General features: G+C 62.5%; 63 protein-coding genes and 1 pseudogene (1 of these 64 only partly in view). 45 read left to right on the forward strand and 19 right to left on the reverse strand.

Translation table 11 applies throughout. The features are described from left to right. Positions 1-77: 77 nt before the first annotated feature. Positions 78-335, forward strand: a complete 258-nt coding sequence (locus F2P47_RS11790) for a hypothetical protein (RefSeq protein WP_152216571.1) — start codon at positions 78-80, stop codon at positions 333-335. Positions 336-342: 7 nt separating this feature from the next. Here the strand turns inward: F2P47_RS11790 and F2P47_RS11795 are convergent, their stop codons facing one another. Continuing rightward, complete coding sequence (locus tag F2P47_RS11795) at positions 343-1,266, reverse strand: glycosyltransferase family 2 protein (protein ID WP_152216572.1); 924 nt, start codon at positions 1,264-1,266, stop codon at positions 343-345. A 448-nt stretch (positions 1,267-1,714) separates the two neighbouring features. Here F2P47_RS11795 and F2P47_RS11800 point away from each other — a divergent pair, with 448 nt between their 5' ends. Then, positions 1,715-2,320: a peroxiredoxin gene (locus F2P47_RS11800; protein ID WP_152216573.1), complete on the forward strand. Its 606-nt coding sequence runs from the start codon at positions 1,715-1,717 to the stop codon at positions 2,318-2,320. Between the two features lie 108 nt (positions 2,321-2,428). Beyond that, positions 2,429-3,394 carry a thioredoxin-disulfide reductase gene (gene trxB / locus F2P47_RS11805; protein WP_152216574.1) on the forward strand — a complete coding sequence of 322 codons (966 nt, stop codon included), beginning with the start codon at positions 2,429-2,431 and terminating at the stop codon, positions 3,392-3,394. A gap of 1 nt (position 3,395) precedes the next feature. On the opposite strand, the gene F2P47_RS11810 is transcribed toward trxB, so the two are convergent. The 4 genes from F2P47_RS11810 to F2P47_RS11825 all read right to left on the reverse strand — a co-directional run bounded on the left by F2P47_RS11810 (position 3,396) and on the right by F2P47_RS11825 (position 6,732). Next, the gene (locus tag F2P47_RS11810) at positions 3,396-4,082 is read right to left on the reverse strand and encodes an HAD family hydrolase (RefSeq protein WP_246176862.1); all 687 of its coding nucleotides are present in this window, start codon (positions 4,080-4,082) and stop codon (positions 3,396-3,398) included. A gap of 37 nt (positions 4,083-4,119) precedes the next feature. Further along, on the reverse strand, positions 4,120-4,587 hold the full coding sequence (locus tag F2P47_RS11815) for a Dps family protein (protein ID WP_152216575.1): 468 nt from the start codon (positions 4,585-4,587) through the stop codon (positions 4,120-4,122). Between the two features lie 177 nt (positions 4,588-4,764). Next, positions 4,765-5,967, reverse strand: a complete 1,203-nt coding sequence (locus F2P47_RS11820) for a pyridoxal phosphate-dependent aminotransferase (protein WP_152216576.1) — start codon at positions 5,965-5,967, stop codon at positions 4,765-4,767. Between the two features lie 150 nt (positions 5,968-6,117). Further along, on the reverse strand, positions 6,118-6,732 hold the full coding sequence (locus F2P47_RS11825) for a pyridoxamine 5'-phosphate oxidase family protein (protein ID WP_152216577.1): 615 nt from the start codon (positions 6,730-6,732) through the stop codon (positions 6,118-6,120). Positions 6,733-6,860: 128 nt separating this feature from the next. Here F2P47_RS11825 and pdxR point away from each other — a divergent pair, with 128 nt between their 5' ends. Beyond that, positions 6,861-8,360, forward strand: coding sequence for a MocR-like pyridoxine biosynthesis transcription factor PdxR (gene pdxR, locus F2P47_RS11830; protein ID WP_246176863.1), 1,500 nt, complete (start codon positions 6,861-6,863; stop codon positions 8,358-8,360). A gap of 4 nt (positions 8,361-8,364) precedes the next feature. On the opposite strand, the gene F2P47_RS11835 is transcribed toward pdxR, so the two are convergent. Continuing rightward, positions 8,365-10,062: a diguanylate cyclase gene (locus F2P47_RS11835; RefSeq protein ID WP_152216578.1), complete on the reverse strand. Its 1,698-nt coding sequence runs from the start codon at positions 10,060-10,062 to the stop codon at positions 8,365-8,367. 489 nt (positions 10,063-10,551) lie between these two features. Between F2P47_RS11835 and F2P47_RS11840 the strand changes: the two genes are divergently transcribed. From F2P47_RS11840 to F2P47_RS11855, 4 genes are read left to right on the forward strand one after another with little or no spacing between them, the layout of a single operon-like run. Next, complete coding sequence (locus F2P47_RS11840) at positions 10,552-11,160, forward strand: TetR/AcrR family transcriptional regulator (RefSeq protein ID WP_152216579.1); 609 nt, start codon at positions 10,552-10,554, stop codon at positions 11,158-11,160. A gap of 35 nt (positions 11,161-11,195) precedes the next feature. Continuing rightward, a complete protein-coding gene (locus F2P47_RS11845; protein WP_152216580.1) occupies positions 11,196-11,822 on the forward strand; it encodes a TetR/AcrR family transcriptional regulator in 627 nt (208 codons plus the stop codon). 9 nt (positions 11,823-11,831) lie between these two features. Then, positions 11,832-12,446: a TetR/AcrR family transcriptional regulator gene (locus F2P47_RS11850; RefSeq protein WP_152216581.1), complete on the forward strand. Its 615-nt coding sequence runs from the start codon at positions 11,832-11,834 to the stop codon at positions 12,444-12,446. Further along, complete coding sequence (locus F2P47_RS11855) at positions 12,443-13,099, forward strand: TetR/AcrR family transcriptional regulator (protein ID WP_152216582.1); 657 nt, start codon at positions 12,443-12,445, stop codon at positions 13,097-13,099. Before F2P47_RS11850 ends, F2P47_RS11855 begins: the two co-directional genes overlap by 4 nt. A gap of 21 nt (positions 13,100-13,120) precedes the next feature. Here F2P47_RS11855 and F2P47_RS11860 read toward each other — a convergent pair whose 3' ends face one another. Further along, the gene (locus F2P47_RS11860) at positions 13,121-13,657 is read right to left on the reverse strand and encodes a PH domain-containing protein (protein WP_185681082.1); all 537 of its coding nucleotides are present in this window, start codon (positions 13,655-13,657) and stop codon (positions 13,121-13,123) included. A gap of 176 nt (positions 13,658-13,833) precedes the next feature. Here F2P47_RS11860 and F2P47_RS17705 point away from each other — a divergent pair, with 176 nt between their 5' ends. Continuing rightward, positions 13,834-14,001 (forward strand): hypothetical protein, encoded by a 168-nt coding sequence (locus F2P47_RS17705; protein ID WP_185681083.1) that lies wholly within the window; start codon positions 13,834-13,836, stop codon positions 13,999-14,001. An 82-nt stretch (positions 14,002-14,083) separates the two neighbouring features. Continuing rightward, complete coding sequence (locus F2P47_RS18060; RefSeq protein WP_281349288.1) at positions 14,084-14,218, forward strand: hypothetical protein; 135 nt, start codon at positions 14,084-14,086, stop codon at positions 14,216-14,218. A 147-nt stretch (positions 14,219-14,365) separates the two neighbouring features. Here F2P47_RS18060 and F2P47_RS11865 read toward each other — a convergent pair whose 3' ends face one another. Next, positions 14,366-15,955 carry a DNA methyltransferase gene (locus F2P47_RS11865; RefSeq protein WP_152216584.1) on the reverse strand — a complete coding sequence of 530 codons (1,590 nt, stop codon included), beginning with the start codon at positions 15,953-15,955 and terminating at the stop codon, positions 14,366-14,368. 109 nt (positions 15,956-16,064) lie between these two features. Between F2P47_RS11865 and F2P47_RS17710 the strand changes: the two genes are divergently transcribed. From F2P47_RS17710 to F2P47_RS11875, 3 genes are all read left to right on the forward strand, one after another. Continuing rightward, complete coding sequence (locus F2P47_RS17710) at positions 16,065-16,238, forward strand: hypothetical protein (protein WP_185681084.1); 174 nt, start codon at positions 16,065-16,067, stop codon at positions 16,236-16,238. Between the two features lie 243 nt (positions 16,239-16,481). Continuing rightward, a complete protein-coding gene (locus F2P47_RS11870; protein WP_152216585.1) occupies positions 16,482-17,018 on the forward strand; it encodes a DUF805 domain-containing protein in 537 nt (178 codons plus the stop codon). Positions 17,019-17,080: 62 nt separating this feature from the next. Then, on the forward strand, positions 17,081-17,956 hold the full coding sequence (locus F2P47_RS11875) for a DMT family transporter (protein WP_152216586.1): 876 nt from the start codon (positions 17,081-17,083) through the stop codon (positions 17,954-17,956). A gap of 6 nt (positions 17,957-17,962) precedes the next feature. Here F2P47_RS11875 and F2P47_RS11880 read toward each other — a convergent pair whose 3' ends face one another. Next, the gene (locus F2P47_RS11880; protein WP_152216587.1) at positions 17,963-21,397 is read right to left on the reverse strand and encodes a trifunctional glycoside hydrolase family 18/polysaccharide deacetylase/glycosyltransferase family 2 protein; all 3,435 of its coding nucleotides are present in this window, start codon (positions 21,395-21,397) and stop codon (positions 17,963-17,965) included. A gap of 202 nt (positions 21,398-21,599) precedes the next feature. Between F2P47_RS11880 and uvrB the strand changes: the two genes are divergently transcribed. Further along, positions 21,600-23,939, forward strand: coding sequence for an excinuclease ABC subunit UvrB (gene uvrB, locus F2P47_RS11885; protein WP_152216588.1), 2,340 nt, complete (start codon positions 21,600-21,602; stop codon positions 23,937-23,939). A 4-nt stretch (positions 23,940-23,943) separates the two neighbouring features. Here uvrB and F2P47_RS11890 read toward each other — a convergent pair whose 3' ends face one another. After that, positions 23,944-24,834, reverse strand: coding sequence for a TauD/TfdA dioxygenase family protein (locus F2P47_RS11890; protein ID WP_152216589.1), 891 nt, complete (start codon positions 24,832-24,834; stop codon positions 23,944-23,946). Positions 24,835-24,956: 122 nt separating this feature from the next. On the opposite strand from F2P47_RS11890, the gene F2P47_RS11895 reads away from it, so the two are divergent. Continuing rightward, the gene (locus F2P47_RS11895; RefSeq protein WP_152216590.1) at positions 24,957-25,775 is read left to right on the forward strand and encodes a helix-turn-helix domain-containing protein; all 819 of its coding nucleotides are present in this window, start codon (positions 24,957-24,959) and stop codon (positions 25,773-25,775) included. A gap of 127 nt (positions 25,776-25,902) precedes the next feature. Here the strand turns inward: F2P47_RS11895 and F2P47_RS11900 are convergent, their stop codons facing one another. Next, complete coding sequence (locus tag F2P47_RS11900; RefSeq protein ID WP_152216591.1) at positions 25,903-26,565, reverse strand: DUF2971 domain-containing protein; 663 nt, start codon at positions 26,563-26,565, stop codon at positions 25,903-25,905. Between the two features lie 59 nt (positions 26,566-26,624). Here F2P47_RS11900 and F2P47_RS11905 point away from each other — a divergent pair, with 59 nt between their 5' ends. Continuing rightward, the gene (locus F2P47_RS11905; RefSeq protein WP_152216592.1) at positions 26,625-27,176 is read left to right on the forward strand and encodes a Rossmann-fold NAD(P)-binding domain-containing protein; all 552 of its coding nucleotides are present in this window, start codon (positions 26,625-26,627) and stop codon (positions 27,174-27,176) included. Positions 27,177-27,301: 125 nt separating this feature from the next. Next, positions 27,302-27,593, forward strand: a pseudogene (locus F2P47_RS11910) (GIY-YIG nuclease family protein). A gap of 39 nt (positions 27,594-27,632) precedes the next feature. On the opposite strand, the gene F2P47_RS11915 reads toward F2P47_RS11910, so the two are convergent. Next, positions 27,633-28,064: a VOC family protein gene (locus tag F2P47_RS11915; protein ID WP_152216593.1), complete on the reverse strand. Its 432-nt coding sequence runs from the start codon at positions 28,062-28,064 to the stop codon at positions 27,633-27,635. Between the two features lie 69 nt (positions 28,065-28,133). Then, positions 28,134-29,390 carry a GNAT family N-acetyltransferase gene (locus F2P47_RS11920; RefSeq protein ID WP_152216594.1) on the reverse strand — a complete coding sequence of 419 codons (1,257 nt, stop codon included), beginning with the start codon at positions 29,388-29,390 and terminating at the stop codon, positions 28,134-28,136. A 171-nt stretch (positions 29,391-29,561) separates the two neighbouring features. Between F2P47_RS11920 and F2P47_RS11925 the strand changes: the two genes are divergently transcribed. The 8 genes from F2P47_RS11925 to moaE all read left to right on the forward strand — a co-directional run bounded on the left by F2P47_RS11925 (position 29,562) and on the right by moaE (position 35,961). Continuing rightward, a complete protein-coding gene (locus F2P47_RS11925) occupies positions 29,562-29,909 on the forward strand; it encodes a cupin domain-containing protein (RefSeq protein ID WP_152216595.1) in 348 nt (115 codons plus the stop codon). Between the two features lie 34 nt (positions 29,910-29,943). Next, positions 29,944-30,975 (forward strand): calcium/sodium antiporter, encoded by a 1,032-nt coding sequence (locus F2P47_RS11930; RefSeq protein WP_185681085.1) that lies wholly within the window; start codon positions 29,944-29,946, stop codon positions 30,973-30,975. After that, positions 30,972-31,724 carry an SDR family oxidoreductase gene (locus F2P47_RS11935; protein ID WP_152216597.1) on the forward strand — a complete coding sequence of 251 codons (753 nt, stop codon included), beginning with the start codon at positions 30,972-30,974 and terminating at the stop codon, positions 31,722-31,724. The genes F2P47_RS11930 and F2P47_RS11935 overlap by 4 nt, the downstream gene beginning before the upstream one ends. A gap of 40 nt (positions 31,725-31,764) precedes the next feature. Beyond that, complete coding sequence (gene folB, locus F2P47_RS11940; protein ID WP_152216598.1) at positions 31,765-32,172, forward strand: dihydroneopterin aldolase; 408 nt, start codon at positions 31,765-31,767, stop codon at positions 32,170-32,172. Between the two features lie 406 nt (positions 32,173-32,578). Then, positions 32,579-34,558, forward strand: coding sequence for an excinuclease ABC subunit UvrC (gene uvrC / locus F2P47_RS11945; protein ID WP_152216599.1), 1,980 nt, complete (start codon positions 32,579-32,581; stop codon positions 34,556-34,558). A 105-nt stretch (positions 34,559-34,663) separates the two neighbouring features. Next, the gene (gene pgsA / locus F2P47_RS11950; RefSeq protein ID WP_152216600.1) at positions 34,664-35,251 is read left to right on the forward strand and encodes a CDP-diacylglycerol--glycerol-3-phosphate 3-phosphatidyltransferase; all 588 of its coding nucleotides are present in this window, start codon (positions 34,664-34,666) and stop codon (positions 35,249-35,251) included. Then, positions 35,248-35,499 (forward strand): molybdopterin converting factor subunit 1, encoded by a 252-nt coding sequence (moaD, locus tag F2P47_RS11955; RefSeq protein ID WP_152216601.1) that lies wholly within the window; start codon positions 35,248-35,250, stop codon positions 35,497-35,499. The genes pgsA and moaD overlap by 4 nt, the downstream gene beginning before the upstream one ends. 3 nt (positions 35,500-35,502) lie before the next feature. Further along, entirely contained in the window at positions 35,503-35,961 is a 459-nt protein-coding gene (gene moaE / locus F2P47_RS11960) for a molybdopterin synthase catalytic subunit MoaE (RefSeq protein ID WP_152216602.1), read from the forward strand. A 66-nt stretch (positions 35,962-36,027) separates the two neighbouring features. Here moaE and F2P47_RS11965 read toward each other — a convergent pair whose 3' ends face one another. Next, positions 36,028-36,924, reverse strand: a complete 897-nt coding sequence (locus F2P47_RS11965; protein WP_152216603.1) for a branched-chain amino acid aminotransferase — start codon at positions 36,922-36,924, stop codon at positions 36,028-36,030. Between the two features lie 331 nt (positions 36,925-37,255). Between F2P47_RS11965 and F2P47_RS11970 the strand changes: the two genes are divergently transcribed. From F2P47_RS11970 to F2P47_RS11980, 3 genes are all read left to right on the forward strand, one after another. Continuing rightward, on the forward strand, positions 37,256-37,726 hold the full coding sequence (locus F2P47_RS11970; protein WP_246176864.1) for a MarR family winged helix-turn-helix transcriptional regulator: 471 nt from the start codon (positions 37,256-37,258) through the stop codon (positions 37,724-37,726). A gap of 4 nt (positions 37,727-37,730) precedes the next feature. Next, positions 37,731-38,465 (forward strand): response regulator, encoded by a 735-nt coding sequence (locus F2P47_RS11975; RefSeq protein WP_152216605.1) that lies wholly within the window; start codon positions 37,731-37,733, stop codon positions 38,463-38,465. A 75-nt stretch (positions 38,466-38,540) separates the two neighbouring features. Beyond that, positions 38,541-39,866, forward strand: a complete 1,326-nt coding sequence (locus tag F2P47_RS11980) for an ATP-binding protein (protein ID WP_152216606.1) — start codon at positions 38,541-38,543, stop codon at positions 39,864-39,866. Positions 39,867-39,878: 12 nt separating this feature from the next. Here the strand turns inward: F2P47_RS11980 and F2P47_RS11985 are convergent, their stop codons facing one another. The 5 genes from F2P47_RS11985 to F2P47_RS12005 all read right to left on the reverse strand — a co-directional run bounded on the left by F2P47_RS11985 (position 39,879) and on the right by F2P47_RS12005 (position 42,613). Next, positions 39,879-40,487 (reverse strand): TetR/AcrR family transcriptional regulator, encoded by a 609-nt coding sequence (locus F2P47_RS11985; RefSeq protein WP_152216607.1) that lies wholly within the window; start codon positions 40,485-40,487, stop codon positions 39,879-39,881. Positions 40,488-40,521: 34 nt separating this feature from the next. Continuing rightward, on the reverse strand, positions 40,522-40,749 hold the full coding sequence (locus F2P47_RS11990) for a hypothetical protein (protein ID WP_152216608.1): 228 nt from the start codon (positions 40,747-40,749) through the stop codon (positions 40,522-40,524). A gap of 5 nt (positions 40,750-40,754) precedes the next feature. Continuing rightward, entirely contained in the window at positions 40,755-41,582 is an 828-nt protein-coding gene (proC, locus tag F2P47_RS11995) for a pyrroline-5-carboxylate reductase (RefSeq protein ID WP_152216609.1), read from the reverse strand. Positions 41,583-41,618: 36 nt separating this feature from the next. Then, entirely contained in the window at positions 41,619-42,122 is a 504-nt protein-coding gene (locus F2P47_RS12000) for a type III secretion system chaperone family protein (RefSeq protein WP_152216610.1), read from the reverse strand. A 176-nt stretch (positions 42,123-42,298) separates the two neighbouring features. After that, a complete protein-coding gene (locus F2P47_RS12005) occupies positions 42,299-42,613 on the reverse strand; it encodes an accessory factor UbiK family protein (RefSeq protein ID WP_152216611.1) in 315 nt (104 codons plus the stop codon). A 177-nt stretch (positions 42,614-42,790) separates the two neighbouring features. Between F2P47_RS12005 and F2P47_RS18075 the strand changes: the two genes are divergently transcribed. The 17 genes from F2P47_RS18075 to F2P47_RS12085 form a co-directional block, all read left to right on the forward strand. After that, a complete protein-coding gene (locus tag F2P47_RS18075) occupies positions 42,791-43,102 on the forward strand; it encodes a hypothetical protein (RefSeq protein ID WP_343032308.1) in 312 nt (103 codons plus the stop codon). Further along, entirely contained in the window at positions 43,027-44,145 is a 1,119-nt protein-coding gene (locus tag F2P47_RS12010) for a ferredoxin reductase family protein (RefSeq protein ID WP_343032309.1), read from the forward strand. The genes F2P47_RS18075 and F2P47_RS12010 overlap by 76 nt, the downstream gene beginning before the upstream one ends. An 80-nt stretch (positions 44,146-44,225) precedes the next feature. After that, positions 44,226-45,074: a prolipoprotein diacylglyceryl transferase gene (gene lgt, locus F2P47_RS12015; protein ID WP_152216612.1), complete on the forward strand. Its 849-nt coding sequence runs from the start codon at positions 44,226-44,228 to the stop codon at positions 45,072-45,074. A gap of 4 nt (positions 45,075-45,078) precedes the next feature. After that, positions 45,079-46,161, forward strand: coding sequence for a class I SAM-dependent methyltransferase (locus F2P47_RS12020; protein WP_152216613.1), 1,083 nt, complete (start codon positions 45,079-45,081; stop codon positions 46,159-46,161). A gap of 13 nt (positions 46,162-46,174) precedes the next feature. Further along, positions 46,175-46,948, forward strand: coding sequence for a peptidoglycan editing factor PgeF (gene pgeF, locus F2P47_RS12025; RefSeq protein WP_152216614.1), 774 nt, complete (start codon positions 46,175-46,177; stop codon positions 46,946-46,948). A gap of 252 nt (positions 46,949-47,200) precedes the next feature. Further along, the gene (locus tag F2P47_RS12030) at positions 47,201-48,055 is read left to right on the forward strand and encodes a hypothetical protein (RefSeq protein ID WP_152216615.1); all 855 of its coding nucleotides are present in this window, start codon (positions 47,201-47,203) and stop codon (positions 48,053-48,055) included. A gap of 136 nt (positions 48,056-48,191) precedes the next feature. Beyond that, positions 48,192-49,124: a ribose-phosphate pyrophosphokinase gene (locus F2P47_RS12035; protein WP_152216616.1), complete on the forward strand. Its 933-nt coding sequence runs from the start codon at positions 48,192-48,194 to the stop codon at positions 49,122-49,124. A 92-nt stretch (positions 49,125-49,216) separates the two neighbouring features. Then, complete coding sequence (locus F2P47_RS12040) at positions 49,217-49,417, forward strand: hypothetical protein (RefSeq protein WP_152216617.1); 201 nt, start codon at positions 49,217-49,219, stop codon at positions 49,415-49,417. Between the two features lie 21 nt (positions 49,418-49,438). Then, on the forward strand, positions 49,439-49,873 hold the full coding sequence (locus tag F2P47_RS12045) for a type II toxin-antitoxin system VapC family toxin (RefSeq protein ID WP_152216618.1): 435 nt from the start codon (positions 49,439-49,441) through the stop codon (positions 49,871-49,873). Between the two features lie 167 nt (positions 49,874-50,040). Next, positions 50,041-50,718 carry a 50S ribosomal protein L25/general stress protein Ctc gene (locus F2P47_RS12050; RefSeq protein ID WP_152216619.1) on the forward strand — a complete coding sequence of 226 codons (678 nt, stop codon included), beginning with the start codon at positions 50,041-50,043 and terminating at the stop codon, positions 50,716-50,718. 24 nt (positions 50,719-50,742) lie between these two features. Beyond that, positions 50,743-51,372: an aminoacyl-tRNA hydrolase gene (gene pth, locus F2P47_RS12055; protein WP_152216620.1), complete on the forward strand. Its 630-nt coding sequence runs from the start codon at positions 50,743-50,745 to the stop codon at positions 51,370-51,372. Positions 51,373-51,374: 2 nt separating this feature from the next. After that, positions 51,375-52,484 (forward strand): redox-regulated ATPase YchF, encoded by a 1,110-nt coding sequence (gene ychF / locus F2P47_RS12060; protein ID WP_152216621.1) that lies wholly within the window; start codon positions 51,375-51,377, stop codon positions 52,482-52,484. A gap of 127 nt (positions 52,485-52,611) precedes the next feature. Then, the gene (locus F2P47_RS12065) at positions 52,612-53,079 is read left to right on the forward strand and encodes a MaoC family dehydratase (protein WP_185681096.1); all 468 of its coding nucleotides are present in this window, start codon (positions 52,612-52,614) and stop codon (positions 53,077-53,079) included. Then, the gene (locus tag F2P47_RS12070; protein WP_152216623.1) at positions 53,079-53,567 is read left to right on the forward strand and encodes a MaoC family dehydratase; all 489 of its coding nucleotides are present in this window, start codon (positions 53,079-53,081) and stop codon (positions 53,565-53,567) included. Before F2P47_RS12065 ends, F2P47_RS12070 begins: the two co-directional genes overlap by 1 nt. Next, positions 53,567-54,244: a dienelactone hydrolase family protein gene (locus F2P47_RS12075; protein ID WP_152216624.1), complete on the forward strand. Its 678-nt coding sequence runs from the start codon at positions 53,567-53,569 to the stop codon at positions 54,242-54,244. Before F2P47_RS12070 ends, F2P47_RS12075 begins: the two co-directional genes overlap by 1 nt. A gap of 87 nt (positions 54,245-54,331) precedes the next feature. After that, entirely contained in the window at positions 54,332-54,769 is a 438-nt protein-coding gene (locus tag F2P47_RS12080) for a MarR family winged helix-turn-helix transcriptional regulator (protein ID WP_152216625.1), read from the forward strand. 87 nt (positions 54,770-54,856) lie between these two features. Beyond that, positions 54,857-55,011, forward strand: the 5' portion of a protein-coding gene (locus F2P47_RS12085) for a glutathione peroxidase (protein WP_152216626.1). It continues 334 nt past the right edge of the window; the window shows 155 of its 489 coding nt (coding positions 1-155); its start codon is at positions 54,857-54,859; its stop codon lies off the right edge, out of view.

Here is a 55,011-nt window from a genome sequence, read left to right on the forward strand (position 1 = left end):
GTTGCTCAACCCGCCCGAGAGGGCATAATCATGCCAAGGCTCTAATCCCCCGTGGGGGAAACTTCAGTGGCACGTCAATGGCCGTCGCGGAAGCGCAGGCGTCAGGCGTCGGCGTCTGCATCGCCAACATCCGTCCTGATCTCAGGGACTATCTGGGCGATGCAGGCTACCTCTTCGACAGTATCGACGAGGTGCGCAAGATCGTAAGCCAACCCGTGCCGGACGGGATCCGCGAACGCGGTTTCGAGCAGGCCCGCAAATCGGACATCCGCGTTCACAAGAAGCTGCTGACAGACCTTTGGGAAAACGCTTTCCGCAAAGCTGCGGCCGCCTGATCGTCGATTACCTTCCTATGATGTGACGATACTCGTTAACACTGATGCCGATGGAGCCCGCCATGAGCCCCGCGCCCTTCACCGATTTGAGGAAATAGCGCAGCGACGTGTTGGGCGCAGGCAGATTGCGGGCTGCGAGCATCGCATACCAGGGAACCCAGAGGAGGCCCTTGCCGAAATAGTAGGCCCGGCCGCGTCCCTTGAGGCGCATTGCGGCTTCCGTGTTTCCGACGCGGAAGCTCCGGCGCAGGAGCCATGACATCTTCTGCTTCGCCGCGTCGCAGAACTCCGTCGCGAAAGTCTCCGACGTATGAATGATTTTTGCGCCGCGTCCCCAGGCGCGGGAGAAGAAATCAACGTCGGTGCCACCCGTGAGCGGGAACTCTTCGTTGAAGCGGAGACCCCATTCATCCCAAAGACGCCGGCCGATCAGCACGCCGTTGGTCGGCACGAGGAAAGACGAATATTGCCAGCGCAGCGGCTCCGGCTCCGACGGCGGGTGGTAGAAGAATTCCTTGAAGCGCTGCGGCGCCTCGAACTCCCAGCGCACTTCGCATTTCACTGCGTCGCAGGCTTCTTCTTCCTGCACCCGGCAGAGGGTCAGCGCCCAGTTCGGCGCGGCCGTCTGGTCGTCGTCGAGAAAGATGACCGCATCGGCCCCTACCTCATCGGCAAAGTCGAAGGCCCTGTTTCGCGCGAAGGGAATGCCTAGCCTCGACTCATGGACCAGCGACGGCGCAAGGGCGGCGAGTCCATCCGGCGCTTCATCGAGCACCTGCCGTGAACTCGTGGGGCGCGCACTGTTGTCAATGACGAGGAGCCGCAGCGAAATGTCGGGGGCCTGTTCGAGCGCAGCCAGAGCTCTCAGGCACCGGCCAAGGAAAAGAGGCCTGTCACGCGTACAAACGGCGACCACACATATGCGCCCCATGATTGCCAGCCCCTCAACCTCTTCATTAAATAAAATTTAGCACGAAATTATCTGTCCTGCAGCGATGTACTGATCCACTTCACTGTAAAAACCCAAATAAAAACCGCCGTTTCAATCAGTCATTCAAGAACACAGCAGTCCATAAGCACACATTTTCAGTGCGGGTATTGTGTGCGTAGACGTGGTTACTCACAGCATGATTCATCCACAGCAGATCGCCTTCTGGACATTCAACACATGCCACGGACATGTTATGCAGTCGGTGCCGTCTCCTTGAGGCGGCTGAAAGCGGGCGCCGCCCTTGCGGGTTACCTGCTGCGACATCGCGCCCCGCCTTCGCGATTGCAACAAAATCCCCCTTGATTTCTTATTGGAATGCCTCTAACTAGCAACTACTAGTTTGGAGCAATTCCAAAGTTCTCTCTTTTCCAGGTCTCAGGAGCCAGTCATGAGCGTACTCGTCGGTAAACCCGCCCCCGATTTCACGGCAGCAGCCGTTCTCGCCGATGGTGAAATCGTCGAAGATTTCAATCTGAAGGCGCATCTCAAGGGCTCCTATGGCCTCGTCTTCTTCTACCCGCTCGACTTCACCTTCGTCTGCCCCTCCGAAATCCTCGCCTATTCGAACCGCGTTCCGCAGTTCGAAGCGCGCAACGTGAAGGTTGTGGCGGTCAGTGTCGACAGCCAGTTCACGCATAACGCCTGGCGCAACACGGCGCCGAAGGATGGCGGCCTTGGTCCGGTGAAGTTCCCGATGGTTGCCGACATCACGAAGTCGATCGCGCGCGACTATGACGTGCTGATCGAGGACGCCGGCGTCGCGCTGCGCGGCACCTTCCTCATCGACAAGGAAGGCGTCGTCCGCCACCAGCTCGTCAACGACCTGCCGCTCGGCCGCAATGCCGACGAAGCGCTCCGCATGGTCGATGCGCTCCAGTTCCACGAGGAAAACGGCGAAGTCTGCCCCGCTGGCTGGCAGAAGGGCGAGGAAGGCATGGTCGCCGACCCCAAGGGCGTCGCCAAGTATCTCGGCTCCCACGCCGAAGCCCTCTAAGCTCAACTGAGCCGACTTTTGGCCGGGCCGCTTCATCCCTATATGATGGGGCGGCCCGCCCTACCCTTCAGAAACACCCCCCGAAGCCGCGAGCCAACGGTACCCATCATGTCCGAGACGAAGCATTCCAAGGTCCTGATCATCGGCGGCGGCGCTGCCGGCTACACCGCTGCGATCTACGCCGCCCGCGCCATGCTGGAGCCGACCCTCATTCAGGGCATCCAGCCGGGCGGCCAGCTCACCATCACGACGGAAGTTGAAAACTATCCGGGCTTCGCCGAGGCGATTCAGGGCCCCTGGCTGATGGAGCAGATGGAAGCGCAGGCGCGCCACATGGGCGCCAACATGGTCGGCGACACGATCGTGAAGGCCGAACTCTCGCAGCGCCCGTTCCGCTTCACCGGCGACAGCGGCACCATCTACACGGCCGACGCCGTCATCATCGCGACGGGCGCGCAGGCAAAGTGGCTCGGCATTCCCTCCGAGCAGAAGTTCCAGGGCTTCGGTGTCTCGGCCTGCGCCACTTGCGACGGCTTCTTCTATCGCGGCAAGGAAGTGATCGTGGTTGGCGGCGGCAACTCGGCCGTCGAGGAAGCGCTGTTCCTGACCAATTTCGCGACCAAGGTCACGGTCATCCATCGCCGCAACTCCTTCCGCGCCGAAAAGGTGATGCAGGAGCGCCTGTTCAAGCATCCGAAGATCGAAGTGATCTGGGATTCGGCCATTGATGAGATCGTCGGCACCGAGGAACCGCTCGGCGTCACGGGCGCCAGGATCGTCAACGTCAAGACGGGCGAAACGCGCATCATTCCCGCCCATGGCGTTTTCGTTGCCATCGGACATGCGCCGCAGACGGAGCTTTTCGCCGGCCAGCTCGACATGAAGCCGGGCAACTATCTCAAGGTTGTTCCGGGCACGACCTCGACCAATATTGCCGGTGTCTTCGCCGCAGGCGACGTTACCGACGATACCTATCGTCAGGCCATCACGGCGGCGGGCATGGGCTGCATGGCGGCGCTCGAAGCCGAGCGCTTCATCGCCACCGAGGAAGCCCAGGCGCAGGCCGCGGAATAAACTAGAGCCCTATCAGACCCGGCAAGGCGCTCATGTCGTAAAAGACATGGGCGCCTTCTCTTTTGAGCGCCGCCGCGTCCGTGTGCGGGTCGCCCGCATAACCGAGCACCGGCATGCCCGCCGCGACCGCCGCCTGCACGCCGGGCACGCTGTCCTCGATGACGACGCATCTCTCCGGCGCATGGCCCATCTCGCGGGCAGCATGAAGAAAGAGATCCGGCGCGGGCTTGCCCCGCCCCACCTGCTCGGCGCTGAAAAGAACATTTTCGACCAGCGGCAACAGCCCCGTCGCGCCCAGCGTGTAGCGCATCTTCTCGAACTTGCCGGATGAGGCGACGCAGTAAGGCAGGCCTCGCGCAGCGAGGTCCAGCAGCACAGGCTCGATGCCCTCGACGGGGGAGAGCCCCTCGGCAAACGTCTTCAAAGTTTCATCGCGAATGTAGGCCGGCCAATGATCGCCGAGCGGGCGGCCTATTGCCGCCTCCACATGGCTTCTCACGGCTTCGAGTGTGCGCCCGACAAAGAGCCTGCGGCATTCCTCATAGGAAACATCGAAGCCATCTTCGGCAAGAACCCGCACAAGCAGACGGTTCGCGGCCGGCTCGCTGTCGACCAGAACGCCATCGCAATCGAAGATGACAAGGGAGGGGGAAAAAGGAAACGCCATGACGCCCTTATCGGATGTCATGGCGTTCCGCGCAATTCACGTTTGATGACGGGCCGTTTCAGCCGAGCATGGAGCGGAGCATCCACGCGGTCTTCTCGCTCGCTTCCATGCGCTGCGTGAGAAGGTCCGCCGTCGGCTCGTCATGCGCTTCATCGGCAAGCGGGAAGATGGCGCGCGCCGTGCGCGTCACGGTTTCGTGGCCCTTGATGAGGTTCTTGATCATGTCCTGCGCCTTGGGCACACCATCATCTTCCTCGATCTTGGTGAGCTTCGCATAGGCCTTGTAGCCGCCGGGCGCGGGGAAGCCGAGCGAACGGATGCGTTCGGCCACGAGATCCACCGCAAGCCAGAGTTCATTGTACTGCGTCTCGAACATCAGATGCAGCGTGTTGAACATCGGCCCCGTGACGTTCCAGTGGTAGTAGTGGGTCTTGTGATAAAGCGTGTAGGTGTCGGCGAGCAAACGCGACAGCCCGTCCGCAATTTTCTTGCGGTCCTTTTCGGTAATGCCGATGTCGATCTGCATGACAGGTCCTCCTTGCTGCGGGATTTGGAATCTAGAACCGTCTGGCGTAGGCCGCAAGTCAATTAGAATAATTCCAATGATCAGAGTGTCGCAGCCGGCGAGAGAACCGAAAATGGAAAAAGGGCGACCCGATAATCCGGATCGCCCTCTTCTGTTCTGGTTCGATCGACGCGCGTTTTACTGGAGCGAGGCGCAGAAGCGCTGAATGCGTTCGCAGGCCTTGGTCAGCGCTTCCGTCGATGTCGCATAGGAGATGCGGAAGAAAGGCGACAGACCGAAGGCTTCGCCATGCACCACGGCGACGCCCTCTTCTTCCAGCAGCGCCTCGACAAAGTCCTGATCGTTGCCGATGACCTTGCCCTTGGGCGTCGTCTTGCCGATGCAGCCTTCGCAGGACGGATAGACATAGAAGGCGCCTTCGGGCGTCGGGCATTTGAGGCCCTTCGCCTGATTGAGCATCGAGACGACGAGGTCGCGACGCGCCTTGAAACTCTCGGCACGTTCCGGAATGAAGTCCTGCGGACCATTCAGAGCCTCGACGGCCGCCCACTGGCTGATCGAGGTCGGGTTCGACGTTGACTGGCTCTGGATCGTCGTCATCGCCTTGATGAGTTCGAGCGGACCGGCGCAATAGCCGATACGCCAGCCGGTCATTGCATAGGCCTTGGACACGCCGTTCATCGTCAGCGTACGGTCATAGAGCTTCGGCTCCACCTGCGCCGGCGTCGCGAATTTGAAACCGTCATAGGAGAGATGCTCATACATGTCGTCGGACAGGATCCAGACATGCGGGTGACGGACCAGAACGTCGGTGAGCTTCTTCAGCTCGTCCCATGTATAGGCCGCGCCGGTCGGGTTCGACGGCGAGTTGAAGATGAACCACTTCGTCTTCGGCGTGATCGCCTTTTCGAGCGCTTCCGGCTGGAGCTTGAAATTGGTTTCCATGCCCGTCGACACGAAGACCGGTGTACCGCCAAGCAGCGACACGATGTCGGGATAGGACACCCAGTAAGGTGCCGGAATGATGACCTCATCGCCGGGGTTCAGCGTCGCCGCCATCGCGTTGAAGATGATCGGCTTGCCGCCGGGCGCGACGAAGCACTGAGCGGGCGTGTAGTCGAGCCCGTTCTCGCGCTTGAACTTCGCGGCGATCGCCTTCTTCAACTCCGGGATGCCGCCAACATCTGTGTACTTCGTTTCGCCGCGGCGAATGGCGTCGATGGCGGCTTCCTTGATGTTGTCCGGCGTGTCGAAGTCAGGCTCGCCCGCGCCGAGGCCGATGACGTCGACGCCGGCTGCTTTCAGATCGCGCGCTTTCTGGGTCGCGGCAATGGTTGCCGACGGCTTGATGCGCTTCAGCGAGTCCGAAAGGAAGGCCATGTTCGTCACTCCGGGAAGGGGCGCGGGCAGCGGCTCAGGCCCCCGCGCGCGACAAAAAACGCTTGCCCGGGTTTGCCCGGAAAAGCGGCGCAAACCTAAGCCCGCTTTTCTTGCGGTGCAACAGGCGATCGCTGGGAAAAGCGCCGGTTTTCAGGCCTCGACCTTCCCCGCAGGCCATTCCACCGGCACGCCCGGAACCTGCGACACCGGAACGACGCCCGCCCAGACCGGAAGGTCCATGTCCTCGGCATCGTCATTGGGCCCGCCCTGCCTCACCTTGGCCGCGACCTCGATCAACGGCAGGCGCAGGATTTCGGTCGCCTTCAGTTCAATGGCGTTCGCGGCCCGCGCCACCCTGGAGCGTCCTGCCTCCACACGCTCGGTGAAAAGATCGAGCGCGCGCGGCTTTTCCTCCACCGGAACCGGCGTAGCGCTCCCATGCGCCATAACCGAGCGGAAATTCATCGAGTGGTGAAAGGCCGAGCGTGCGAGCACCAGGCCGTCGATCAACGTCACCGTGAGGCAAAGCGGGGCGCCCGCCGCCAATGTCTTCATGAAGCGGCTGGTGCGCGAGCCATGCACCAGCACACTCTCGCCGTCGCGCACATAGAACATGGGCAGCGAAACGGGCCCGCCGGCGGCCATGAACCCGACATGTGCGACGAGACCCTCATCAAGGATCGCATGGACCGTCTCGCGGTCGTAATGGGCGCGACGCGCGACCTGGCGAACGCGGTGTTGTGGAGATGTCTGGTAGTCGCTCACGGGCAATATCCTTCTGGAGGTCGAGCTTGCGCTCCTTCCTGTCGAGCGGCGAAATTGTCAGAAATTGGCCCTGTTAACAGGTCCATTTCTGTTCATATGATAGGGCCACAACAAAGCCGAGCTTGCCCATGCTGCGCACTCCACTTTCCCTCGACCTGCTGGCCGTCGACCCGCAAGCCGATACGCCGCTCTACCGCCAGCTCTATGACGCGCTTCGCGGTGCGATCCTCGAGGGCCGCCTGACGGCGGGTGGGCGCCTCCCCTCCTCGCGCCGCCTCGCAGCCGATCTCGGCGTCGGCCGCAACACGGTCCTCTCGGCCTATGAGCAGCTCGCCGCCGAGGGCTATCTCGAGGGCCAGATCGGCGCGGGAACGCGGATTGCTTCATCCCTGCCTGACAATCTTCTCGAAGTCGGCGGCAGCGCCGCGCGCGGACCGGACCAGACAGCCCCCGCGAACCCCAATCGCCTCTCCCGGCGCGGCGAAACCGTCGCGGCCATCAGGCGCCCCGGCATCGGATATGAACGCGGTCAGGCCCGCGCCTTTCAGCACGGGCTCCCCGCTGTCGACCAGTTTCCGGCGGCGCTGTGGAGCCGCCTCCTTGGACGGCGGACGCGCGACCCGCGCAATGGTCTTTTCGGCTACGAGACCGGCGCAGGCTACGCGCCTCTGCGCGAGGCGATTGCCGCCCATGCCGGCGCGGCGCGCGGGGTCATCTGCACACCGGATCAGGTGATCGTGACAACGGGCGCGCAAGCCGCGCTGGATCTCGCCTCGCGGATGCTCATCGATCCGGAAGATGCCGTCTGGATCGAGGAGCCCGGCTATCTCGGCGCGCGCGCGGCGTTGCTCGGCGCTGGCGCACGGTTGATGCCCGTGCCCGTCGATGGCGAGGGGCTCGACGTCGCCGCCGGCATCGCGCTGGAGCCCGCACCGAGGCTCATCTATGTCACGCCGTCACATCAATATCCGCTCGGCGTCACGCTTTCGCTGCCGCGCAGGCTGGCTCTGCTCGACTTCGCGCGCCGCGCCGACGCCTGGGTCATCGAGGACGATTACGATTCCGAATATCGCTACGCCGGACGGCCGCTCGCCTCGCTGCAGGGGCTCGATCGCGCCACCCGCGTCCTCTATATGGGCACATTCTCGAAGACGCTCTTCCCCGGCCTCAAGGTCGGCTATCTGATCGTGCCCGACGCACTGGTCGACGCCTTCCGCGCGGCCATCCGCCTTACCGGCCATGTGCCCGCGCCCATCATTCAGGCGGCGCTCGCGGAGTTCATAGGCGAAGGACATTTCGGCGCTCATGTCCGCCGCATGCGTACCATCTACGCGGCAAGGCGCGCGGCGCTCATCGACGCAGCGGAACGCGAGCTTGTCGCGTTTCTGGAACTCACGCCTTGCGATGGCGGAATGCAACTCGTCGGTTGTCTGAGAGACGGTCTGGATGACCGCCACGCCTCGGCCCTTGCCGCCGCGGCCAACATTCATGTTGCTCCGCTTGCCCCCTATTATCTCGGCAAACCCAGCCTCAGCGGCTTGCATATGGGCTTCGCCGGAATCCCCGAAGCGCAGATCGCCAGATCGGCGAAGCGGCTCGCCGTCGCCCTGGCCGAAATGGCACCCTGATCCATCAGGGCGTGTCGCGAAACTCATATGCGGCGGCAACACGATTTCGCCCTTCGCTCTTGGCGCGTTGCAGCGCCTCGTCGGCGGCCTTGAGCACCTTTTCCGGCGTGTCGCCATGTTCCGGATAGGTCGCCGCGCCGAACGACATGGTCACCGCCGCGATAGTCGTTCCGTCGCACGACACAGACAAATCCCGAATGAGCTCACCCAGCCGCTCGGCCCGCTCGACCGCACTCTCCAGAGGAGCATCGGGCAACAGAAGCGTGAATTCCTCGCCACCATAGCGGCAGGCCGTATCCCCCTTGCGAATATGCGTATTGAGTATCCGGGCGATGGCCTGCAGAACCTTGTCGCCGCAGTCATGCCCGTAGGTGTCGTTGACGTTCTTGAAGTGATCGATATCCGTCATCACCACCGATACGGTCTTGCCGGAGCGGGCGGCGCGCGAGAACTCGCGTTCCAGCGCCTGATCCAGATAGCGCCGGTTGTAAAGCGACGTGAGCGGATCATGCAAAGCCTCGGCCTGAAGCACGTCACGCAGGGCTTGCTCGGCGCGATTGCGCACCGTCACATCATTGAAGACCCAGTAGACGAGGTTCTCCTCGACGGTGATCACGACCTCCATGTCCCGCACGATACTGTCACCGCATGAGACCTGCACCTCCCGCACGGGCGAGGCGTCCATTTCGCCGGAGCGCAAAAGTTCAATGTCCCTGACATGCTGAGCCATGACCTCCGCACGGTACTTCGTGTCGGGGTAAACGAGTGCGCTCCAGGTCTCGAGGTTCTCCATCCGCTCCGCCGGATAGTGGAGCAGTTCCTCAAACCGCCGGTTGGTGAAGGTAATAGCATCGTGCTCATCGGTCAGGAGCACCCCGAACGGAGCGTTCTCGACCATGCGCCGAAATCGCTCTTCGCTATGGCGCAAAGCCTGCTCAGCGCGCTTTCGCGCGGTGACGTCCCAGTACACGCCGATGATGCCGCCGACACTTCCATCGCCCTTGTTGAAGGTCGCCTTATGAAAGATCACATTGCGATTCGATCCATCGGCCGCGCGCATGAACGCCTCATAGACCTGAACGCCGCCCTTCTTCAGCAGTGCGTCGTCGGCGGAGCGATAGGTCCGGGCGAGTTCCATGGGCCAGACTTCGAACACCGTCTTGCCAATCACGTCCTGCCGCTTCAGGCCGCAAAATTCTTCAAAAGCGCGGTTGCACGCCAGATAAACTCCGTCCTTGTCCTTGACGAAGATCGGGCTCGGCACCGTCTCGATCAGTTGCTCTGAAAATTGAAGGTGATCCTTTAATTCCTGCTCGGCGCGCACCCTGTCGGTGACGTCCCAACCGACACCTACAATTCCGCCGGGGCTGCCGTCCTCCTGGAAAAAGGCGGCGCGATGAAGGATCACCTGATGGCGGCTGCCGTCGGCAAATATTGCCTCGGCGGCCTGGACATGCGGCCCCGGCTTTTCCAGCACTTCGATATCCCCGGCCTGATAGGTGTCGGCCAGGTCCTTGGGCCATATCTCATGGGCCGTCTTGCCGAGCAGAGCACCTCGACTTAACCCACAAGAGGCTTCGAACGCCGCATTGCATCCGAGGAAACGCCCTTCCGTGTCCACATAGTAGATCGGGCTGGGAATCGCCTCGATAAGCTGCGCGACCAGCGTGGAGTCAGGCAGGCCTGTTTGCGTGTCAGCCACAGCCTCTCCTCAAGCATCGTTACGGCACCCTGTCCCGGGCTTTCATCAGCTTCAGCGTTCCGCCCCTACAAAGGCAACAAGAATTCATCCCTGTGTGAAAGGGATATAGGTTTGTGCACGGACAATGTTTCACTGCGGAAACCTGGGGAGATACCCCTCGTCGAAGGCAAGGGGACAGCTGGCTGACCTGAGCGCGTACCTCATTTACGCAAATAACCATGTCAGCAACATTGCCACATAATAGGTGTATTCCCCCTAACCAAGCTGCCGGATTTGAAGACGAATACCTGTCGACAGCTACATCTACGTCAGAGGCCGCAAGAAAACTGATGCTTTCACTTTGAGATACACCTAGGCGTATTCGTATTATTCCGTATTTTATAACCGTTATTTTATTTTACCATGTGAGCCAATCGAAGTTCCCGTGCGTATATGCCCACGATGAGCAGAACATGCTTTGCCTGAAGGCAGAAAGGGACCGGTAAACAATTGGGGCTCGAAGAATACCGCCGATCAGTAAGTGAAAATAAGCACGCCGCGATACTGAAGGCCGGCCGAAAGCACTTCCTCGAACACGGCTACAGTGGCGCAGCGGCGGCCGACATCGCGCGCGAAGCTGATGTGTCAACAGCCACGCTCTACAAACATTTTTCATCGAAGGAAGAGCTTTTCGTCGCCGTGGTGAAAGACGCCGACCACGAAGAGGAGATTCCTCCGTTTCCGGACAATGCGAGTCTCGAAGACACCATGGTAGCGGTCCTCAACAACTATCTCATCACACACTTCGAGAAGAATGCGACAGCACTTCTGCGTATTGTCATCGCGGAGGTGCCCGGCGCACCGGATCTGGCGCGCGACACCTTCAATGAATTCATCGTCTCCCGATACCAGAAATTGGCGGATATCGTGGACCAATTGATCGCACACGGAACGCTCAAGCCACATGACAGCCACTTCGGCGTGCGGCTCCTCATCGGCGCGATAAAAGAACATTATATCTGGCCCGCGCTCTTCGATAACAAAACCACGATGCCGGAACATGCCGAGGACGTCATTCGACAGGTGGTGAAGGATTACCTCCGTCTCTACGGCACATGAGAGACAGAAGCGAAGCGCGACAGGGGTGAGAGAAAATGGGGCTTGAAAACTACCGACGCAGCGTCAGCGCATCGAAGCACGCCTCCATCCTCAGAGCGGGCCGCGACGTATTTCTGCGCGACGGCTATTCGCGCGCTTCAGTGTCCGACATTGCGCGCGATGCCGAGGTTTCAACGGCGACGCTCTACAAGCACTTCAGATCGAAGGAGGAGCTTTTCGATGCCGTTCTGAAGGAAGCCTATGTCACGATTGAATATGAGGACATGGCGGAAGACGAGAACGTCGAAGACGTCATCGTCGCCTATTGCATGCGTTCCTTGAGGACGCAGTTTGAGCGGCGCACCAGCGCGCTTCTACGTGTCGTCATTGCCGAAGTCGCGACCGCGCCCGAGCGGGCGCGCCATCTCTACGAGAACTTTATCACGCCACGCCACATCGCCAGTACGCAGGCGCTCGACGAACTCATTGCCCGCGGAAAGCTGAAGCCGCATGACACGCATTACGGCGCGTGCTTCCTCGGGGGCGTTATGAAGGAATATTTCATATGGCCTACCCTTTTTGAGGCTAATATGACGCTGCCTGACAATGCCGAAACCGTCGTAAGGCAAGCGGTCAAAGTCTATCTCGAACTCTACGGGACATGCCCCTCCGACAAGAACTAAGAGGAAATCTTGGGACTCGAAGACTACAGACGCAATGTCAGTGAAGCCAAGCACGCTTCCATCCTGCAGGCCGGGCGCGCCGTGTTCCTGCGCGACGGCTTTTCGCGCGCGGCGGTCGCCGAGATCGCGCGCGACGCGGACGTCTCCACCGCCACGCTCTACAAGCACTTCGCGTCGAAGGAAGACCTGTTCGCAGCCATCATCATGGATGCAATAACGCAGGTCGAAGACCTTTCCGATCTGGAAGGAACGGAGACGGCGCTCGCCGACATTCTGCTGACGATCGGCCGAACCTACCTCACGAACCAGTTCGAGCGCGGCGCCAACGACCTGATGCGCATCGTGATCGCGGAAACGACGACCAGCCCGGCCCTCGCCGCCGAAACCCTTCATCTGCTGACCGAGCGCCGGCGGCAACGTCTGGTGGCGCTGTTCGACCGGTGCGTCGAACGCGGGATCATGAAGCCGAACAACACGGACCTCAGCGCCCAGCTTCTTTCCGGCATGATCAAGGAACTCTTCGTCTGGCCTGCGATCTTCGACACGAGTTTCACGCTGCCTTCCGACACGGAAGACAAGATTCGCACAATCATTCAGGTTTTCCTCGCGCGCTACGCCGCATGATCGCGACGCCAGAGGATCAGGCCCTTCACGAGGACAAGATGACGTTCGACCCCCAAAAGCAGACCGCCAGCGACCCCAAGCGCGACGGCATTATCAAAGCGGCGCAGGCCCTGTTTCTGCGCGACGGCTTTTCCAAAGCCATAATGGCGGACGTCGCGCGGGACGCGGATGTCTCGACGGCCACGCTCTACAAGCATTTCGAGTCGAAGGAAGAACTGTTCGCCGCCGTGGTGAGGCACACCGCGGCTTCGGTGCAGGACGATTTCGGGACAATGGCGCCCGCAACCACCGCGCGCGAATTCTTCTTCCAGGCGCTGTCCAGCGCCCATTCCGTCCATCAGCAGGCCCAGGTCACCGCGCTCCTGCGCGTTGCCATCGCGGAGGTATCGGCCGCGCCCGAGCTGGCGCGCTACGTCTTCGACACCGTGGTCGTCGGCCGCTATGCGCGCCTGCAGGCGGCCCTCGACGAAATGGTCCGGCGCGGACTGCTGAAGCCTCACGACACCGCCTTCGGCGCGCGCATCGGCATCGGCATGATCAAGGAGCTTTTCGTCTGGCCCGCCCTCTTCGTCGCGGATTTCGAGCTTCCCGTCGATGCGCTCGACCGGGCCGACGAAGCGATCAATATCTATCTGGCCGCCTACGGGGCCTGAGCGGCTCGTCCTCGCGGCGCATCACCGCAGTTTAGCGGACACAGGCGCGTGAGCCGGCGTGACCGCAAGCGCGTGAGCGAGCGCGTCGGGCCGATCGAGGTCGGCAATCAGCACACGCTCCCCCGACAGCATTTTGATCTCAAGCGCACCGCCGCCGAAGAGCCGCTGCGGCAGCGAACGGCGGATCCTGATCGACGCAATCTCCCGCGCGCCGACGCGCAACGAGCGCGGCCGGGCAAAGCCGTCGCGCAGCACCAGTTCGCGCTCCGCCGCCGCCTGTGTGCCTTCCCGGCCCCTGGGCCATATCTCGACCGACAGAAGCCGCGCGCGCAGCGCAGCCGCGAAAGCGAGCACCGGCGTCCCGAGCGCCACCACGGCGAGCGCCAGAGCGCGCAGCCCCGCAAGCGGCGGCTCGTGAAGTGCCGCCCAGGCGAAGACGGCCAGCCAGACCAGCGCCACGACCAGCGCGGGAAAATAAATGGTCCAGTGGGCGCCCGCGCTGGCGAGCGGCCCGGAAGCGCCGGATGGAGGGAGATCGGGAGCGGACGGCCTGTTCATGTGCATCAGGATCGCAGACCCCGCCCCGCTTGTTAAGCCGGGGCATGAGTCATAAACTCTTCCGGTAACGAGTGTTCGGGGTGTCTGCCCCGTGAGGCGCTCCGACCGTCCCGCTTCACCGCGCGATCCGCGCCGAGGCGGGAGCAGTTTCCCTCCACGGGGAACGGGAGGAGCCTATGTCCGCTCGGTTTCACAACAGCGACAACGTGCGCGGCGGCGTGACGGGACATGGCGTGCGCTATGTGCTCGCCTTCTCTCTGTTTGCGGCCTGGGCGATCCTGAGCCTGCTCGTGATTTCCTCGGCCACGGATCTCGCCTCGACGCTGAACGTCATTACCGGCTAGGGCAAACGGCGAAAGCCCCCAGCCGCTCCGATTTCACCAAAACGCCCGCGCGGGACGCCGCCCGCCGGGCAAGGAGGCAGAGATGACCATTCTTCCGCAGCACGACGAGATCGAGAAGACGCCCCAGAGCCTCAAGGAAGAATATGGACCGCAGATCATCGGCGGCGCCGTCGCACTGGCGATCTTCGCCCTGATCTTCCTCGCCTTCATGCGCTGAGAGCGAGCGGCTTGCGGTTTTCAAATCGCCGCGAGAACCTGCTCGTCGATCCCGCCATCGCCGCTCTCGCCGGTGATTTCCCATTTCGTCATGGCCCGGCTTGACCGGGCCATCCACGCCTGCCCCGGCGAATGCCGGGGTCTTGCTTCAAAGCAACTTGCCCTGCGTGTCCTTCGTTTCCCGCTTCGCCTTCTTGAATACGGTTGGGTCGATCCACGGCATTTCCGGCCGGCGCCCCTCGAACAATTGCTCGATGGTGAGAATCTGAATCTTCGGATATTCGCCATACTCGGTGTGGTACCGCCCTGCCGACGCGGCCTCCTTGATCATCGGCCCGGTCGGCGGCGCAAGCGTGATGAAGACGCCCATCTTCGCCTTCTCGCGGTCCACCGTCGCGATCAAGTCTTTCACCATCGTCACGCCGACATTCTGTCCGCCCTTGACGGAGACGACGGCCTTCTCCGTCACCTTGCCATCGGGCTTGAAATAGATGTAGCCATCGATGCCGCCGTCAGAGCCCTTCTTCTTCCCGCCGAAGGGCACGGCATCGACCAGCGACACGGCCCACCACTGAAACTGATATTTGTCCTGCTCGGCGAGTGCCTGCGCACCGCCGAGATCCTTCGGCACGCCATGCACGTCGATAGAAATGGGGCCGAAGGCATCGCGCAATCGCTTCTGGATCAGCGAAATGGCGAGATGCGTCACGTCGATACCGATCCACTGGCGATTGAGCTTCTGTGCGGCGTGAACGGTTGTGCCGCAACCGCAAAAGGGATCGAGGACAACGTCGCCTTCATTAGATGAGGCGTTAAGAATGCGTTCGAGAAGGCTCAACGGCTTCTGCGTGGGATAGCCAAGACGCTCCTGTGCTTGAGCTTGTACTGGCATTACATCCAGCCAGACGTCATCAACAGGATTACCTTCCTGTTCATCCAAATACCTCTTTAGAACCGGCACTTGTCCGGGTTTACCTTGAACAACCAGCCCGTCTTCGTAGGCCTTTTGCATACGCTCACGTGTCCACCGCCAGACACGAGTGACGCCTAAAAATTCATACGTCAGATTTGGTCTATTCTTATTTGGATTCGTCAAATCCGCGAGTCGATAAACCCGCCCATCCTCGTCTTTATATTTGTAAAATTGGCGCAGATATTCCGGGTCATGCTCTGTATACTGACCGTTCCATATCCACTCGTCCGACTTTGTGTACCTCAATATGATATCGTGATTTCTTGCGAAGCGTGTAAATGCCAATCCCTTTGCATTTTGCCTCTTCCAAACAATTTCGTTGCCGAAGTTTGTTGGCCCAAAAATCGCATCCAACAAAATCTTCAAGTAGTGACTCGCCGTCGGATCGCAGTGGAGATATAGCGAGCCCGTCTGTTTCAGCACACGGTGCAATTCGAGAAGGCGCACGGCCATCATGGTGAGATAAGCCATCATATCGTTCTCCTTGAGAAACGACCGCATGGCGCGCAGCATCTCGGCGGCATCTGAATTGCCAGAGCGCATCACTTCGTCGAAGGCACGCTCGGCGGAATCGGTCCAATGCCAGGTATCGTCGAAAGCTTCCATCTGTGCATGGGAGTCATGCCCATCCGGCGCCTTGAAGAGGACGTTGTAGGACGCGTTCGAATTGAAGGGCGGATCGAGATAGACGAGGTCGACGCTTTCGTCGCGGATGTGCTCGCGCAGAATGTCGAGATTGTCCCCGTAATAAAGCCTGTTGGTCATGTCCCCTCGCCGTCCGAATCGTAACAAGTCTGGGAGCTTAGCCCAGCCTTGCCATTGGCCCCGACTCGGAATATGTTCTTGCTTCGTTCCAAATGCAAGGAGAGAGGCAATGGCCACAAATCCTCCGAAGGGCGACGGGCACCGCAATGGCGCTGTGAAGGGCCGGTCGCAGGTCTTCAATCCGCAGAATGAGCGCTATGTGAAGCGCGACACCTCGACGGGCCGGTTCATGGATCAGAAGGCCGACCACAAGCCTTTCAAGGGCGTCCGCAAGGAAGACTGACGCCGATCCAGCGTAAATCTTTCCGTTAGCGGATCGATTTTCGCGCGCCACCACGCCCGGGAAAGACGTGGATGGCCCGGTCAAGCCGGGCCATGACGGCGCAGGGCATGCGCTGCAAGGTCGCGATCTCAACCGCTGGACTACTCGTGCGCAGCGTCATTTCCTCATCGCTCTGTCATCCATCTGTGGCAGGATCGTCTGCGCCGCCGGGCTGGGCGGCGGCGGCCGCAGGGGGCTTTCGCGATGGATATCGGTTCACTTCTCTTTTCATTCCGGGGCCGCGCCAATCGGCGGGCCTATTGGGGCGTTGGCCTGCTCGCCAGCGTGGTGGGGCTCGGCATGCTCTATCTGATGCTGCAGGGTGTGATGGCGGCGGGCATCACGCCCGGCATGAACGAAGAGGAGTTCATGCGCACTATGACCGGCATCAATCAGGGCTGGTACACTATCGCTCAGCTCGCAATGTTGTGGCCGACGCTCGCCATCTCGGTGAAGCGTTGCCACGATCGCGGGCGCAGCGGCTGGTTCCTGCTGCTTCTCATCGTGCCGTTGGTGCAGCTCTGGCCGCTCATCGAGATTTCATTTCTGCGCGGGACCAGCGGCGACAATCGCTTCGGCCCCGACCCGCTGGCCGGCGCGCCGCAGGACAGCTGGAAGAGCTGGCTTATCTTCGTGGGCTTTCTCATCGTGTCCGGGGCGCAGTTCAGCCTGGGCCGCGAATTCATGACCTACATGATGACGCATATGCCCAACCTTTCGCAGACGCGCACGCCTATCTAGGGCTGGAACAAGCGTAGCGGGCGGGGCATATTCGCCGCCCGTTCCCAGCCCCCGCCATTTCAATGACCCGCCTTCGCGCCGACCTGTTGCTGCTTCTCGCCTCGCTCATCTGGGGCGGCGCTTTTGTGGGCCAGTCGACGGCCATGGCGCATATGGGGCCGTTCAGCTTCATCGGCGCGCGCTTCGTGCTGGCCTCGCTGGCGCTCCTGCCCTTCGCGCTGGCCGAGGCGCGCAATGCCCCCAATCCCCTGCCCTTGTCGCGCGTGCCGGCATTGATCGGCATTGGCGCCATCTTCTTCGGCGGCGTGGCGTTTCAACAGGTTGGCCTGCTGCTGACCAGCGTCACCCATGCCGGTTTCCTCACCGCGCTTTACGTCGTCATGGTGCCCGCCATTGGTGCCGTGTTCCTGCGCCACAAATTGCCTGCCGCGATCTGGCCGGCGGCGGCGCTGTCGCTTTTCGGCACCTTTCTTCTCGGCGGCGGCCGGATCGACGGGCTCGGATGGGGCGACGGGCTCCTCGTTATCGGCGCGCTCTTCTGGGCGGCGCAGATCATTGCCCTTGGGCGTCTCGCCTATGACCTTCGCCGGCCGGTGATGATTACGTTGATGCAGTTCGCGGTGGCGGCCGCGCTCGGACTCGGCATCGGCTTTGCCGTCGAAAGCCCGAGCCTCGATGCGGCGCTCCTCAGCTGGCGCGAACTCGCCTATACGGGCTTCATCTCGGGCGGCATCGCCTTCACGCTGCAAAGCATCGCGCAGACGCATACGCCGCCCGCCGACAGCGCAATCCTGCTTTCACTGGAAAGCCTCTTCGCCGCCGCCTTTGGCGCGCTTCTCCTCGGCGAGCGTCTGACGCCTGCCGGCTGGACGGGCGGCGCGATGGTTCTCGCAGCCGCCATCCTCGTTCAGGTCATGCCGTTGATGAAGCGGGCCTGAGCCCGGTCAGCGCGCCTTGCTCCTGTCCAGCGCGACCGTGCCCATGCGTTCGAGCTTGCCCCAGCCCACGAAAGGCCCGCGCAGCGCCGTCACCAGCGAGCGGATGACCACATAATACATGAGCTGGCGATAACCGAAGCGTTGCAACACCAGCCACCAGAGCAGGCTCCACTGTTCGCGCCGTTCCATCAGGAAGCCGAAGATCGCGGCGGCCAGATCGACCACGACGAAGACGCAGTAATAGATGCCGATGAGCTTCAGGTCGTTGGTCTGGAATTCCGCGCCGTGCTGCGCCCAGGAAATCCATTGCCCGACGAGCTGCCAGACAAGAAGCACGTCCGCGAGCGGCGCGAGGGCGGTGAGCAAAATCTGGAAGAGCCAGACCTGCGGCAACGCAATCATGCCGAGCGCGCCGTAACGCGGGCGGAAGGTGATGGCGCGATATTTCCACAGGCATTGCAGCGTGCCATAGGACCAGCGGAAGCGCTGCTTTGAAAGCCCGCTGAAAGTCGCGGGCGCTTCGGTCCAGGCAAGCGCCGAACTGTCGAAGACGACGCGGTAGCCCGCCTGCTGCAGATGGATGGTGAGGTCCTGATCCTCCGCCAGCGTGTCGGCCGGGAAGCCACCCAGTTCGGCCAGAACCGAACGGCGCCATGCGCCCACCGCGCCCGGCACCACCGTGAGAGTGCCGAGCGCGGCGAGCGCGCGCCGCTCCAGATTCTGGGCGGCGATATATTCAAGCGCCTGCCAGCGCGTGATCATGTTGATGCGGTTGCCGACCTTGGCGTTGCCCGCGACCGCGCCGATCGAGGGGTCGGCGAACCAGCGCACCAGGCGCGAGATCGTGTCGTGCTCGAACTGCGTGTCGGCGTCGAGCGCCACCACCACTTCGCCCGTCGCCCGGGCGATGCCGACATTCAGCGCATTGGCCTTGCCGCCATTCGGGATCGAGACGATCTCGACGCGCGGCATATCGCGGAAGTTTTCGTTAAGCACCGCGAGCGTGCCGTCCTTCGAGCCGTCATCGATGACGATGACCTCGATGTTCTTGTAGTCGCCGCCGAGAATGCCCTTCACCGTATTGACGATGACATTCTCCTCATTATAGGCGGGGATCAGCACCGAGACGCGGCGGCCTTCAGTCTCGATCGGTGGCTCGACGCCGGTGAGTTCCTTATGCCTCCGCCAGAGGCTCAACCCGACGAGGAAGATGAGCCGCCCGATGCCGAGCCAGATGGCGGTGACGAACGACCAGTAGAGCACATGGCCCGCCGTGCTCAGCGTCAGGAACACCGCCCGGTCCGTGAGCAGGCTCACCGTCAGCGGCAGTTTCGGCATGGTCTGTTCGCGCGTCAGCGGGATCAGCGACGAGACCGGCACGAATTCATAGCCCTCGGCGCGCAAGCGGTTGATGATCTCCGGCAGCGCTTCGACCGTCTCCTCGCGGTCGCCGCCTGCATCGTGGAGCAGCACGATGTTGTGCGGCATGTCGGGCGTCGACTCGTGCACCTGCTTGATCGTCTCGTCGATGATCTTCTGCGTGCCGGGCCGGGTCCAGTCGAGCGGATCGACATGCAGACCGACGGTGAGATAGCCCATATCCTGCGCGATCTTCACCGGCACGATCTCTTCATAGTCGGTCGGCTCGGAATCGCCGAGATAGGGCGGACGGAAAAGCCGGAGCGAGCGCCCCGTCAGCGCCTGGAAAAGGCGCTGCGTCGCATTGAGCTCCAGAACCGTCGCCTCATTGGTCGTCACCGAGAGATTGGGATGCGTGAAGGTGTGGCTGCCGACTTCGTGCCCTTCCGCGATCATGCGCTGGATGAGATCCGGATTCGATTCCGCATTGGCGCCGATGACGAAGAAGGTCGCCGGCACATGCTCCTCTTTCAGGATGTTGAGGATCTGCGGCGTCCACTCGGGGTCCGGCCCGTCATCGAAGGTCAGCGCGATTTTCTTCGGCGCGCCGCCATATTGCTTGATGACATAGGTGGTCGGCAGCTTCGTATAGGTCTCGTCGTCGATGTCGCCGGTCTTCGCATCGACCTCGAACTTGCGCGCGCCCGTTGTCGGCTCGGCCGCAACGCTCAGGAATTCGCCGCGTCCTTCAAAGTCGATGTCGTCGATGATCGGAATTGTGCCCATGGTCCCGGGCGCCGCCGCGTCATAGGGCCTGCCCATGACGTTCCAGATGGTCGGATCTTCGCCGCCGAGGCGCCATACCGCATAGCCCGCAGGCTGATAGGGGTCTGCCGCATGGATCTGGTTATAGGCCGTCACGCCATCAAGGAACCAGATGTCGTGCCGCACATTATCGTCTTCGATATAGGAGAAATGCGGGTTGTCGCTTGCGGCGTCGAAGTCGATGTCCGCACCGGAGTCATGCGCGGCGATCACAGCGTCCTCGAACGAGAGGTTGTCGACATCGCCGCCATTCCAGTCATAGGCGTAGGCGCCGAGCGCGACGATGGTCCGCGCCGGATCGAGCGTCTTCATGCGCCTGTCGAGAATATCCTCGAACCAGCTCTGGCCCGCGATGGGGCCGGCCGTGCCTGAACCCCAATGCTCGTCATAAATCATCAGCATGGTGTAATCGACAGCCTTCGCCATGTCCGCGAAAGGCCATGTGTCGTCGCCCACCGGCGTCGCGATGGCGACCACCCAGCCCTGCGGCGCAAAAGCGTCGTGCAGTTCCTTGAGAAATGTCTTGAGGTTCTTGCGGGCCGGAACCGGCAGATCCTCGAAGTCGACCACGACGCCCTGCAAATGGTGCTGGCCGACGAAGCCCGCGACATTGGCCACCAGCGCGCGGCGGCGCGCTTCATCGCCAAGCAGCTTGCCGAGGCCCGGCCCGTCCCATTTGCCCTCCCAGGCATTCTGCAGCGTCGGCAGAATGGCAACGCCAGGCTTCGTCACCCGGATGTAGTCGTTGACGTGCTGGTCGAAGGACTGGTTCAGGGTGAGCTGTGGACCTGCCAGATTGAGCCAGGTCGGAACCACCCAGTCGAGATTTGGCAACGCGCGCTGCAGCGAGGCGAAATTGGTGCTGCCCCAGGTCGGGTAAAAGGCGATCGAAAGCGGACGGCCCTGCTGCGGCTCCAGGATCGCGGACATGGCGCCGTTATGCTGGGCGCGTTCGAGCCGGCGTTGTTTTTCGCGGACACGCTTATCACGCAGAGCCCGCGCCTTGTCGCCGAGATGGGTGGCGGAGCGCAACAGCTCCGGCGACCGCGCCTGCTTTTCGAGCTGAGCTGAAGGCACGGCGCTAAGCTGGCCCGGCAGTTTCAGCGAGGCAAAATGCGGCACCGCGACGATGCTGGCCAGAAAGGCGAGGCCGACCAGCGTACTCAGCACGGCGGCTATCCAGCCGATGATGGAAATATGGGCGGCCCTTCGACCGCTGGCGTCAAAGAAAATGGGTTTGTGAGGCTTATGCTGCATGATCTCTAATCCGGCGCTCTTTCTCGCCGCTGCTGGCGCCCTGGGCCAGGCCGGTAATATGTCCGGCGGGCCGCGCGCAGCCGGAAGTCTGTCGCATGCCGGCGCGTTCCCGTCACCTGAAGCTTATGTAACATCCAGCGCCATTCCCCTTTTGAGCCTAATGGCTCTGGCGTAACCGGGAACGGCACTTATATTGGGTTTCATGGCACGCAAATCCTTCAAATCCTTCGGGCGGGGCGCCGAGAAACAGCTCCCGTCGAGCGCCATGAGCGGCTTCAGCGAGGCGCCGGGCGCCTCCTTCATTCCCGCCGAGCGCGAGGCTCTGGCCCAGGCCGACCGCGACTCATGGGCGGGCGCGCTGAAAGGCGACCCGGAACATTGGCCACTCTTCGAGCCCCACCGGCCGGAGCGCCCCGAAAAGTCGGAAGGCGGGCAGCGCTTCAAGCTCGTCTCGGAATATGAGCCTGCCGGCGACCAGCCTACCGCCATCGCCGAACTGGTCGACGGCGTGGAAAAAGGCGAGCGCGATCAGGTACTCCTCGGCGTCACCGGCTCGGGCAAGACCTACACCATGGCGCAGGTCATCTCGCGCACCCAGCGCCCCGCCCTGATCCTCGCCCCCAACAAGACGCTCGCCGCCCAGCTCTATGGAGAGTTCAAAAGCTTCTTCCCGGACAATGCGGTCGAGTATTTCGTCTCCTATTACGACTACTACCAGCCGGAAGCCTATGTCCCGCGCACGGACACCTACATAGAAAAGGAAAGCTCGATCAACGAGCAGATCGACCGCATGCGCCATGCCGCGACGCGCTCGCTGCTCGAACGCGACGACGTCATCATCGTTGCCTCGGTTTCCTGCATCTATGGTATCGGCTCGGTCGAGACCTACTCGGCCATGACCTTCTCGATCAAGCTCGGCGAAAGGATCGACCGCCGCCAGCTTCTCGCCGACCTCGTCGCGCTGCAATACAAGCGCAATGACGCGGCCTTCGGGCGCGGGACCTTCCGCGTGCGCGGCGATACGGTGGAGGTATTCCCGGCTCACTATGAGGATCGCGCCTGGCGCATCACCATGTTCGGCGACGAGATCGAGGAGCTGGCCGAGTTCGATCCGCTGACCGGCCAGAAGACCGACAAGTTCCAGTCGCTGAAGCTCTACGCCAATTCGCATTATGTGACGCCGCGCCCGGCCCTCAGTCAGGCGATGGAAGAAATTCAGAGAGACCTTCAGATCCGCCTTCAGGAACTGAAGGGCCAGGGCAAGCTGCTCGAAGCGCAGCGCCTCGAACAGCGCACACAGTTCGATCTCGAAATGATGGACGCGACGGGGAGCTGCGCGGGCATCGAGAACTATTCGCGCTATCTCACGGGCCGCAAGCCCGGCGAGCCGCCGCCCACGCTCTTCGAATATCTGCCTGACAATGCGCTGGTCTTCGCCGATGAAAGCCATGTGACCGTGCCGCAGATCGGCGGCATGTTCCGGGGCGACTACCGGCGCAAATCGACGCTGGCGGAATATGGCTTCCGCCTGCCCTCCTGCGTCGACAACCGGCCGATGCGTTTCGAGGAATGGAACGCCATGCGTCCGCAGTCGGTCTTCGTCTCGGCAACGCCGGGCTCATGGGAAATGGAACAGACGGGCGGCGTCTTCACCGAACAGGTGATCCGCCCCACGGGCCTCATCGACCCACCGACGATCATCCGCCCGGTCGGCACGCAGGTGGACGATCTCATCGCCGAATGCCACGAAGTCGCGGCGAAGGGCCAGCGTGTGCTCGTCACCACGCTAACCAAGCGCATGGCCGAAGACCTCACCGAATATATGCATGAACAGGGCATTCGCGTCCGCTACATGCATTCCGACATCGACACGCTGGAACGCATCGAGATTTTACGCGACCTGCGGCTCGGCGCTTTCGACGTGCTGATCGGCATCAACCTGCTGCGCGAGGGCCTCGACATTCCCGAATGCGCGCTGGTCGCCATTCTCGATGCCGACAAGGAAGGCTTCCTGCGTTCGGAAACCTCGCTCATCCAGACCATCGGCCGCGCGGCGCGAAACGTCGACGGGCGCGTGATCCTTTACGCCGACAAGATCACCGGCTCGATGGAACGCGCGATTGCGGAAACGAACCGCCGCCGCGAGAAGCAGCAGGCCTACAATGTCGAGCACAACATCACGCCGGAGAGCATCCGCCGCAACATCGGCGACATTCTCGAAAGCGTCTATGAGCGCGATCACGTCCGCGTCGATACGGGCGAGGCGGACGAAGCCTTCATCGGCCACAATCTCCGCGCCCATATCGCGGACCTCGAAAAGAAGATGAAGGACGCCGCCGCCGACCTCGAATTCGAAACGGCGGCCCGGCTGCGCGACGAGATCAAACGGCTGGAGGCCACCGAACTCGCGGTGGCGGACGATCCCCTCGCCCGCCAATCCGTGATCGACGAAAAGGTCGCGAAAGCCACGCCCGTCAAGGGCCGCTCGTCATCCGGCAAGCCCGGCACACGAGCGACCAAATATCGGGGCAAGAAGCACTAGGCGTTCAGCGCGACGGCCTTCCGCCTACGATCGACACGCGCTCGCCCTGCCGCGAATAGGGGTAGTAGTCCCACACGGCATGGTGCTGCGTGCAGCGATTGTCCCAGAAGACGAGCGTGTTCGGCTGCCAGCGCACGCGGCACTGGAAAACCGGCGTGCTTTCGAGATGCCGCCAGAGCATTTCGAGAAGCCCCGCGCTTTCCGACGGCGACAGCCCGTCGATATGCGTGGTGAAGCCGCGATTGACGTAAAGCAGCTTGCGGCCCGTCTCCGGGTGACGCGCGATCACCGGATGCTTGTTCTTCGGCCAGCCGCCTTCCGGCGCCGCCTTGCCATAGCCGCCCGTATAGGGCTTGGCGCCGTCATGCACCGCGTCGAGCCCTTCGAGGAAATTCTTCATCATGGGCGACAGCGTTTCATAGGCCTCATAGGCGCTGAGGAAACAGGTGTCGCCGCCGCAGCCGATCTCGGGGATCTGCGTGATGTAGAGCATCGAGCCGAAAGGCGGCTCCTCGTCGCAGGTCACGTCGGCGTGCCAGCCCTCGCCCGCCACATAGCGCGAATTCTGGTCGGCCTTGATCGGCAGGATTTCGGGATCGGACTTGGGCTCCCCCTCCTTCGTCGCCGAATGATAGGGGTGCGTGTGCAGCGTGCCGAAGTAGCGCCCGAAGCGCTTGTGGTCCTCGCGCGTCAACGCCTGATCGCGGAAGACGAGCACGAGATGGTCGGCGAAAGCCTGTTTCACTTCCGCAAGCTGCGCCTCGTCGAGCGGCTTCGACAGGTCGACGCCCTCGATCTCCGCGCCGATCACCGGCGTCAGCGGCGCGACGCCGATGGTCTTGTACTCCCGCTTCTCGTCGGTGCGCGCGACGCGCACATTGGGTCGGCTGGTCATGCTGTCCTCCTCCCGGGTGTTCGGCGGCCCTCCCGCCGCCATTTGTCAGAAGCCTAGTCCCATGGGGCTGGCATCCGTCACCGGAAAGTCTCACTATTCCGTTGAACGGAACGGACGGAAACATGGCCGACACATCGAGAATGCCCATAGCCCGTGCACTGGCGCTGCTGGAAGCCTTTAGCGGCGCCCCGGCCATGCAGGTGCGCGAGCTGGCGGCCGCGACCGGCCTGCCCAAATCCTCCGTGGTCCGGCTTCTCGCCCAGCTTGCAGAGGCGGGCTATGTCGAACAGCTTTCGCGGGCCGCGGGCTGGCGCGCGACCTCCCGTGTGCTGAAACTCGCCTCGGGTTTCCGCGAAAGCGACCTCATCGTCGAAGCGGCGATGGAGCCGATGCGCGCCTTCACGCGCAAGCATCGCTGGGCCGTCTTCCTCGGCATTCCGCAAGGCGGCGAGATGATCGTGCGCTTCGGCACGGCGGCGGAAAGCCCCGTCGCGCTCGATCCCGTCATCTACAATGTGCCGACGCCGTTTCTCCTGAGCGCACTCGGACAGGCCTATATCGCCTTCTGCCCGGCGGCGGAACGCGAGGAGCTGATCGCCCGCCTCGCCCAGTCCCGCCGCTCCAGCGACCGCCTCGCCCGCGACCGCGCCGATCTCGACCCAATGCTCGCTGGCGTGAGAAAGCGCGGCTATTCGATCACGGATGAAGCCACGCGCCGCATCACCTGGAAAGTCTCACGCCGCGCCCTGGAAGGCCGCAAACGCGTCACCGGTCTGGGCGTTCCGATCCTCGCGGGCGAGCGGGTGCTTGGGGCGTTGTCGCTGCGCTATTTCCGGTCGAGCCTGAGTGACGCGGAAGCGGCACGACTTTATCTGGCGCCGTTGAGGGAGCTGGCCCACCATATCTCAATTGGCACAACGCCGAAAACAGACACCCTCTGACAGAAAAGCTTGGACGCACCGTGCTTAATTCACTGTCGAGAAAACCCATGCCATTCAAACCGTCGCCATGCGGCAGATTAGAGATTCAATAGGTTACGTGAGGATTCCAATATCTCCCGAGTCACGACTACCAAAGCCTTCTATCGAGCTGCTTAACAACATCAAACGATCTGAAGGCCAAACGCGCTCTGAATATGTCGATCTCTGGCACCAAATCCCCCAGAGCCAGAGAGATTTCATCCCGAGAGATTTCCGACAGCGCCCCAACAATAACTTCTTTCAGAACAATCCCCTCAGAAAACCGGAAAAAGAAATGGCCAGCCTCACGATCACGATCCGAGAGCCCCACAAACATCCGCGCCTCCTGTTCGTAACGCCAATGACTAAACTTTGTCGAAAGAACCTCTTTCAACGGTTCGTCCAGACAACTCTCATCCGAACCGCTGAATATTTCAGAATTTATCGTCAATCGCCTTTGCTGATATCTAACGCGAAGCAATGATGCCTCGTTTTGAACATCAAATCCCAAGCATATGCCGCGGTGACCATCAGCATAGTGGCTCCACTGAACCGGATTCCGTCGCCCAAGACTGAAACATAAGATTCCGCAGTGCTGTGACATTCTGGACTTCCAGTCCAAAAACGATCGTCGAAAAACAGAATCCTTTGTACTTGGGCCTAGAAGCTCGAAGGGATCATTCAGTTCATTGATAATTGAAATCTTGAGCCTACGTCGTTGGAGATCCTCTAGCCCGTACTTCTGGTTTAGAAAATGGTACACGCGAGTCATCGCAGTTCACCTCCTAAATGCGCTTTTTTCGATCCTCTCGATACGAGAGGCCCACGTCAATGACTACCCTCCTCATCGGCGCCACTGGCATGTTGAAGACCGCTGCGGCGCATGCGGTCGCGCGGGCGAAGAAGGCCGTGGTTCTTTCCCGGCATGCGAAGGACTTCTCGCTCGGGAGCGACACGCTCGACGTGAAGCTCACGCGCATATCCCAAAGCTATGAGAACGGCGCGGCGTTTATCGACGCGGTGGCGCGATATGCGCCTTACGATCTCGCGCTGACATGGATCAGGCCGCAGGCGGAGATACTTCGTGCGGCGATTGACGGGATGATTGTACCGGGCGGGCGACTCGTCGAAGTGATGGGGAGCCGGTCGATCCTGCTGGGGGAGAATGGCGAGGCGTCGATTGCGGAGCGGCGGGCGCAGGCGCTGGCCTTGCAGCCGGACATAACCTATTCGCAGGTCATCCTCGGCTTCGTGCTGGAAGGCGACGGCTCGCGCTGGCTTACCCATGAAGAGATTTCAGCGGCCGCCATCGCGCAGATGGAAAAGCCGCAAGCCCGCCTCATCGCGGGTGTACTGGAGCCCTGGGAGCGGCGGCCGCAGTAACATCGGCGGAATGCGTGGCGCTGGATGCCCGGGTCAAGCCCGGGCATGACGATGAGTAGTTGGCATCATTTTCTTTTCGTCATTGCCGGGCTTGACCCGGCAATCCAGAGCGGCACACTCCGCGCATGCGCCAATTCTATGTCTACATCCTTGCCAGCGGTCGAAACGGAACGATCTATACCGGCGTTACAAACGACATTCTGCGCCGCATCTACGAACACAAGACGGAAGCGATGCGCGGCTTTAACGAGCCGCTATGGTGTGAAGCGCCTTGTCTGGTTCGAGGTGCATCCGAGCATCAGCCACACAATTCAGCGCGAAAAGAACCTGAAGCGTTGGTCCCGGGCATGGAAGCTCGCCTTGATCGAAGAGGCCAATCCGGGCTGGCGCGATCTTTATGAAGACCTCATGCGATGACGCTGGGTTGCCGCGTCAAGCCCGGCGATGACGAAAGAATTACCTCTTCCCCCTCAGCCTTTTCCGCTTTTCCAGAAAATACATGACCTCGAGCTTCAACCCGTCGGGGTCGAGGAAATAGACGGCGCGGTAGCCTTCGCCATAGTCGGGATAGTCGGCGGGCGCGTCGATGATGGTTGCGCCCATCTCGACGAGGAGCGCATGCACCTTGTCGACATCGCCAGGCCGCGAGACTTCGAAGGCGTAATGATGGAAGCCGACATCGCCGGTGCGGTGCTTGTGCTGCTTGCCTTTCCGGTCGGCCTCGGTGATCCAGTACATGGTGCGGCCATTGTCCCAGCCGAGCGTCTGGCCGAACTCCCATTCGAGTTCGAAGCCCATGAAGCCGAGCAACCTGTCGTAGAACTCTTTCGAGCGCTTGAGATTGCTGACGCGGATCGCGAGGTGGTCGATGCCGAGGACGCGGACCATGATGTGCTCCTTCGCCGGTCTGGACCGCCCGATGCTCGCGCAGGGCGGGCCACGGCGCAAGCGCGGCGCTTACTTCCCGACGAGGCGCGTGCGCGCGGAGCGGAGCCAGCCCATCAGCCGCTCATTGGTCTTGATGGCGCGGCGAACACCACGGCGCGCATTCAGCACCGTGGACGCGCCGAGGCCCCAGGGTGTCGCCGCCTCGATCAGCGTGTAGAGCGGCATGGGCGTGTCGCAGAAGCTTTCCTTGTAGGGCGCATGGCCGACGGAGAGATCGTAGACCTTGTGCTTCGCCCCGATGCTGGCGCGCATGAGCCGCAGCAGATGAAGGCGGCCCGGCGAGATCTTCGCATGTTGCGGATCGTAGACATGCACCATCAGCGTGGCGCGGTCGTGCCAGACATGGGCGATGGAGCCGGAAATCATTTTGCCGTCGAGCGTCAGCGCTGCGACCTGCAGATGCATCAGCCCGTCCTCGCGCGGCAGCGAGGCGAGTTCGAGATAGGCGGCGCGATGGGCCTCATCCGCGAAGATCGAAACGATGCCCTGATGGCGAAGCTGCGCGGCCTTGGCGTCGAGGATTTCGCGGGCAAGCGCGCGGGCCTCTGTCGGCGTCTGGGCGATGCGGAAGGCAACCTCGCCTTTCGAGGCGAGCTTGCGCTCCTTCACCCGGTCGTTGCGCCGCGTTTCGGGCCGGAAGATCAGCGACAGGTCTTCCGCGTCGGTCGGCAGCGTGAAGGCATAGGCGGCGTCCGGCGCAAGCTCTCCGCCCAGCGCGACGAAGGGATTGGCGAGAGCGCCGAGACGCGCGGGCTGGTTTTCCAGCAGCACCACATCATGTTTCGGAAGCGCCCTGTGGATCGCGGGCCAGAGCGCGGCAAAGCGGCCGACCGGCAGGCGCTCCGCGAAGTCGCGGGCGAGAAGCGGGCCCTTGTAATCGGCGAGCTTGCCGCCAAGCCAGACCAGACAACGCGCGCCCATGCGGCGCTCGATGCCGAATGGCGCAAGCATCAGCGGCTTGCCGCCGAGCGAGATCATGAGGATGGCGGGCGTGACACCTTCCGCGGTGCCGACGGCGGCATGCCAGGCGGCGAGCCAGTCATAACTCTGGAAGCCGGTGCCCACGGCTTCGGCCTCGAAGCGGCGCCAATGGGATTCAGCCTCGATGAAGCTCGTGAAAAGCGTGAAGCCAAGCGCGCGGCGGGCGGCAACGCGGCGTTCCACCCTGCCGGGCCAATTGCGGGGCGTCACTGCGCGGGGGGCGTGGGGGCGCGGCGCTTCCACCGTCTCTCTCATGCTCGCACCTTCGCCCACACTCTCGATCATACCCGTCTCCCGCGCCGTTCCGGCACATTCGCCGTTCCGTTTCCGGACGACGCCTTGTCTTCTTCCCCTGAGGAGCAAGAGTCCGGCCAGACAGGCCCGGCGTTAACCAGACGAGGACACGCCGACGCCGGGGCCCGTGTTAAGGTCATTCACCCGCCACCGGAGGACTCGATGCCGAAACTGATCCCTGTCACCGCAACAACGGCGCCGGAGACCGGCGCGCCCGCCCCCGACCGCGTGATCGCGGGGCACCCGCAGAACCGGACATGGAATGCCTATGAGACCCCGGATGGCCGCTTCTTCTCAGGCATTTGGGAATCCGACGCCGGCGCCTGGCGCATCGAATACACGGAAGCCGAGTTCTGCCACATCCTCGAAGGCGAGAGCCGCATCACAAGCGAGGATGGAACCTCCATGACCGTGCGCGCAGGCGACGCCTTCGTGATCCCCACGGGCTTCAAGGGCACATGGGAAGTGGTGACGCGGACGCGCAAGCATTACGCGATCTACCTGCCATGAGCGCATGCTTCGCGGCGCAGGCGGGAGCGGCCCCATGATGTATCTGTCGGTGCTGGGCGGCTTCGTGTTGCTGATGCTCTGCGGCGACCTGCTGGTGCGGGGCGCGGTGGCGCTCGCCGCCCGGTTCGGCGTCCCCTCGCTCGTCATCGCGCTCACCATCGTCGCGGTCGGCACCTCCATGCCGGAACTCGTGATCTCGGCGGATGCAGCACTTCAGGGCTCGTCCGACATCGCGCTCGGCAATGTGGTCGGCAGCAATATCGCCAATATCCTGCTGGTGCTCGGCCTGCCCGCGCTCATCTACCCCATGTCTTGCGCCGATGGCTCGCTCAAGCGAAACACGATGATCATGCTCGGCGCGAGCGTACTGCTGATCGCGCTCTGCTTGCTCGGGCCGCTCAATCGCGGCGAAGGGCTGCTGCTTCTCGTTCTGCTCGGCATCTACATCGCATGGTCGCTGCTCGAGGTTCAGACGCACAGGCTCGAAGCGCGCGCTCGCGCAGCGGAGGCGCGCGCCCTTGCCCTCGAAGTGAAGGAAACCGGCAAGGCCATGGAGGCAGCCGTCGAGCAGGTGATCGTCAGGGATGTGCCAACGGTGACCATGTCGTGGCTTGTCATCGCGGCCCTCATCCTCGTTGGCTGCGCCGGGCTCCCGGTCGGGGCGCACCTCGTCGTCGCCGGTGGCACGGCGATCGCGCGCGCCTTCTCGGTTCCCGAAGCCACAATCGCGCTTTCGCTCGTCGCCATCGGCACATCGCTGCCCGAACTCTCGACCTCGCTGATGGCCGCCTGGCGGAAGGAGCACGATATCGCCATCGGCAATGTCATCGGCAGCAACATCGTCAATATTCTCGGCATTCTGGGCGTCAGCTCGCTCATTGCGCCGCTGCCTGTTGCGGCTACCTTTCTTCACGTCGATCTTTGGGTCATGCTCCTCGCCGCCTTCGCGATCGTGCCGACGGTCATGGCGCGTGGCAGCATCACATGGTGGAAGGGAGCGGCTTTCGTGCTGGCCTATGCGATCTACATTGTCTCGATCCTTCATCGCGGGAGCGCACTGATATGAAGGCGGCCCTCATCACCGGCGCCGCGCGGCGCATCGGGCGCTCCATCGCGCTCGCGCTTGCCGAAGACGGATATGCCGTCGCCATCCATCATCACCAGTCCGATGAGGACGCGGCCGGCCTTGTGCGCGAGATCGACATGCGCGGCGGCAAGGCCGTGGCGCTCAAGGGCGACCTCGGCTACCGGCCCGACCTCGCGGCGCTCATTCCCGATGCGGTGAAGGCGCTCGGCCCGCTCACCCTTCTCGTCAACAATGCCTCGCTCTTCGAGCCAGATGAGGCGGCGACCATGACGGAAGCGAGCTGGGACGCGCATATGAGCACGAACCTCAAGGCGCCCGCCTTTCTCTCGCAGGCCTTCGCCGCCCAACTTCCTGAAGGTGCCGCGGGCAACATCGTCAACATCATCGACCAGCGCGTCTGGCGGCCCAATCCGCGCTTTCTGAGCTATACGCTGTCGAAAATGGCGTTATGGGATCTTACGCGCCTTCTCGCTCAAGGCCTTGCTCCCCATATCCGCGTCAACGGCATCGGGCCGGGGCCAACGCTCGCCAATACGCGGCAGGCACCGGAAGATTTCGAACGGCAGTCCGCCGCGACTATTTTGCGCCGCGGCACTACGCCAGAGGAGATTTGCGCGGGACTTAGGTTTATTCTCGCCGCGCCCGCCATGACCGGACAGATGATCGCGCTCGACGGCGGCCAGCACCTTGCCTGGGAAACGCCCGACGTCGTCGGCATCCCGGAATGACTGGGCCGGGGCGATTGGGCAAGAATGAATGAGTAACACCATGAGCCAGTCCGACAACGTCCGACCCTTCAAGATCGCCGACGCGGCACGCGCCATTCGCCACGTCTTCGTGCGGGACCTGCTGCTTGATGCCCATATCGGCGTTTACACCCATGAGCATGGCCGCACCCAGCCGATCAGGGTCAATGTGGACCTCACGGTGAGCGAGGCGGCGCATGGCGACAAGCATGCCAATGTCGTCTGCTACGAAGAAGTGGTGAACAACATCAAGGCAATGGTGGCGAGCGGGCATCTCAACCTCGTCGAAACCCTGGCCGAACGGGTCGCCGCCTCCTGCCTGGAGGATGAGCGCGTCATGGCCGCCCGCATCCGGATCGAGAAGCTCGCAGCCATCCCGGAAGCCGGCAGCGTGGGCGTCGAAATCGAGCGAACCAGGGCTTCGTCTTAACCCAAGTGAACCGCTCGGAATTGATTCCGGATACCCTCTCAAAAGCGGCAATGGAATCAAGCATTTGGGCCGGTCCGACGCCGGGTACGGAACAACTGTACACAGCAAAGAAATCGGCAGAACGCCTCGAATCTGCTTGACTCTATTTTCGGTCAGCGGCAGCCGCCCCTTTCGAAGGGTAAAAAATATTGTTAAAAATCAAAGGGTTAGCTTTGTCACATTTTGCAGCCCGACGTCACAAAAGCTAATTGTGGCAATAACTTGACTAGAGTACCCGGCAAAGAATCAACAAACTTATCCACAGCCGCCGCACATATGTTGAGAGGCCATCTGGCATCGCCTTCAAAGACGCTACTATGGAAATCAATGGAATCCGGGACTTAAAGGCGGACTCTTCAAACAGGCCATGAGCGAACAGGACCAAACCCCAAGCGAAGCGGCAGAGGGCGGCGTGGAGGCCGCTCCGCTGGGGGCTGCCTATATCGCGGAAAAGGTGAAACAGCTGCCCGACAGCCCGGGCGTCTATCGCATGTATGACGGCCAGGGCGAGCTTCTCTATGTCGGCAAGGCCCGGAGCCTCAAGAGGCGCGTCTACAACTACACGAAGCTCGCCGGCCATTCGAACCGCATCGCCAGGATGATCGCCTCCACGGTTTCGATGGAGTTCATCACGACGGCGACGGAGACCGACGCCCTTCTCCTCGAAGCAAACCTCATCAAGCGGCTGAAGCCCCGCTACAACGTGCTGATGCGGGACGACAAGTCGTTCCCCTACATCCTGCTGACCGGCGATCACGAGTTCCCGCAGGTGGTCAAGCATCGCGGCAGCCGCTCGCGCAAGGGCGACTATTTCGGCCCCTTCGCCAATGCAGGTGCGGTCAATGCAACGCTCAACGCATTGCAGAAGGCGTTCCTGCTGCGCTCCTGCTCCGACAGCGTTTTTGAAAGCCGAACGCGGCCCTGCCTTCTCCACCAGATCAAGCGTTGCAGCGCGCCCTGCACCGGCGTGATCGACAAGGCGGCCTATGCGGAACTCGTCGCCGAGGCACGGGACTTTCTGCGCGGGCGTTCGCGCAAGACGCAGAAGGAACTCGCCGCGCATATGGAAGAGGCGGCCACTGCGCTCGACTTCGAACGCGCCGCGATTTATCGCGACCGCATCCGCGCGCTGACGCAAGTACAGCAACATCAGGGCATCAATCCGCAAACGGTGACCGAGGCCGATGTCTTCGCCGCCTGGCAGGAGGGCGGACAAACCTGTGTGCAGGTGTTCTTCTTCCGCGCGGGGCAGAACTGGGGCAACCGCGCCTATTTCCCGCGCCACGACCGCGAACTCGACACGACGGAAGTGCTCGACGCCTTCCTCGCCCAGTTCTACGAAGACCGGCATCCGCCGCGCATGGTGCTGCTGAGCCATGACGTGCCGGGCAAGGCGCTTCTCGCGGAGGCGCTTTCGATCATTGCCGGCCGCAAGGTCGCTGTCGGCATGCCGCAGCGCGGCGAGAAGCGCGAACTCGTCGATCATGCACTCACCAATGCACGGGAAGCGCTGGGGCGCAGGCTCGCGGAAAGCTCGACACAGCGAAAACTCCTCGAAGGCGTGGCGGAAGCCTTCGGCCTCGATCAGGCGCCCGAACGCATCGAGGTTTACGACAACAGCCATATCTCCGGCTCGAAGCCAGTGGGCGGAATGGTCGTTGCCGGGCCCGAAGGCTTCATGAAGACGCAATACCGCAAGTTCAACATCAAGAGCGACATCGAGCCGGGCGACGATTACGCGATGATGCGCGAAGTGCTGACGCGCCGCTTCACGCGGCTGCTGAAGGAATCCGGCGAGGCGACGGGCGAAGAGGAGCCGCGCCCCGAGGACGGAGCGAGCGAAGAGGAAGCAAATGCGCGGGGAAAGGAATTTCCCGACTGGCCGGACCTCATCCTGATCGACGGCGGCGCGGGGCAGATGAAGATCGCCTGCGAGGTTCTGGCCGAACTCGGCATAGACAGTGTCGCCATTGTCGGCGTCGCCAAGGGACCAGAGCGCGATGCGGGGCGCGAGCGCTTCTTCATGCCCGGCCGCAATCCTTTCATGATGGAGCCGCGAAATCCCGTCCTCTACTACCTGCAACGCCTTCGCGACGAGGCGCATCGTTACGCCATCGGCAGCCATCGGGCGCGGCGCTCCAAGGCCATCGGCGTCAATCCGCTGGACGATGTGCCGGGCGTCGGTCCGGGCCGCAAACGCGCCCTGCTCCGCCATTTCGGCTCGGCACGGGCGGTGGCGCGGGCGGGGCTTTCAGATCTGGAAGCGGTCGACGGGATCAGCGCGAAGGTCGCGCAGACCATCTACGATTTCTTCCATGGAAATCCGGACCAGCCGTCAAATAACTGACGCCAAATAGTTGGCGCCAAACAGCGTCGCTACGCTGACAGGCGGCGCAACTTTGCTATGCTGGCACGTCACGGGGCGCGGCCTGCCCCCTAATATGAGGCGAGGATGCCGACCAATCTGCCCAATCTGCTCACCTATGCCCGCATCGTCATGGTGCCGGCCGTTGTCGCCTGTTTCTATTTCGAAGGCGACGAGCCGCGCTGGTGGGCGCTCGGCATATTCGTCCTCGCCGCCGTCACCGACTTCTTCGACGGCTATCTCGCCCGCGCCTGGGCGCAGCAATCCAATCTCGGCCGCATGCTCGACCCGATCGCCGACAAGCTGCTGGTTGCTGCCGTTCTGCTGGTGCTGACGCGGGACGGCACGATCGCGGGCTATTCGCTCTGGGCGGCGCTGGTCATTCTCTGCCGCGAGATCCTCGTCTCGGGTCTGCGTGAATTCCTCGCCGAGGTTCGCGTCAGCGTTCCCGTCTCGCAGCTCGCAAAGTGGAAGACGACGATCCAGATGGTTGCCCTTTCCTTCCTGCTTGCGGGCCCCGCCGGCGACAAGCTGGTGTCAGGGATCACCACCACCGGGCTGGGGCTCCTCTGGGCGGCAGCGATCCTGACGCTCTACACGGGCTATGATTATTTCAAGGCGGGTATCGTGCATCTGACGGCCCCGGCTCCCTCGGGCCAGGACGGACATCCGTGAGAATCCTCTATTTTTCCTGGGTGCGCCAAAAGGTCGGCACCGCCGAGGAAGCGGTGACGCTCCCGACCGGCATCGCGACCGTCTCCGCGCTGATCGACTGGCTGAAATCGCGCGGGCCCGGCTATGAGGCCGCCTTCGAAAATCTCAAGCTCATCCGCGCCGCCATCGACCAGACCCATGCCGATCTCGACGCGAGCATTGCAGGCGCGGATGAGATCGCGTTCTTCCCGCCGGTCACCGGCGGCTAGACCATGATCCGCGTCCAGACGCAGGATTTCGACATCGGCGCGGAGATCGCGGCGCTGACGCATGGGCGCGCGGATATCGGTGCCGTGGTGACTTTCACCGGCCTCGTGCGTGACGTGACGGGCGGCGCTTCTGTCTCCTCGATGGAGCTCGAACATTATCCCGGCATGACGGAGCGCGAACTTGCGCGCATCGAGGAAGAGGCCAATACGCGCTGGCGCTTGCAGGCGAGCCTCATCATCCATCGCGTCGGCAAGCTCGCGCCGAGCGACAATATCGTCCTCGTCGTAACCGCATCAGCGCACCGCGAGGATGCGTTCAAGGCCGCCGAGTTCCTTATGGACTATCTCAAGACCCGCGCCCCCTTCTGGAAGCGCGAAGCAGGATCCGAGGGCGACCGCTGGGTCGAAGCGCGAGAAAGCGACGACGAAGCCGCGAAGCGGTGGGACGAAAAAGGCGGCTGAGTTTCCTCAGCCGCCTTTTCTCTTATCGTCATTGCCGGATCAAGTCCGGGCATAACAGCTTTTTATTCAAGCGCTCGCGTGGACGCGGATTTCGCGGCGAACTTCCGCCATGTAGTCATCATAGAGCGCCGCAGAGATCGCGCCGGGCGTGTACTTGTGCGGGCCGATCTCACCGACCGGTGTCACTTCCGCCGCCGTGCCGACGATGAAGCACTCTTCGAAGGTCGACAGCTCCTCGGGAAGAATATGCCGCTCGATGAGCTGGAAGCCGCGCTGTTCCGCCAGCGTGATCACCGTCTTGCGGGTGATGCCGTTGAGGAAGCAATCGGCGACCGGCGTATGGATCACGCCGTCCTTCACGAAGAAGATATTCGCGCCTGTGGCTTCGGCGACATAGCCGCGATAGTCGAGCATCATCGCGTCGGCATAGCCCTTGTCCTCGGCGGCATGCTTCGAGATCGTGCAGATCATGTAGAGGCCGGAAGCCTTGGCATGGGACGGCGCGGTCTCGGGCGACGGGCGGCGATATTTCGCCATGTCGAGGCGAATGCCCCTCTTGCGCTGCTCGGGATCGAAATAGGACGGCCACTCCCACGCAGCGACCGCGAGATTGATCTTGTTCTTCTGCGCGGAGACGCCGAGGCCCTCGCTGCCACGCCACGCAACCGGACGCAGATAACCGTCGGTGAGGCCCTGCGCCTTCAGCTCCGCGCGGCAAGCGTCATCAATCTCTTCGACCGAATAGGGAATCTTGAAGCCGAGAATGTCGGCCGAGTTGACCAGACGCTCCGTGTGCTCGCGCAGCTTGAAGATCTCGCCGTTATACGCCCTGCATCCCTCGAATACGCAGCTCGCATAGTGGAGCCCGTGAGTCAGCAAATGGATCTTGGCGTCGGCCCACGGAATGAGCTCGCCATTGAACCAGATGAAACCGTCGCGTTGATCGAAAGGAATGTCAGCCATGTTATTGTTCCTGTTTCGCCGTTCCCGCCGTCGCCTTGAGCTTTTTGGGAAGGCCACTTTGCCCCCGTTAAAGCCTCGCGAAAACATATAGAATTAAGAGAATCGACCGGGCCCGATTAGTCCGGCCTTCCGGGCGGCTGAAGGGACGCTAGCATGACCGGAAAAAATATGTCAACATGGCTGACATAAATTTATGAGCGACATTAAGACACTGGGAAAGACGCGGCCTGCCGACGGGAACTCCCTGGGAAAAGACATGCAACCACCGGGAAAACGGCTTGAATCGGCGGAAAAAGGGGCGTCCCCCCTCGCCTCCGTGGCGCGTCCCCGCGTGCCCACGTCCGAGGAAGAGCGCCTGATCGAGGCGATCGAGCTCCTGTTTTTCAGCTATCGCGACTTCACCAGCGACCCTGACACCATCCTCGAAGAAATCGGATTTGGCCGCGCCCACCACCGCGTCGTCCACTTCGTCGGCCGCAATCCCGGCATCACCGTCGCGTCCCTTCTCGATATTCTGCGTATCACCAAGCAGAGCCTCGCCCGCGTCCTGCGCGAAGTCATCGAGCGCGGCTATCTCGTCCAGCAAACCGGCGAGAAGGACCGCCGCCAGCGCCGCCTCTATCTGACGGAAGCTGGCGCGGAACTCTGGGAGCGTCTGGTTGCGCCGCAGCGCGAACGTGTGCGCGAGGCGTTGGCTGCTTCCGGCCCCGGCGGCGAAACGGCCTGGCGCGAAGTCATGTTCTCGCTGCTTGACGAGGCGCAGAGACCGGACGTCGAAAAGATCATCATCAAGGAGCCGTGAGACAATGACGGGCACGGCAACCGGCAGCGATCCGCAAGAGCCCCGCGAAGCGGGACGGCCCGTGCCTGACGAGGACGCACAGCATATTCTCGTCATTGACGACGACCGGCGCATCCGTGAATTGCTGAAGCGATATCTCGCCGATCATGGCTATCGCGTCACCACCGCCGAAAACGCCGCCGATGCCCGCGCTAAGCTCGCAGGCCTCTCCTTCGATCTTCTCGTCGTCGATGTGATGATGCCGGGCGAAAGCGGGATCGAGTTCACCTCGTCGCTCCGCCGCTCCTCCTCAGTGCCGATCCTGATGCTGACGGCGCGCGGCGAAACCGAAGACCGGATTGAAGGTCTCGAAAGCGGCGCCGACGACTATCTGCCCAAGCCCTTCGAGCCGCGCGAGCTGCTGCTTCGCATCGGCACCATTCTCCGGCGTTCCAAGGGCCCCGGCGGACGCAACGAGGATGTCCCGCTCGGCGATTGCCGCTTCAACATCACCCGCGGCGAACTCCGGCGCGGCGACGAACTGATCCGCCTCACCACGCGCGAGGTGCAGCTCATGCGCATCTTTGCCGCCCACCCGGGTCAGCCTCTTTCGCGCCTCGACCTCTGCGACGACGAGGCCGCCGAACGCTCCATCGATGTGCAGATCAACCGCCTGCGCCGCAAGATCGAAATCGATCCACGCAATCCGACCTATCTTCAGACTGTGCGCGGCGAAGGCTATGTCCTGATGCCGGACTGACCGAATGCGGAACTGACAGGCGGACAAGGAAACCCCATATTAGCGGCGGGCAATCCCGCCCGGAGGCGGATATTGATGCGGTTTCGGCCATTCACGATGATGAAGCGACTGATGCCGACCGGGCTCTATACCCGTTCGCTCATCATCATCGTCGCGCCGATGGTAATCCTTCAGGCCTTTGTCACCTATGTCTTCATGGAACGACACTGGCAGATGGTGACGGAGCGTCTGTCCCAGAAGACGGTCGCGGACATCGCTCTGCTGCTTTCCGAATATGAAACGAACCCGACGCCTCAGACGGCAACGCAGCTTTCGGGGCGGGCGAACAGGTTCCTGTCCCTATCGATCGCCTTTCTGCCGGATGACCAGTTGCCATCGACGCCTTCGACCTCGTATGGGCTGCTCGACCGCTCGCTCTCGGATGAAATCCGGACGCGGATCAACAAGCCCTTCTGGATCAATACCGAGCAATATAGCGACTACGTCGATATCCGCATTCTCTATCCCGGCGGAGTCATGCGAGTGCTGGCGCTGCGCAGCCACGTCTACGCAGCGAACTCACATATCTTCATCGCCTGGATGGTCGGCGCTTCGCTGGTTCTGCTGACGGTCGCGATCCTCTTCCTGCGCAACCAGATCCGACCTATCGAGCGCCTGGCTCAGGCGGCGGAAGATTTCGGCATGGGCCGCGACGTGCCGAGCTTCAAGCCGCAAGGCGCCTCGGAAGTGCGCCGCGCGGCGGCCGCCTTCCTCGAAATGCGCGAGCGCATCCGTCGCCAGATCGAGCAGCGCACCGCCATGCTCACCGGCGTGAGCCACGATCTGCGAACGCCCCTCACACGCTTCAAGCTGCAACTCGCCATGCTGCCCGACACGCCGGAGACGGAAGATCTGCGCGCCGATGTGCGCGAGATGGAGCGCATGCTCGAGGACTATCTCGAATTCGCCCGCGGCCATCAGCGCGAAGCGACGGCGTTGACCGATCTCGGTGAACTGCTCGCGGAAATCCAGAACGACGCCCAGCGCAACGGGCACAGCGTGGCCTTGCAGGTTCACGGCGACCTCGACCTGCCGCTCCGGCGCAACGCCTTCAAGCGCTGCCTCACCAACGTCATCGACAATGCAGGGAAATATGCCGCGCATGTCTGGGTGACGGCGGTGCGCGACGAAGACGACATCGCGGTTGTGGTCGACGATGACGGCGCGGGTATTCCCGAGGACCAGCTTGAAGAAGTCTTCCGACCCTTCTATCGGCTCGACGCCGCGCGCAATCTCGATGCCGGCGGAACCGGGCTCGGCCTTGCCATCGCCCGCGATATCGCGCGGGGACATGGCGGCGACGTGCAGCTTTCGCGCAGCCCCATGGGCGGCCTGCGCGCCGTCATTCATGTGCCGGTATAACAAAAGCCCGGTTCACGCGGCGGCATCGTCCGTCTTGCGTGTGCGCAGCCGCGAGAGTGCGTCCTTCCACTCTTCCGCCTGCCGCAAACGCTTGTCGAGTTCGGCCATGGTCCTGGCCTGATCCTCGCCATCATTGAGCCAGACGCGGAAGGCCGCCGCCCAGACAAGCGCGAGGCCGCGCACACGGATCGCGCCGCGCAGGCCCGACGAATCGATGCCCGCCGCTTCCAGCATCCAGCCAAGCGATTGCAGCGCCGGCCGGATGAGCGACAGCGCACCCATCGGGTCACCCGCAAGGTCGAGCGCGATACGCTTCAATGCGGGCTTCCGGGGCCCGAGCGCGTCGAAGCGCAGCATCAGCACATCGAAGAGACGATCGCGCGGGCTTTCACTCTCGATCCCCTCCGTCTCGGCAGCGGCAAGCACTTCGGCATCGATGCGGCGCTCGAATGCGGCAAGGATATCCGCCTTCGAATGGAAGATATGCGCGAGTTCCGGCAGGCCGATCTTCGCCTCGGCGGCGATGTCGGCCAACGCCAGATCGCGCCAGCCCTGCGCCAGCGCAAGCTTCAGCGCGGCGTCGATGATCTTGTCTTCAGGCGATGCTTTCTTGCGGGCCATGTCTCTGTCTCCTCTGGCCAATGAGGATAGGCATTCAGGCGGGAAGACGCCACCAGCGCCTGAGCGCGACGACCGACCAGATCGCCTCGACCGCACCGAAGGGCCAGGCCCCTTGCAGAAAGCCGTAGATCGAGCCGAGCGCACAGGCGCCCGCGAAGCCCAGCACGAACCACAAGCTCCGCTCCTCCAGCGCATAGCAGACAAGCATCATGGAAACGGCGAAGAGGCCGAACAGCGAAAGCGGATCGAGAAACGCTTCCAAGCCGCCTATTGCCCGAGTTCGCGGGAACGGTCGCGCGCCGCATGCGCGGCATGGCGCATCAGTGTCGACATTCCATTCTCGCCCATCAGCACATCGAGCGCCGCCGCCGTGGTGCCCCCCGGCGAAGTCACGTTCTTGCGCAGCGTCGAGGGCGTGTCGTCAAGCTGGTGAAGCATCTCGCCCGCGCCGGAAACCGTCGCCCGTGCAAGCCTGAGCGCAAGCCCCGCTTCGAGGCCCAGCGACTCGCCCGCCGCCGCGAGGCATTCGGTGAGGTAGAAGACATAGGCCGGGCCCGAACCCGAGATCGCCGTCACCGCGTCGATGAGGCCCTCGTTCTCGACCCAGTCCGCCTCGCCCACCGCGCCGAGAAGCGCCGTCGCAAGCTCGCGCTGCCCAAGGGTCACCAGCGCATTGGCGCAGGCAACCGTGATGCCGCGCCCCACGGAGGCCGGCGTGTTCGGCATGGCGCGAACGACATGCGCGCCTGCACCCAGCAATTCGCCGAGCCTGTGCAGCCCCATGCCCGCGGCGATGGAGATGAAGAGCGTTTCCGGCGCAACCAGCGGCGCGAGATCCGGCAGCACCTGATCCATCATCTGCGGCTTCACGGCGAGTAGCACGACGGAGGGCCTGCGCGCGGCGAGATCGGGGATCGAGAAATTCAGCGGAATGCCGCGCTCGGCGACGAGTTGCGCGATCTCCGCCGGCGGATTGGGGTCGCGGAGATAGACGTCGCGCGGGTTCAGGCCCTGGCCAAGCCACCCGGACAGAAGAGCGCCCCCCATCTTGCCTGCGCCGACAAGAACGAGCGGACCTTGCAAAGTCAGTGTCATTTCAGAAACCGTCTCATGTACCGACGCGGGGAGAACTCAGGCATTGCCCCGCGTCTCGAACATCGCAGCAGCGATCGCTTCTTCGGCGGACTTGCCCGCCCAGAGCACGAACTGGATCGCCGGGTAATAGCGCTCGCAAGCCTCGACCGCCAGTCTCAGCAGCGCCTCGCATTGCTCGGGTGTCGCCGTGGCGCCGCCGCAAAGCAGCAGGCTGTTGCGATAAAGGAGCACGCCGTCTTCCGACCAGAGGTCGAAATGGCCCGACCAGAGCTGTTCGTTGATGAGCGTCAGCAGATGCCGGATGGGCGGCCGCTTGTCCGACGGCACCCGGATATCGAGCGTGGTCGCGACGTGAAGGCCGGAGAGATCGTTCCGCCAGTTGAGCGAGATGTGATGATCGCGCCACTCCCCGGCGACACAGATCGTCAGTTCGTCTTCGTGGCTGCGCTCGAAAATCCAGTCACGGATAGAGGCAACCTGCTCAAGCAGGTCGAGGGGATTTGGATCGAACTCGTCAGCTTCAACAAGAGAAGCAGTCATTCTTCACCCCGACTCGGCAGCTTCCCGGCAGGGCCCGACGCTACATCTTGTAGGTCCAGGGCCCGCGCCCCACCAAACCAACGTGACGCATGCGTTGAGTCGACGCAACCCTTGGGGGTGTGCGGGTTTATGAAAAGCTGGGGATAGTCGAGGAAAGTCTGGGGATATTCCGAGACTTATTCGCCGTCGTTGGCGCCGTCCGGCACTTCTTCGGAGGGCTTGGCCTTCCCCTTCGCCGCCTTGCGGGCAAGCTGGGCCTCCAGCGCCTCTATACGGAGCTTCAGGGCCTCGTTCTCCTCGCGGGCGAGCGCCGCCATGGCGCGCACGACCTCGAATTCCTCGCGGGGAACCAGATCGAGATCGGCAACCAGCCGCTCCGCCTGGGACCGCATGAGGGTCTCCACCTCCTGACGAACGCCCTGCGCGGCGCCGGCAGCATTGGTGAACAGCCGGGCGATCTCGTCGAGAACACGGTTTTGCGTCTGGGTCATTTCGCTCTCCTACTCCGAAGCTGGCCGACCATACCCCCTCAGGCGCAAAAAATCGAACGGGTCAATTTGCCTCGCGGGGGCGCAGGCAATCGCTTTCCCCGGTTGATGCAGATCAAGACGATGTGCGGCCGGAGGGCATAACAATGAAACCCGTAGCGGACAGTACGTGGGGTCATCATGCGGAACATCAAACTCGTCTTCTGGGGCCTGCTCGCCCTGTTGAGCCTTTTGTGGTTCGCCGCCGATCCGAGCGCCCTCGCACAGAGCGGCTTTTTCGCCATTCGCGGAATCATGGTGCAATACACCGGCATCCTCGGCATGGGCTGCATGAGCGTGGCCATGATCCTCGCATTGCGTCCGCGATGGCCGGAGCATTGGCTCGGTGGGCTCGACAAGATGTATCGCCTGCACAAGTGTGGCTCGGCATCGGCGGGCTCGTGCTTTCCATCACGCATTGGCTCTGGGCGAAGGGCCCGAAATGGGCCGTAGGCTTCGGCTGGCTGGAGCGTCCAGTGCGAGGTCCGCGTCCTGCTATCGGGAATCCCGTCGAACAACTCTTCTCCGGTTTCCGCGACCCAGCCGAAGGCTTGGGCGAATGGGCTTTCTATGCGGCGGTGCTGCTGATCGCGGTGGCGCTGATCCAGCGCATTCCCTACCACCTCTTCTACAAGACGCACCGGCTCATCGCCCTAGCCTATCTGGTGCTGGCCTTTCACACGATCGTGCTGATGCAGTTCGGCTACTGGGCCTCGCCGCTCGGCATTCTGATGGCGGTGCTGGTGCTCAACGGCACGACGGCCGCCATCGTCGTTCTGTTCAGACGCGTTGGCACCGGTCGGCAGGCCGAAGGCTCGATCGTCGAACTCAACTATTATCCAACCCTGCGCGTCCTTGAAGGTCAGGTCGCCCTTCCGCGCGGATGGCCGGGACACAAGGCCGGACAATTCGCCTTCGTGACCTCCGACGCCTCGGAAGGCGCACATCCCTACACCATCGCCTCAGCCTGGGATCAGGCTCAGCGCCGCATGACCTTCATCACCAAGGAACTGGGCGACCACACCAGAACGCTTCGCGAGCGCCTGCGCGTCGGCCAGAAGGTGAAGGTCGAGGGGCCCTATGGCTGCTTCACCTTCGATGACGGCTTTCCCCGCCAGATCTGGGTCGGCGCGGGCATCGGCATAACGCCTTTCGTCGCCCGGCTGAAGCAGATCGCCATGGAGCGGCAAGCCGCACCCAACCGGCGCCCCCAGATCGTCGACCTCTTCCACTCGACCGCGGACTGGAGCGACGAGGCCATCGCCAAGTTGACAGGCGATGCCGAGGCCGCTGGCGTTCGCCTCCATGTGCTTCATGACGCGCGCGATGGACGGCTGAATGGCGACCGCATCCGGGAAGCGGTGCCGGAATGGCGCGAGGCGAGCCTCTGGTTCTGCGGGCCCATCGGCTTCGGTGCGGCGCTGCGGCAGGACTTCGCCGGCCATGGAATGGACGTGACGCATCGCTTCCATCAGGAACTCTTTGCGATGCGTTGACGAGCAGGCCCAAGCGCGGCTTGACACTCGACCGGCGGCGGTGACACTGGCGCAGCATCCCTTCGCCACATCGAGGCCCTATGACCGGCATCCCATTCCCCAATATCGATCCGGTGCTCATTCACATCGGGCCGCTCGCGATCCGCTGGTATGCGCTCGCCTATATCGCCGGGCTCGTCCTCGGCTGGCGTTACATTCTCGTCATGATCGACACGCCGAAGCTCTGGCGGGGCTCTGCCCCCATCAGCAAGCTCGAAGTGGACGACGCTCTGCTCTGGGCGGCGCTCGGCGTCATTCTCGGCGGACGCATCGGCTATGTGTTCGTCTATAATTTCAGCTACTACATGGAGCATCCGAACGAGATCTTCACCGTCTGGCATGGCGGCATGAGCTTCCACGGCGGGGCACTGGGCGTTCTCGTCGCGCTTCTCATCTTCTCGCGCCGTCGCAACATTCCGGCGCTGACGCTCATGGACCTCGTCTGTGCCGCGCAACCCATCGGCCAGTTCTTCGGACGCATCGCAAACTTCATCAATGGCGAACTCTGGGGCCGCCCCACCGATGTGCCATGGGCGATGGTCTTTCCGACCGGCGGCCCGATCCCGCGTCATCCGAGCCAGCTTTACGAAGCCGCGCTCGAAGGCATTGTTCTCTTCATCATCCTGCGCCTGCTGACGCATCGCTATGGCGCGCTGAAACGGCCCGGCACCGTGATGGGCATCTTCATCATGGGCTATGGCGTGTCGCGCGTGATCGTCGAGTTCTTCCGCGAGCCTGATGCGCAGGTTGGCTATCTCTATGGCGATTGGCTCACCATGGGCATGCTTCTGTCGGTGCCGATGATCCTCGCCGGCGCACTTCTCGCCTGGAAGGCGCCGGTGGTTGCCGAATGGCTCGCGCCGCAGCGCTCCGCCACCAAGCGGACGTAAAACCATGACCGCGCTTGCGCGCCATATCGCGCGCATGATCGAAGCAGCGGGACCGATCCCGATTTCGCATTACATGGCGCTGGCGCTCGGCCATCCCGAGCACGGCTATTACATGACGCGCGATCCGCTCGGCGCGCGGGGCGACTTCACCACCGCGCCGGAAGTGAGCCAGATGTTCGGCGAACTCGTCGGGCTCTGGATCGCGGACGCCTGGATTGCGCAAGGACGGCCTTCGCCCTTCATCCTTGCCGAACTCGGACCCGGACGCGGCACGCTGATGGCCGACGCGCTGCGCGCGCTCCGCGCCGTGCCGGGTGTGCTCGATGCGGCGCGTGTGCATTTCGTCGAAACGAGCCCTGTTCTCCGCGCGGCGCAAGCGCGCCTCGTCCCCCGCGCAACATGGCATGAGCGTTTCGATCAGCTGCCGCCGGACCCGCTCTTTCTCGTCGCCAATGAGTTCTTCGATGCGCTTCCCATTGCGCAATATGTGAAGACGGAACGCGGCTGGTGCGAGCGGCATGTCGCGCTCGCGGATGGCACCACCGAAGAGAACCCGCGCTTCGTGCCCGTTCTCGCCCCCGTCGCGACGCCCGCCACCGTGCTTCCGCCCGCGATGCGCAACGCAGACCTTGGCAGCATCGGCGAAATCTCGCCCGCCTCCACTGGCATTGCCGAAGCCATTGCCCGGCGCATCGCAGGGCTTGGCGGCGCGGCGCTCATTATCGATTACGGCCATCCGAAAAGTGCCGCAGGCGATACGCTGCAGGCGCTGAAGGCGCATCAATATGTCGATGTCTTCGACACGCCCGGCGAAGCGGACATAACCGCCCATGTCGATTTCGAAGCGCTGGCGGACGCCGCCATGCGCGGCGGTGCAAAGCCTTACGGCCCCGTGGAGCAAGGCGCATTCCTCAGGGCACTCGGCATCGAGGCGCGCTCACATGCGCTGAAGGCCCGCGCGACGCCTGCGCAAGCCGAAGCCATCGATAGTGCATTGGCGCGATTGACGGCAGCCGACCAGATGGGCAGCCTCTTCAAGGTATTGGGCCTGACCGCGCCATCCGCGCCGGTGCCCGCCGGATTCTGACAGGAACTCCCATATGCTTACCGCCAAGCCGCTCGACCAGCTGACGCATATACGCCATGGCTTCTTCACGCGCGAAGGCGGCGTGTCCGAGGGCATCCATGCGTCGCTGAACTGCGGCTATGGCTCCGATGACGACAAGGCGGCGGTGCGCGAGAACCGTGCCCGCGTCGCCCGTGCGCTGAGCGCCGAGCCCGAACATCTCGTCACCGTTCATCAGATCCACAGTCCCAATGTCGTGCGCGTCACCGAAACATGGGAACCGGCCCATGCGCCGCAAGCCGACGCCATGGTGACGGACCGCCCGTCGATCACGCTCGGCATTCTCACCGCCGATTGCGCGCCGGTGCTTTTCGCCGACGGCAAGGCCCGCATCATCGGTGCAGCGCATGCAGGCTGGAAAGGCGCCTTCAGCGGCGTGCTCGATGCGACCGTCGAAGCTATGATCAAACTCGGCGCGAGGCGCGAGGACATCGTCGCCATCATCGGCCCCTGCATTTCGCGCGACGCCTATGAAGTGGGGCCGGAATTTCGCACCCGCTTTGTCGAGGCGAAGGCGGATGACGAGCACTTCTTCGCGCCCTCACCGCGTGGGCAACACTTCATGTTCGATCTGCCCGGCTACGCCACCGCGCGTCTCGAGGCGGCGGGCATCGGCGCGGTCGGCTCGCTCGGTCTCTGCACCTATGCCGACGAGCGCCGCTTCTTCTCCTACCGCCGCACCACGCATCGCAGCGAGCCTGATTACGGGCGGCAGATTTCCGCGATCATGCTCGCGCCGCAAGACTGAAACGGTAGCCAAAGACTTCGGCTCCAGCGTCCGAAGCGGTACCCTTGTCACGGACGAATCGCTCTCTCGCGCATTCGATCCGGCAGCGAGGCGTGAGTGCAGGGCGTAACGAAGGCAGATCATTGGCGGCGGGCACGCAGGCACTTCGGAAGAAGGCTGCGAGTCGCGACCGCCATTGTGATTCTCGGTCTCGCCGGCTGCACGGACGAGACGGCCCCAGCGAGGACCGCAGCTTCCGCAACAGCCATCAAGGTGAAGCTCGATTCCGCGGGCAATATGCGCCCATCGGAGGCAGCGATCCTCGCCTCGCTCATTGAGGAGCAGGCGATGCAACCCGGCATGCCCTTCGCCACAGCCGACGCGCAGCACAAATATTCGATCGCAGGCGCGGTCGACGCCGGGCCCACACCCAAAGGCACCTACCTCGTCGCCGTGCTCGACATTCGCTCGCCCAATGGCGTGGCGCTTCACCGCATCGTCGAGGAAGACCTGATTGCGAAAGGAAACGGCGCCGGCCTTACCCGGTCCGATCTGACTCAGGTAGCGAGCGGCGCTGTGGCGAAGCTTGCGGCCTGGCACATCGCCTCGCTCGCCGCTGGCCGGGCAATGGCGGGGCGCGAGCCGGGCGACATGGGCCCCGACGCCACGGGCCCCGACGCAATGGGCCCCGACGCCATGATCGCGGCCGGGCCGGACGACGACATCACCACGGGCAGCATCTCCCACGGCACCCAGGCGGTGAGCCCCGGCTCGCGGCTTCGCTTCGATATCGACATGGGCCCGGCCCCCGGCGATGGCCGCGAGGCGCTGGCCGCCGCCCTTGGCGATGCGCTCAGGCGCCGCGCGCCGACGCCCCAATGGAATGCGGGACACTATATTGTGCGAGGCGAGGTGGCGCTTTCTTCCACGGCAGACGCGGAGCCCTCTCTTGCGATTCAATGGCAAGTCATGACCGATGACGGGCGCCTCGTCGGCACCGTCATTCAGGCCAATGCCGTGAATCCGGCGCGTGTCGCCACGCGCTGGGGCACTCTCGCAGGCCAGGCCGGGGAAGCAGCGGCCAGCGGCGTGCTTTCCCTGCTCACACAACCCGCCAAAGGTGCCTGAAAGTAACATCTGGCCCATAGTTTTCGCAGGAGCGAAGGAGCCGGTGTTTACAAGCGCCCCGCCGCCTTGTTAAAACCCGCTCGCGCCGTCGCGCCGGCGTCATAATGAGCGCGGCATTCCCCGGGGGTCCAAGGCCATGAAACTCGTCGCAGGCAACTCAAACCGTGCGCTTGCCGAAGCCATAGCCGCCTATCTCAACCTTCCCCTCACAAAATCCGTCGTCCGCCGCTTCGCGGACATGGAAGTCTTCGTCGAGATCCAGGAAAACGTCCGCGGCGAGGACGTCTTCGTGATCCAGTCGACCTCCTACCCGGCCAACGACCATTTGATGGAACTACTCATCATCGTCGATGCGCTGAAGCGCGCCTCCGCGCGCCGCATCACGGCGGTGCTGCCCTATTTCGGCTATGCCCGTCAGGACCGCAAGCCCGGCCCGCGCGCGCCCATCTCGGCGAAGCTCGTCGCGAACCTCATCACCACCGCTGGCGTCGACCGCGTTCTGACGCTCGACCTTCATGCCGGGCAGATCCAGGGCTTCTTCGACATCCCAACCGACAATCTCTTCGCCGCGCCAGTTCTGACGCGCGACATCGAGCAGCATTACGATAACGGCAAGACCATGATCGTCTCGCCGGACGTGGGCGGCGTAGTCCGCGCCCGCGCCATTGCCAAGCGCATCAATGCCGACCTCGCCATCGTCGACAAGCGCCGTGAGCGCGCCGGCGAGTCCGAAGTCATGAACATCATCGGCGACGTGAAGGGCCGTTCCTGCATCCTGGTCGACGATATCGTCGACTCGGCCGGCACCCTCTGCAACGCAGCCGAGGCGCTGCTGAAGCAGGGCGCGACGGACGTTTCGGCCTATGTGACCCACGGCGTCCTGTCGGGCGGCGCGGTCGCCCGCGTCTCGGCCTCGCACCTCAAGGAACTGGTCATCACGGACTCGATCCAGGCGACGGAAGCCGTGCGCGTCGCGCACAATATCCGCACCGTCACCATCGCCCCGCTGATCGGCGAAGCGATGCGCCGGACGGCGGAAGAACGCTCGGTGTCGAGCCTCTTCGACTGAGGCTGGGATCGACAAATGGCCATTTATCACACTCACCGCCCTTGATTCTGGTTACATCCAAGAGCAACTATTGTGCTCTCAAAAGGTGGATCATGAGCACGAAGAAGAAAACGAACATCACTAAGACATCCGGTGCCCATATCGGTCGCAACGCCGCGACTGGTCGGCTTTCTACGTGCAAGGCTGCCGTCAAGAATCAAAAAACCTCTGCCTTTGGGGTAATGCGCGGCACCATGGTCATTAAGGGCGATGTCGTTAGTCCGCTGTACGGACGAAATAGTTCAAAATCCTGATCTATCCCGCAATTGCCGCCTATGGCCACTCCGTCTCCACTGCTTCTCGATACGCATGCTTGGCTTTGGTATTCATTGGGAGAGAGGTCCCTAGGGAGCAACGCCAGAAAGGCAATCGACGCGGCGCAAGCGAACGCGAAGCTCTACGTGTCTGTCGCTTCATGTTGGGAAATTGGGCAACTCGTCGCGAAAAAAAGGCTTTCGCTGTCCCTTCCAATTCGCTCTTGGATGCATCGCTCCATCCAGTCTATGGAACTCAAGGTGATCGACCTGCGGCGACGCCAAGTGATGGATGCTGTCGACATGATCGGTCAGATCGAATCTAAAGATCCATTCGACTCGTTCATTCTTGCTGCAGCGGCACATGCACGCGCAGATTTGGTTTCTGCAGACGGGCACATGAAAAACTATGCGAAATCGTCGGGCTATCTTGGCATAGTTGACGCTAGAAAGTGACGTCCGCAGGCTCTGACAGCCTCCCCTAAACCCTTTCCACGGGTTGAGTTTTCCCCTTTCGGGCGCTATAACGCGCCCCAACCGGCGTCCACACCCCTGGAGGAAACGCCGCGAGCCACCGGCGGGCAGCCCGTCCCCGGGGCTATTTTTGTTGGAGAATCAATGCCATGGCTGAGACCCTGACGCTCAAGGCCGAGGCGCGTACGAAGAGCAGCAAGGGGGCTGTTCGCTCGCTTCGCCTCGCAGGCCGCGTCCCCGCCGTCATTTACGGCGACAAGCAGACCCCTGAACTGATTTCGGTGAACTACAAGGACGTGAACTCCCTCTACCAGACGGGCACGTTCACGAGCCACATCCTCGACATCGAAATCGACGGCCGCAAGGAGCGCGTCATTCCGCGCGACGTGCAGCGCGAGCCCGTTCGCGACTTCCTCATCCATGTGGATTTCCTGCGCGTCGGCAAGAACGCCAGCATCACGGTCGAAGTTCCGGTTCACTTCGTGAACCATGAAGCCTCGCCGGGCATGAAGGCCGGCGGCGTGCTGAACATCGTCAGCCACGAAATCGAACTCTCCTGCCCGGCGGACTCGATCCCCGAGGCGATCGAGATCGACCTCACCGGCTACGAGATGGGTTCGTCGATCCACATCTCTTCCGTCAAGCTTCCCGCCGGCGTGAAGCCAACCACGACCGATCGCGACTTCACCGTTGCGACCATCGCCGCGCCCGCGGCTGTCGTCTCGGCCGAAGCTTCGGCGCCTGCCGCCGCCGCTGCGGCCCCGGCTGCCGCGAAGGGCGCTGCGGCTCCCGCCGCTGCCGCCAAGGCGCCCGCGGCGAAGAAGTAATCTGGTTAGCCGGAGGCCGGCGCGATGCTGCTTCTCGTCGGCCTCGGCAATCCGGGTCCCAAATACGCCTTCAACAGGCACAATATCGGCTTCATGGCGGTGGATGCGATCATCCGCCGCCATTCCTTTTCGCCGGAGCGCCAGCGCTTTCAGGGCCTCGTCTGCGAAGGCACGCTTGGCGGCGACAAGGTCATTGCACTGAAGCCGATGACCTATATGAATGAATCCGGCCGCTCGGTCGGCGAGGCCATGCGCTTCTACAAGCTCACGCCCGATCAGGTCGTCGTTCTTCACGACGAGCTCGACCTGCCGGAAGGCAAGCTCCGCATCAAGACGGGCGGCGGGCATGGCGGCCATAACGGGCTGCGTTCGATCGATGCCCATATCGGGCAGAACTACCGCCGTGTGCGCCTCGGCATCGGCCATCCCGGCGACAAGGACCGCGTGCTCGGCCATGTGCTGGGCGATTTCTCGAAGGCCGACATGAAGTGGCTGGAGCCCTTCCTCGACGCCATCGTGGATGCGTCACCTCTTCTTGGCGAAGGCCATTTCAACAGCTTCGCCAACCGGGTGCATCTCGCGCTCAATCCGGAGCCGGAAAAGAAAAAGCCGGCGCCGAAGGATCAGAAGACCAAAGAAAACGGAGATAAGTAGTCATGGGTTTCAAGTGCGGCATCGTCGGATTGCCCAATGTCGGCAAGTCGACCCTTTTCAATGCGCTGACCCAGACGGCGGCGGCACAGGCCGCGAACTATCCGTTCTGCACCATCGAGCCGAATGTCGGCGAAGTGGCCGTGCCCGACCCGCGCCTTGAAACGCTTTCGGTGGCTGCGAAGAGCAAGGAAATCATTCCGACGCGCCTCACCTTCGTCGACATTGCGGGCCTCGTGAAAGGCGCCTCGCAGGGTGAAGGCCTCGGCAACCAGTTTCTCGCCAATATCCGCGAAGTCGATGCGGTGGCCTATGTGCTGCGCTGCTTCGAGGATGGCGACATCGTGCATGTCGCCGGCAAGATCGACCCGCTGGCCGATGCCGAAATCGTCGAGACGGAACTGATGCTCGCCGATCTCGACAGCCTCGAAAAGCGCGTCGCCGCCGCCGAGAAGAAGGCCAAGGGCGGCGACAAGGAAGCCAAGCAACTCGTCGAGCTGATGAATATCGCGCTCGAACTGCTGCGCGACGGCAAGCCCGCGCGCATCGCGGTCAGGCAGGGCAAGATTTCCGACGAGGACATGAAGGCGTGGAAGGGGCTCAACCTCCTCACCTCGAAGCCCGTTCTTTACGTCTGCAACGTCGATGAAGGCTCCGCTGCGACCGGCAACGACTTCTCGAAACAGGTCGAGACCCGCGCCGCCGCCGAAGGCGCCGAAGCGGTCGTCATCTCCGCGCGCATCGAGGAAGAGATCGCGCAGCTTCCGACTGAAGAGCGCACCGAGTTCCTCGAAACGCTCGGCCTCGAAGAGCCCGGCCTCAACCGCCTCATCCATGCGGGCTACAAGCTCCTTCACCTCATCACCTATTTCACGGTGGGCCCGAAGGAAACGCGCGCCTGGACGATCACGGTCGGCACGCGCGCTCCGGCCGCGGCAGGTGTCATCCATACGGATTTCGAGAAGGGTTTCATTCGCGCCGAAACCATCGCCTATGAGGACTACGTCAAGCTCGGCGGCGAACAGGGCGCAAAAGACGCCGGCAAGATGCGGCTCGAAGGCAAGGAATACGTGGTGCAGGACGGCGACGTCATGCACTTCCGCTTCGCGAACTGACGTCAGGGGGAGCATTGCTCCCCCTACTGCTATCTGGTTAGGCTGCAACAGTTCCGGGCGGAGAAAGACCAGGGTGGCCAGACAGATCTGGCCAGGTATCAGAGTGTCTGAGTGAGTGGTGAGCGAAATGCCCAAATATTACTGGGAAGATTTCAAGGTCGGCGACACGCTCGAATTCGGCACGAAGCACGTAACCCGCGAAGAGATTCTCGAGTTCGCGAGCGAATTCGATCCCCAGCCATTCCACCTCGACGAAGAAGCTGCAAAGAAGTCCATCCTCGGCGGGCTCTGCGCCAGCGGCTGGCACACCAGCGCGATGCTGAAGCGCATGATATGCGACGCATTCGTTCTGGAGTCCGCCTCCGTCGGCATACCCAGCATCGAGGAGATACGCTGGAAAAAACCCGTCTATGTCGACGACGTGCTTTCCGTCAAACGCACTTGCATCGAGCGGCGCACGTCCAAACGCCAGCCGGGAATGGGGCTGACCCGCTTCGCCTACGAGGTCTTCAACCAGAAGCGGGAAGTCGTGATGACAATGGTGGGCTGGGTCAAGTATGGCCGCCGCCACGCCGACGAAGCGGTGGAGGCCTGATGCCCTGGTTCGAGGATATTGAGCTCAACGTCAAAACGGAGCTCGGCAGCCATACGTTCACCGAAGAGGAGATCATCCGCTTCGCGCGCAAATACGATCCGACGCCCTTCCATGCCGATCCGGAAGCGGGGAAAGACAGTCCCTTCGGAGGCCTCATAGCAAGCCGGTGGCACACGGCGGCGACATGGATGAAACTCATGGTACCGCATGTTCGGGGGCGCGTTGAGCAGCCGGACGAAACGGGCCGCACACCTTCGGCAGGGCCCTCGCCGGGCGTTCTCGACCTTCAATGGCCAAACCCCGTTCGACCCGGCGACACGATCAGCTACTCGACGATGCCCGTCGAAAAGGTGGAGATGCGCTCGCGTCCGGAATGGGGCATCCTCAGGAGCCGCAACGAGGGCGTGAACCAGAGAGGAGAGCTTGTCCTGCACTTCATCGGGCAGGCTCTCATCGAACGAAAACCAAAGACCGGGGAGACGAAGTGATGTCGCACAAGGGCAAGATGATCACGCTGAAGAGCGGCGACGGCGCCGATATTCTCGCCTATCACGTGAATGCCGAAGGCACGCGCAAGGGCGGCCTCGTCCTCATCATGGAAATTTTCGGCGTCACCGATCACATCAAGGACCTTTGCGACGGCTATGCCGCGCGCGGCTATGACGTTGTCTCGCCTCAGCTTTACGACCGGCAGGTAAAGGACTTCAAGGCGACCTATGCCCAGGAAGACATCCAGAAGTCGCTTGAGTATCGCGCGAAGAACCCGATCGAGAATACCGTCATGGACGTGCAGGCGAGCGTGGACAAGCTCCGTGCCGACGGCAACAAGAAGGTCTTCATCACGGGCTATTGCTATGGCGGCACGGTCGCCTGGGTTGCGGCCTGCCGCGTGAAGGGCCTCGATGCCGCCGCCTGTTATTACGGCGGCGCGATCAAGGACTTCCTCGACGAAACGCCGAAGTGCCCGACCATCAATCATTTCGGCGAGAAGGATCATTCGATCCCGATGGACGTCGTCGAGAAAATCAAGGCCGCGCACCCGGAAGTGCCGTCCTATGTCTATGACGCCGACCACGGCTTCAACTCCGACCGCCGCAACAATTACGACAAGGCGGCGGCCGAACTCGCGCTGAAGCGCACACTGGAGCTGTTCGAGAAGGCCTGAGACTGCTCCAATTCCGGTTATTCACAATTTCATTGCGTCATCGCCAATTCGCGCCATATTGATTGGCGCCTGACGCGAGCGACGCCCATGAAAAAACATGCCGATCCCCTGCTTCTCGAAAATCAGCTCTGCTTCGCGCTTTACTCCGCGTCGCTGCAGATGACGAAGCTCTACAAGCCGCTCCTGGCGGAGATCGGTCTCACCTATCCTCAATATCTCGCCATGCTGGCGCTGTGGGAGGAAGACGGCGTGACGGTCGGCGCGCTCGGCGAGCGGCTTTTCCTCGATTCCGGCACACTGACGCCGCTGCTGAAGCGGCTCGAGGCGGCGAAGCTCGTGAAGCGGACCCGCAACGAGGCCGATGAGCGGCAGGTTCTCATCCAGCTCACGGACAAGGGCCGGGCCCTGAAAAAGGTCGCGTCCGGTATCCCGGCGCAAGCCGCCTGCGCGGCCGGACTTCCCATTGATGAACTCTCCAACATCAAGAAGAAGCTCGAGAAGCTTCGTGGAAATCTTGCGGGCTAACCCCCCGAGGCCAAAGGCGGGAAAAGGCTTGCTATTTATATTGTGTACAATATATTTGCTAACAATATGTTATCACGGGAACCGACCATGACCGACAAGACCGCCTTCGATTTCGAATTCAGGAGCCTCAGAGGCCAGCCCCTTCGCCTCAATGCCTTCAAGGGGCATCCGCTGCTCATCGTCAACACAGCCTCGAAATGCGGCTTCACACCGCAATACAAGGGGCTTGAAGCCGTATGGCA

The organism is Parvibaculum sedimenti (assembly GCF_009184905.1).
Lineage (GTDB): Bacteria > Pseudomonadota > Alphaproteobacteria > Parvibaculales > Parvibaculaceae > Parvibaculum > Parvibaculum sedimenti.

Coding starts and splice junctions, on each gene's coding strand:
- F2P47_RS12020 (WP_152216613.1), top strand. CDS start 45,079: ATGACCGCGCTTGCGCGCCATATCGCGCGCATGATCGAAGCAGCGGGA.
- folB (WP_152216598.1), top strand. CDS start 31,765: ATGAGCCAGTCCGACAACGTCCGACCCTTCAAGATCGCCGACGCGGCA.
- F2P47_RS17705 (WP_185681083.1), top strand. CDS start 13,834: ATGTCCGCTCGGTTTCACAACAGCGACAACGTGCGCGGCGGCGTGACG.
- F2P47_RS11870 (WP_152216585.1), top strand. CDS start 16,482: ATGGATATCGGTTCACTTCTCTTTTCATTCCGGGGCCGCGCCAATCGG.
- F2P47_RS12065 (WP_185681096.1), top strand. CDS start 52,612: ATGCCCAAATATTACTGGGAAGATTTCAAGGTCGGCGACACGCTCGAA.
- F2P47_RS12075 (WP_152216624.1), top strand. CDS start 53,567: ATGTCGCACAAGGGCAAGATGATCACGCTGAAGAGCGGCGACGGCGCC.
- F2P47_RS11880 (WP_152216587.1), bottom strand. CDS start 21,397: ATGCAGCATAAGCCTCACAAACCCATTTTCTTTGACGCCAGCGGTCGA.
- F2P47_RS11905 (WP_152216592.1), top strand. CDS start 26,625: ATGACTACCCTCCTCATCGGCGCCACTGGCATGTTGAAGACCGCTGCG.
- F2P47_RS11985 (WP_152216607.1), bottom strand. CDS start 40,487: ATGGCCCGCAAGAAAGCATCGCCTGAAGACAAGATCATCGACGCCGCG.
- F2P47_RS11925 (WP_152216595.1), top strand. CDS start 29,562: ATGCCGAAACTGATCCCTGTCACCGCAACAACGGCGCCGGAGACCGGC.
- F2P47_RS17710 (WP_185681084.1), top strand. CDS start 16,065: ATGGCCACAAATCCTCCGAAGGGCGACGGGCACCGCAATGGCGCTGTG.
- F2P47_RS11980 (WP_152216606.1), top strand. CDS start 38,541: ATGCGGTTTCGGCCATTCACGATGATGAAGCGACTGATGCCGACCGGG.
- uvrB (WP_152216588.1), top strand. CDS start 21,600: ATGGCACGCAAATCCTTCAAATCCTTCGGGCGGGGCGCCGAGAAACAG.
- pgsA (WP_152216600.1), top strand. CDS start 34,664: ATGCCGACCAATCTGCCCAATCTGCTCACCTATGCCCGCATCGTCATG.
- F2P47_RS12080 (WP_152216625.1), top strand. CDS start 54,332: ATGAAAAAACATGCCGATCCCCTGCTTCTCGAAAATCAGCTCTGCTTC.
- F2P47_RS12035 (WP_152216616.1), top strand. CDS start 48,192: ATGAAACTCGTCGCAGGCAACTCAAACCGTGCGCTTGCCGAAGCCATA.
- F2P47_RS11860 (WP_185681082.1), bottom strand. CDS start 13,657: ATGAACAGGCCGTCCGCTCCCGATCTCCCTCCATCCGGCGCTTCCGGG.
- F2P47_RS12000 (WP_152216610.1), bottom strand. CDS start 42,122: ATGACTGCTTCTCTTGTTGAAGCTGACGAGTTCGATCCAAATCCCCTC.
- F2P47_RS11815 (WP_152216575.1), bottom strand. CDS start 4,587: ATGCAGATCGACATCGGCATTACCGAAAAGGACCGCAAGAAAATTGCG.
- F2P47_RS11790 (WP_152216571.1), top strand. CDS start 78: ATGGCCGTCGCGGAAGCGCAGGCGTCAGGCGTCGGCGTCTGCATCGCC.
- F2P47_RS11890 (WP_152216589.1), bottom strand. CDS start 24,834: ATGACCAGCCGACCCAATGTGCGCGTCGCGCGCACCGACGAGAAGCGG.
- F2P47_RS11935 (WP_152216597.1), top strand. CDS start 30,972: ATGAAGGCGGCCCTCATCACCGGCGCCGCGCGGCGCATCGGGCGCTCC.
- pdxR (WP_246176863.1), top strand. CDS start 6,861: ATGCTGCGCACTCCACTTTCCCTCGACCTGCTGGCCGTCGACCCGCAA.
- F2P47_RS12040 (WP_152216617.1), top strand. CDS start 49,217: ATGAGCACGAAGAAGAAAACGAACATCACTAAGACATCCGGTGCCCAT.
- F2P47_RS11855 (WP_152216582.1), top strand. CDS start 12,443: ATGATCGCGACGCCAGAGGATCAGGCCCTTCACGAGGACAAGATGACG.
- F2P47_RS11845 (WP_152216580.1), top strand. CDS start 11,196: ATGGGGCTTGAAAACTACCGACGCAGCGTCAGCGCATCGAAGCACGCC.
- F2P47_RS12045 (WP_152216618.1), top strand. CDS start 49,439: ATGGCCACTCCGTCTCCACTGCTTCTCGATACGCATGCTTGGCTTTGG.
- F2P47_RS11800 (WP_152216573.1), top strand. CDS start 1,715: ATGAGCGTACTCGTCGGTAAACCCGCCCCCGATTTCACGGCAGCAGCC.
- F2P47_RS12070 (WP_152216623.1), top strand. CDS start 53,079: ATGCCCTGGTTCGAGGATATTGAGCTCAACGTCAAAACGGAGCTCGGC.
- F2P47_RS11930 (WP_185681085.1), top strand. CDS start 29,944: ATGATGTATCTGTCGGTGCTGGGCGGCTTCGTGTTGCTGATGCTCTGC.
- moaE (WP_152216602.1), top strand. CDS start 35,503: ATGATCCGCGTCCAGACGCAGGATTTCGACATCGGCGCGGAGATCGCG.
- F2P47_RS11920 (WP_152216594.1), bottom strand. CDS start 29,390: ATGATCGAGAGTGTGGGCGAAGGTGCGAGCATGAGAGAGACGGTGGAA.
- F2P47_RS11975 (WP_152216605.1), top strand. CDS start 37,731: ATGACGGGCACGGCAACCGGCAGCGATCCGCAAGAGCCCCGCGAAGCG.
- F2P47_RS18075 (WP_343032308.1), top strand. CDS start 42,791: ATGCGGAACATCAAACTCGTCTTCTGGGGCCTGCTCGCCCTGTTGAGC.
- trxB (WP_152216574.1), top strand. CDS start 2,429: ATGTCCGAGACGAAGCATTCCAAGGTCCTGATCATCGGCGGCGGCGCT.
- uvrC (WP_152216599.1), top strand. CDS start 32,579: ATGAGCGAACAGGACCAAACCCCAAGCGAAGCGGCAGAGGGCGGCGTG.
- F2P47_RS11900 (WP_152216591.1), bottom strand. CDS start 26,565: ATGACTCGCGTGTACCATTTTCTAAACCAGAAGTACGGGCTAGAGGAT.
- F2P47_RS11810 (WP_246176862.1), bottom strand. CDS start 4,082: ATGACATCCGATAAGGGCGTCATGGCGTTTCCTTTTTCCCCCTCCCTT.
- F2P47_RS12050 (WP_152216619.1), top strand. CDS start 50,041: ATGGCTGAGACCCTGACGCTCAAGGCCGAGGCGCGTACGAAGAGCAGC.
- F2P47_RS12005 (WP_152216611.1), bottom strand. CDS start 42,613: ATGACCCAGACGCAAAACCGTGTTCTCGACGAGATCGCCCGGCTGTTC.
- F2P47_RS11965 (WP_152216603.1), bottom strand. CDS start 36,924: ATGGCTGACATTCCTTTCGATCAACGCGACGGTTTCATCTGGTTCAAT.
- proC (WP_152216609.1), bottom strand. CDS start 41,582: ATGACACTGACTTTGCAAGGTCCGCTCGTTCTTGTCGGCGCAGGCAAG.
- F2P47_RS11865 (WP_152216584.1), bottom strand. CDS start 15,955: ATGACCAACAGGCTTTATTACGGGGACAATCTCGACATTCTGCGCGAG.
- F2P47_RS11915 (WP_152216593.1), bottom strand. CDS start 28,064: ATGGTCCGCGTCCTCGGCATCGACCACCTCGCGATCCGCGTCAGCAAT.
- F2P47_RS18060 (WP_281349288.1), top strand. CDS start 14,084: ATGACCATTCTTCCGCAGCACGACGAGATCGAGAAGACGCCCCAGAGC.
- F2P47_RS11795 (WP_152216572.1), bottom strand. CDS start 1,266: ATGGGGCGCATATGTGTGGTCGCCGTTTGTACGCGTGACAGGCCTCTT.
- lgt (WP_152216612.1), top strand. CDS start 44,226: ATGACCGGCATCCCATTCCCCAATATCGATCCGGTGCTCATTCACATC.
- F2P47_RS11895 (WP_152216590.1), top strand. CDS start 24,957: ATGGCCGACACATCGAGAATGCCCATAGCCCGTGCACTGGCGCTGCTG.
- pth (WP_152216620.1), top strand. CDS start 50,743: ATGCTGCTTCTCGTCGGCCTCGGCAATCCGGGTCCCAAATACGCCTTC.
- pgeF (WP_152216614.1), top strand. CDS start 46,175: ATGCTTACCGCCAAGCCGCTCGACCAGCTGACGCATATACGCCATGGC.
- F2P47_RS11820 (WP_152216576.1), bottom strand. CDS start 5,967: ATGGCCTTCCTTTCGGACTCGCTGAAGCGCATCAAGCCGTCGGCAACC.
- F2P47_RS11875 (WP_152216586.1), top strand. CDS start 17,081: ATGACCCGCCTTCGCGCCGACCTGTTGCTGCTTCTCGCCTCGCTCATC.
- ychF (WP_152216621.1), top strand. CDS start 51,375: ATGGGTTTCAAGTGCGGCATCGTCGGATTGCCCAATGTCGGCAAGTCG.